General features: G+C 69.0%; 61 protein-coding genes and 3 tRNA genes (1 of these 64 cut by a window edge). 31 read left to right on the top strand and 33 right to left on the bottom strand.

What is annotated here, in order from left to right; translation table 11 throughout:
* From ACFE87_RS10815 to ACFE87_RS10800, 4 genes are all read right to left on the bottom strand, one after another.
* A protein-coding gene (locus ACFE87_RS10815) for a hypothetical protein (RefSeq protein WP_375459635.1) crosses the window boundary here: on the bottom strand, positions 1-20 show its start. Its footprint begins 382 nt before the window's first position; only the first 20 of its 402 coding nucleotides appear in the window; its start codon is at positions 18-20; the stop codon falls past the left edge of the window.
* Positions 21-44: 24 nt separating this feature from the next.
* Positions 45-632 carry a YidB family protein gene (locus ACFE87_RS10810; RefSeq protein WP_375459634.1) on the bottom strand — a complete coding sequence of 196 codons (588 nt, stop codon included), beginning with the start codon at positions 630-632 and terminating at the stop codon, positions 45-47.
* 1 nt (position 633) lies between these two features.
* Positions 634-1077: a YsnF/AvaK domain-containing protein gene (locus ACFE87_RS10805; RefSeq protein ID WP_375459633.1), complete on the bottom strand. Its 444-nt coding sequence runs from the start codon at positions 1075-1077 to the stop codon at positions 634-636.
* 144 nt (positions 1078-1221) lie between these two features.
* The gene (locus ACFE87_RS10800; protein ID WP_375459632.1) at positions 1222-2679 is read right to left on the bottom strand and encodes a helix-turn-helix transcriptional regulator; all 1458 of its coding nucleotides are present in this window, start codon (positions 2677-2679) and stop codon (positions 1222-1224) included.
* Between the two features lie 208 nt (positions 2680-2887).
* Here ACFE87_RS10800 and ACFE87_RS10795 point away from each other — a divergent pair, with 208 nt between their 5' ends.
* Both ACFE87_RS10795 and ACFE87_RS10790 read left to right on the top strand, forming a co-directional pair.
* Complete coding sequence (locus ACFE87_RS10795) at positions 2888-3322, top strand: hypothetical protein (protein WP_375459631.1); 435 nt, start codon at positions 2888-2890, stop codon at positions 3320-3322.
* Positions 3323-3348: 26 nt separating this feature from the next.
* Positions 3349-3561 carry a hypothetical protein gene (locus tag ACFE87_RS10790; protein ID WP_375459630.1) on the top strand — a complete coding sequence of 71 codons (213 nt, stop codon included), beginning with the start codon at positions 3349-3351 and terminating at the stop codon, positions 3559-3561.
* Between the two features lie 43 nt (positions 3562-3604).
* On the opposite strand, the gene ACFE87_RS10785 is transcribed toward ACFE87_RS10790, so the two are convergent.
* Positions 3605-3910, bottom strand: coding sequence for a hypothetical protein (locus ACFE87_RS10785; protein ID WP_375459629.1), 306 nt, complete (start codon positions 3908-3910; stop codon positions 3605-3607).
* A 326-nt stretch (positions 3911-4236) separates the two neighbouring features.
* Between ACFE87_RS10785 and ACFE87_RS10780 the strand changes: the two genes are divergently transcribed.
* Positions 4237-4710 (top strand): hypothetical protein, encoded by a 474-nt coding sequence (locus ACFE87_RS10780; RefSeq protein ID WP_375459628.1) that lies wholly within the window; start codon positions 4237-4239, stop codon positions 4708-4710.
* A gap of 156 nt (positions 4711-4866) precedes the next feature.
* On the opposite strand, the gene ACFE87_RS10775 is transcribed toward ACFE87_RS10780, so the two are convergent.
* Positions 4867-5379, bottom strand: coding sequence for a TylF/MycF/NovP-related O-methyltransferase (locus ACFE87_RS10775; protein ID WP_375459627.1), 513 nt, complete (start codon positions 5377-5379; stop codon positions 4867-4869).
* Positions 5380-5534: 155 nt separating this feature from the next.
* On the opposite strand from ACFE87_RS10775, the gene ACFE87_RS10770 reads away from it, so the two are divergent.
* Entirely contained in the window at positions 5535-5867 is a 333-nt protein-coding gene (locus ACFE87_RS10770; protein WP_375459626.1) for a hypothetical protein, read from the top strand.
* A gap of 114 nt (positions 5868-5981) precedes the next feature.
* Here the strand turns inward: ACFE87_RS10770 and ACFE87_RS10765 are convergent.
* Positions 5982-6056, bottom strand: a tRNA-Thr gene (locus ACFE87_RS10765).
* A gap of 414 nt (positions 6057-6470) precedes the next feature.
* On the opposite strand from ACFE87_RS10765, the gene murA reads away from it, so the two are divergent.
* On the top strand, positions 6471-7763 hold the full coding sequence (murA, locus tag ACFE87_RS10760) for a UDP-N-acetylglucosamine 1-carboxyvinyltransferase (protein WP_375459625.1): 1293 nt from the start codon (positions 6471-6473) through the stop codon (positions 7761-7763).
* A 39-nt stretch (positions 7764-7802) separates the two neighbouring features.
* Here the strand turns inward: murA and ACFE87_RS10755 are convergent, their stop codons facing one another.
* Positions 7803-8156, bottom strand: a complete 354-nt coding sequence (locus ACFE87_RS10755; RefSeq protein WP_375459624.1) for a hypothetical protein — start codon at positions 8154-8156, stop codon at positions 7803-7805.
* A 165-nt stretch (positions 8157-8321) separates the two neighbouring features.
* Here ACFE87_RS10755 and ACFE87_RS10750 point away from each other — a divergent pair, with 165 nt between their 5' ends.
* The 4 genes from ACFE87_RS10750 to ACFE87_RS10735 are packed head-to-tail and all read left to right on the top strand — an operon-like array spanning position 8322 to position 11011.
* Positions 8322-8774, top strand: coding sequence for a DUF2948 family protein (locus ACFE87_RS10750; protein ID WP_375459623.1), 453 nt, complete (start codon positions 8322-8324; stop codon positions 8772-8774).
* Complete coding sequence (gene hisD / locus ACFE87_RS10745; protein ID WP_375459622.1) at positions 8774-10066, top strand: histidinol dehydrogenase; 1293 nt, start codon at positions 8774-8776, stop codon at positions 10064-10066. Before ACFE87_RS10750 ends, hisD begins: the two co-directional genes overlap by 1 nt.
* Positions 10063-10554, top strand: a complete 492-nt coding sequence (locus ACFE87_RS10740) for a UPF0262 family protein (RefSeq protein ID WP_375459621.1) — start codon at positions 10063-10065, stop codon at positions 10552-10554. Before hisD ends, ACFE87_RS10740 begins: the two co-directional genes overlap by 4 nt.
* 4 nt (positions 10555-10558) lie before the next feature.
* Complete coding sequence (locus ACFE87_RS10735; RefSeq protein WP_375459620.1) at positions 10559-11011, top strand: low molecular weight phosphatase family protein; 453 nt, start codon at positions 10559-10561, stop codon at positions 11009-11011.
* Here ACFE87_RS10735 and ACFE87_RS10730 read toward each other — a convergent pair.
* From ACFE87_RS10730 to ACFE87_RS10695, 8 genes are all read right to left on the bottom strand, one after another.
* Positions 11006-11332 carry an AzlD family protein gene (locus ACFE87_RS10730; RefSeq protein ID WP_375459619.1) on the bottom strand — a complete coding sequence of 109 codons (327 nt, stop codon included), beginning with the start codon at positions 11330-11332 and terminating at the stop codon, positions 11006-11008. The two genes, ACFE87_RS10735 and ACFE87_RS10730, sit on opposite strands and share 6 nt — an antisense overlap.
* On the bottom strand, positions 11319-12038 hold the full coding sequence (locus ACFE87_RS10725) for an AzlC family ABC transporter permease (protein ID WP_375459618.1): 720 nt from the start codon (positions 12036-12038) through the stop codon (positions 11319-11321). The genes ACFE87_RS10730 and ACFE87_RS10725 overlap by 14 nt, the downstream gene beginning before the upstream one ends.
* 95 nt (positions 12039-12133) lie before the next feature.
* Positions 12134-12499 carry a hypothetical protein gene (locus ACFE87_RS10720; protein WP_375459617.1) on the bottom strand — a complete coding sequence of 122 codons (366 nt, stop codon included), beginning with the start codon at positions 12497-12499 and terminating at the stop codon, positions 12134-12136.
* 61 nt (positions 12500-12560) lie between these two features.
* Complete coding sequence (locus ACFE87_RS10715; protein WP_375459616.1) at positions 12561-13442, bottom strand: alpha/beta fold hydrolase; 882 nt, start codon at positions 13440-13442, stop codon at positions 12561-12563.
* A 77-nt stretch (positions 13443-13519) separates the two neighbouring features.
* Entirely contained in the window at positions 13520-13969 is a 450-nt protein-coding gene (locus ACFE87_RS10710; protein WP_375459615.1) for a HEPN domain-containing protein, read from the bottom strand.
* The gene (locus ACFE87_RS10705; RefSeq protein WP_375459614.1) at positions 13959-14303 is read right to left on the bottom strand and encodes a nucleotidyltransferase domain-containing protein; all 345 of its coding nucleotides are present in this window, start codon (positions 14301-14303) and stop codon (positions 13959-13961) included. The genes ACFE87_RS10710 and ACFE87_RS10705 overlap by 11 nt, the downstream gene beginning before the upstream one ends.
* 38 nt (positions 14304-14341) lie before the next feature.
* The gene (locus tag ACFE87_RS10700; RefSeq protein WP_375459667.1) at positions 14342-15559 is read right to left on the bottom strand and encodes an LL-diaminopimelate aminotransferase; all 1218 of its coding nucleotides are present in this window, start codon (positions 15557-15559) and stop codon (positions 14342-14344) included.
* 99 nt (positions 15560-15658) lie between these two features.
* Positions 15659-15979, bottom strand: a complete 321-nt coding sequence (locus tag ACFE87_RS10695) for a hypothetical protein (RefSeq protein WP_375459613.1) — start codon at positions 15977-15979, stop codon at positions 15659-15661.
* Positions 15980-16103: 124 nt separating this feature from the next.
* Between ACFE87_RS10695 and ACFE87_RS10690 the strand changes: the two genes are divergently transcribed.
* Positions 16104-17912 (top strand): PHA/PHB synthase family protein, encoded by a 1809-nt coding sequence (locus ACFE87_RS10690; protein WP_375459612.1) that lies wholly within the window; start codon positions 16104-16106, stop codon positions 17910-17912.
* Between the two features lie 15 nt (positions 17913-17927).
* Here the strand turns inward: ACFE87_RS10690 and ACFE87_RS10685 are convergent, their stop codons facing one another.
* Positions 17928-19235 (bottom strand): OmpP1/FadL family transporter, encoded by a 1308-nt coding sequence (locus ACFE87_RS10685; protein WP_375459611.1) that lies wholly within the window; start codon positions 19233-19235, stop codon positions 17928-17930.
* Positions 19236-19473: 238 nt separating this feature from the next.
* On the opposite strand from ACFE87_RS10685, the gene ACFE87_RS10680 reads away from it, so the two are divergent.
* The 3 genes from ACFE87_RS10680 (at position 19474) to sseA (ending at position 21963) form a co-directional block, all read left to right on the top strand.
* Positions 19474-20319, top strand: coding sequence for a fumarylacetoacetate hydrolase family protein (locus ACFE87_RS10680; protein ID WP_375459610.1), 846 nt, complete (start codon positions 19474-19476; stop codon positions 20317-20319).
* 4 nt (positions 20320-20323) lie between these two features.
* Positions 20324-21037: an alanyl-tRNA editing protein gene (locus ACFE87_RS10675; RefSeq protein WP_375459609.1), complete on the top strand. Its 714-nt coding sequence runs from the start codon at positions 20324-20326 to the stop codon at positions 21035-21037.
* A gap of 80 nt (positions 21038-21117) precedes the next feature.
* Positions 21118-21963, top strand: coding sequence for a 3-mercaptopyruvate sulfurtransferase (gene sseA, locus ACFE87_RS10670; protein ID WP_375459608.1), 846 nt, complete (start codon positions 21118-21120; stop codon positions 21961-21963).
* A gap of 107 nt (positions 21964-22070) precedes the next feature.
* Here sseA and ACFE87_RS10665 read toward each other — a convergent pair whose 3' ends face one another.
* The 4 genes from ACFE87_RS10665 to ACFE87_RS10650 form a co-directional block, all read right to left on the bottom strand.
* The gene (locus ACFE87_RS10665; RefSeq protein ID WP_375459666.1) at positions 22071-22796 is read right to left on the bottom strand and encodes an amino acid ABC transporter ATP-binding protein; all 726 of its coding nucleotides are present in this window, start codon (positions 22794-22796) and stop codon (positions 22071-22073) included.
* Between the two features lie 68 nt (positions 22797-22864).
* The gene (locus tag ACFE87_RS10660) at positions 22865-24010 is read right to left on the bottom strand and encodes an amino acid ABC transporter permease (protein ID WP_375459607.1); all 1146 of its coding nucleotides are present in this window, start codon (positions 24008-24010) and stop codon (positions 22865-22867) included.
* Between the two features lie 6 nt (positions 24011-24016).
* The gene (locus ACFE87_RS10655) at positions 24017-25219 is read right to left on the bottom strand and encodes an amino acid ABC transporter permease (protein WP_375459606.1); all 1203 of its coding nucleotides are present in this window, start codon (positions 25217-25219) and stop codon (positions 24017-24019) included.
* Between the two features lie 115 nt (positions 25220-25334).
* Positions 25335-26369 (bottom strand): amino acid ABC transporter substrate-binding protein, encoded by a 1035-nt coding sequence (locus tag ACFE87_RS10650; RefSeq protein ID WP_375459605.1) that lies wholly within the window; start codon positions 26367-26369, stop codon positions 25335-25337.
* Between the two features lie 222 nt (positions 26370-26591).
* Here ACFE87_RS10650 and metC point away from each other — a divergent pair, with 222 nt between their 5' ends.
* Entirely contained in the window at positions 26592-27779 is a 1188-nt protein-coding gene (gene metC / locus ACFE87_RS10645; protein ID WP_375459604.1) for a cystathionine beta-lyase, read from the top strand.
* A 126-nt stretch (positions 27780-27905) separates the two neighbouring features.
* Complete coding sequence (locus tag ACFE87_RS10640; RefSeq protein WP_375459603.1) at positions 27906-28112, top strand: hypothetical protein; 207 nt, start codon at positions 27906-27908, stop codon at positions 28110-28112.
* A 556-nt stretch (positions 28113-28668) separates the two neighbouring features.
* On the opposite strand, the gene ACFE87_RS10635 is transcribed toward ACFE87_RS10640, so the two are convergent.
* Genes ACFE87_RS10635 through ACFE87_RS10625 form a run of 3 tightly spaced genes read right to left on the bottom strand, consistent with a single transcriptional unit; the run spans position 28669 to position 31459 of the window.
* Entirely contained in the window at positions 28669-28998 is a 330-nt protein-coding gene (locus ACFE87_RS10635) for a lipid-A-disaccharide synthase N-terminal domain-containing protein (protein ID WP_375459602.1), read from the bottom strand.
* Positions 28995-29741 (bottom strand): glycosyltransferase family 2 protein, encoded by a 747-nt coding sequence (locus tag ACFE87_RS10630; protein ID WP_375459601.1) that lies wholly within the window; start codon positions 29739-29741, stop codon positions 28995-28997. Before ACFE87_RS10630 ends, ACFE87_RS10635 begins: the two co-directional genes overlap by 4 nt.
* Positions 29738-31459, bottom strand: a complete 1722-nt coding sequence (locus ACFE87_RS10625) for an ArnT family glycosyltransferase (protein WP_375459600.1) — start codon at positions 31457-31459, stop codon at positions 29738-29740. Before ACFE87_RS10625 ends, ACFE87_RS10630 begins: the two co-directional genes overlap by 4 nt.
* 152 nt (positions 31460-31611) lie before the next feature.
* On the opposite strand from ACFE87_RS10625, the gene ACFE87_RS10620 reads away from it, so the two are divergent.
* Both ACFE87_RS10620 and ACFE87_RS10615 read left to right on the top strand, forming a co-directional pair.
* Positions 31612-32556 (top strand): acetamidase/formamidase family protein, encoded by a 945-nt coding sequence (locus ACFE87_RS10620; RefSeq protein ID WP_375459599.1) that lies wholly within the window; start codon positions 31612-31614, stop codon positions 32554-32556.
* Positions 32557-32677: 121 nt separating this feature from the next.
* Entirely contained in the window at positions 32678-33343 is a 666-nt protein-coding gene (locus ACFE87_RS10615; protein ID WP_375459598.1) for a hypothetical protein, read from the top strand.
* Between the two features lie 11 nt (positions 33344-33354).
* Here the strand turns inward: ACFE87_RS10615 and ACFE87_RS10610 are convergent, their stop codons facing one another.
* Positions 33355-34218, bottom strand: a complete 864-nt coding sequence (locus ACFE87_RS10610; RefSeq protein WP_375459597.1) for an EcsC family protein — start codon at positions 34216-34218, stop codon at positions 33355-33357.
* A gap of 135 nt (positions 34219-34353) precedes the next feature.
* Between ACFE87_RS10610 and ACFE87_RS10605 the strand changes: the two genes are divergently transcribed.
* Positions 34354-36558 (top strand): adenylate/guanylate cyclase domain-containing protein, encoded by a 2205-nt coding sequence (locus ACFE87_RS10605; protein ID WP_375459596.1) that lies wholly within the window; start codon positions 34354-34356, stop codon positions 36556-36558.
* A 28-nt stretch (positions 36559-36586) separates the two neighbouring features.
* Here ACFE87_RS10605 and ACFE87_RS10600 read toward each other — a convergent pair whose 3' ends face one another.
* Complete coding sequence (locus tag ACFE87_RS10600) at positions 36587-36973, bottom strand: response regulator (protein ID WP_375459595.1); 387 nt, start codon at positions 36971-36973, stop codon at positions 36587-36589.
* Between the two features lie 184 nt (positions 36974-37157).
* Here ACFE87_RS10600 and ACFE87_RS10595 point away from each other — a divergent pair, with 184 nt between their 5' ends.
* From ACFE87_RS10595 to ACFE87_RS10565, 7 genes are all read left to right on the top strand, one after another.
* On the top strand, positions 37158-37634 hold the full coding sequence (locus ACFE87_RS10595) for a TerB family tellurite resistance protein (RefSeq protein ID WP_375459594.1): 477 nt from the start codon (positions 37158-37160) through the stop codon (positions 37632-37634).
* Positions 37635-37638: 4 nt separating this feature from the next.
* On the top strand, positions 37639-38406 hold the full coding sequence (locus ACFE87_RS10590) for a glutamine amidotransferase (protein WP_375459593.1): 768 nt from the start codon (positions 37639-37641) through the stop codon (positions 38404-38406).
* Between the two features lie 44 nt (positions 38407-38450).
* Complete coding sequence (locus tag ACFE87_RS10585) at positions 38451-39365, top strand: FecR domain-containing protein (RefSeq protein ID WP_375459592.1); 915 nt, start codon at positions 38451-38453, stop codon at positions 39363-39365.
* A 19-nt stretch (positions 39366-39384) separates the two neighbouring features.
* Positions 39385-41001 (top strand): acyl-CoA synthetase, encoded by a 1617-nt coding sequence (locus tag ACFE87_RS10580; protein WP_375459591.1) that lies wholly within the window; start codon positions 39385-39387, stop codon positions 40999-41001.
* Positions 41002-41103: 102 nt separating this feature from the next.
* Positions 41104-42267, top strand: a complete 1164-nt coding sequence (locus tag ACFE87_RS10575) for an ABC transporter substrate-binding protein (protein ID WP_375459590.1) — start codon at positions 41104-41106, stop codon at positions 42265-42267.
* A gap of 161 nt (positions 42268-42428) precedes the next feature.
* Complete coding sequence (gene msrA, locus ACFE87_RS10570) at positions 42429-43079, top strand: peptide-methionine (S)-S-oxide reductase MsrA (RefSeq protein WP_375459589.1); 651 nt, start codon at positions 42429-42431, stop codon at positions 43077-43079.
* A gap of 83 nt (positions 43080-43162) precedes the next feature.
* On the top strand, positions 43163-43690 hold the full coding sequence (locus ACFE87_RS10565) for a TIGR00645 family protein (protein ID WP_375459665.1): 528 nt from the start codon (positions 43163-43165) through the stop codon (positions 43688-43690).
* A gap of 43 nt (positions 43691-43733) precedes the next feature.
* On the opposite strand, the gene ACFE87_RS10560 is transcribed toward ACFE87_RS10565, so the two are convergent.
* From ACFE87_RS10560 to ACFE87_RS10545, 4 genes are all read right to left on the bottom strand, one after another.
* Positions 43734-43916, bottom strand: coding sequence for a hypothetical protein (locus ACFE87_RS10560; protein WP_375459588.1), 183 nt, complete (start codon positions 43914-43916; stop codon positions 43734-43736).
* A 65-nt stretch (positions 43917-43981) separates the two neighbouring features.
* The gene (locus ACFE87_RS10555) at positions 43982-44569 is read right to left on the bottom strand and encodes a hypothetical protein (protein WP_375459587.1); all 588 of its coding nucleotides are present in this window, start codon (positions 44567-44569) and stop codon (positions 43982-43984) included.
* 106 nt (positions 44570-44675) lie between these two features.
* Positions 44676-45701, bottom strand: coding sequence for a Bug family tripartite tricarboxylate transporter substrate binding protein (locus tag ACFE87_RS10550; RefSeq protein WP_375459586.1), 1026 nt, complete (start codon positions 45699-45701; stop codon positions 44676-44678).
* 13 nt (positions 45702-45714) lie between these two features.
* A tRNA-His gene (locus tag ACFE87_RS10545) sits at positions 45715-45791 on the bottom strand.
* A gap of 101 nt (positions 45792-45892) precedes the next feature.
* Between ACFE87_RS10545 and ACFE87_RS10540 the strand changes: the two genes are divergently transcribed.
* From ACFE87_RS10540 to ACFE87_RS10530, 3 genes are all read left to right on the top strand, one after another.
* Positions 45893-46381 (top strand): NUDIX domain-containing protein, encoded by a 489-nt coding sequence (locus ACFE87_RS10540; RefSeq protein ID WP_375459585.1) that lies wholly within the window; start codon positions 45893-45895, stop codon positions 46379-46381.
* 95 nt (positions 46382-46476) lie between these two features.
* A tRNA-Arg gene (locus ACFE87_RS10535) sits at positions 46477-46553 on the top strand.
* Between the two features lie 177 nt (positions 46554-46730).
* Entirely contained in the window at positions 46731-47042 is a 312-nt protein-coding gene (locus tag ACFE87_RS10530; RefSeq protein WP_375459584.1) for a DUF1330 domain-containing protein, read from the top strand.
* 21 nt (positions 47043-47063) lie between these two features.
* Here the strand turns inward: ACFE87_RS10530 and ACFE87_RS10525 are convergent, their stop codons facing one another.
* Both ACFE87_RS10525 and ACFE87_RS10520 read right to left on the bottom strand, forming a co-directional pair.
* Positions 47064-47396: an antibiotic biosynthesis monooxygenase family protein gene (locus tag ACFE87_RS10525; RefSeq protein WP_375459583.1), complete on the bottom strand. Its 333-nt coding sequence runs from the start codon at positions 47394-47396 to the stop codon at positions 47064-47066.
* 80 nt (positions 47397-47476) lie between these two features.
* Entirely contained in the window at positions 47477-48928 is a 1452-nt protein-coding gene (locus tag ACFE87_RS10520) for a cobyric acid synthase (RefSeq protein WP_375459664.1), read from the bottom strand.
* 117 nt (positions 48929-49045) lie between these two features.
* Between ACFE87_RS10520 and paaZ the strand changes: the two genes are divergently transcribed.
* On the top strand, positions 49046-51082 hold the full coding sequence (paaZ, locus tag ACFE87_RS10515) for a phenylacetic acid degradation bifunctional protein PaaZ (protein WP_375459582.1): 2037 nt from the start codon (positions 49046-49048) through the stop codon (positions 51080-51082).
* Between the two features lie 13 nt (positions 51083-51095).
* Here paaZ and ACFE87_RS10510 read toward each other — a convergent pair whose 3' ends face one another.
* The gene (locus ACFE87_RS10510) at positions 51096-51692 is read right to left on the bottom strand and encodes a TetR/AcrR family transcriptional regulator (protein ID WP_375459581.1); all 597 of its coding nucleotides are present in this window, start codon (positions 51690-51692) and stop codon (positions 51096-51098) included.
* Between the two features lie 102 nt (positions 51693-51794).
* Between ACFE87_RS10510 and ACFE87_RS10505 the strand changes: the two genes are divergently transcribed.
* Positions 51795-53036, top strand: a complete 1242-nt coding sequence (locus ACFE87_RS10505; protein ID WP_375459580.1) for an efflux RND transporter periplasmic adaptor subunit — start codon at positions 51795-51797, stop codon at positions 53034-53036.
* A 40-nt stretch (positions 53037-53076) separates the two neighbouring features.
* The coding region (locus tag ACFE87_RS10500; protein WP_375459579.1) for an efflux RND transporter permease subunit at positions 53077-53437 on the top strand (361 nt) is incomplete at its 3' end.

Genomic DNA, 53437 nt, shown 5'->3' with positions numbered 1-53437 from the left:
CTTAAAATAGTCTTTCTCATCTCACGTCTCCTTTGGGGTCAGGTTCAGATCCATTGCGAATGTTCGGCCTCGGTCGGCAGGCGGCCTTGCGGCGTCAGCGTGTCGACGACCTCCGGCAGCACGCCAGAGAGCTGCGACAGGAGATCGTTGCGGCCGAGCCCGGTCTGGCGCGTCAGCTCGTCGACCTCGCCCGGCTCGAAGAGGAGGTAGAGCTGGTCGGGAGAGACGGGCGTGTTCGGGCCATGTCCGACCCAGGATTGGGCCACCTTGCCGTGGCCGTTCCGGGTGAAGCGGTTCAGAAGCTCGCCGAGCCCGCCGGCCAGCGCCGCGCCGGTGAGGCCACGGCCCAGGATGCCGCCGAGACCGTCGCGGCTCGAGGAGAAAGCACCGGAGATGCCGTCGCTGCGGCCGCCCGAGAAGACCTCCTGCAGGACGCTGCCATGGCCTCCGGCGCGGCCCTTCAGCCGTTTCGAGGCGAGAAGCGCAAGGAGCGCCATCGCGACCTGACCGCGGTTGCCAGAGGGGAGACCGCCAGGGCCGTCGCCCGGCGCTCCTCCAGTCTGGACCTCGCCCGCCCGGGAGGCCGCGCCGCCGCCGAGAACCTGGCCGAAGACCTGATGGAGGAGGCCCATCTCACGCTCCTTCGCTGCCCTGGACGGGAAGGCCGTCGCCAGCCGTCCGGTCGACCACGGCGCGCTGCTTGCGGAGCGTGACCGGCACCTCGACGGTCTCGGTTGTCGTGTCCCGCAGGATGTGCAGCTCCTCGCGCAGAAGGAGCCGCTTCTCGACGACCGCGATCTCTTCCAGCACCGGAACGATCGTGACGTTGCCCTCGGTGCGGATCGTCGGGGCCGCCTCGCCGGGTTCGAGCGTCCGGTTGACCGGCACCCGCATCACCTCGACCTCGTCCGTTCGAAGCGTCTCGCGAAGGTGCTCCTCCACGAGGTCGGTATGGGTGCTGACGCGGACGCGGTCGCTCTCGACCTGCCGCTTTTCGATGTGGGCCTCTTCCTCCACGATCGGCACGGTGGTCTGGCCGGCCCGCAGGGCGAGATCATCGTCGAGGGTTTGGCGCATAGCGCTGCGAGCTCCGCGCAAATCCTGGCTGCGGTTGTGCCGGGACTGAATTGCGGGCTGACAATGCGGGCTTGCGCCGGCGGTTCAGAGCCGGCCCGGACTATGATGGACTAGCCGGATTAGTGCATTTGCACTTGGGCAGACTTACTCATGGAGTCCCCGTTCGCGCGCCCAATTCACGGCGGACACACGACGGTTCACGCCGATCTTCTTGTAGAGGGCGGCCACATGATTGCGGACGGTGTTCGGTGCGAGGCCGAGATCCGAGCCGATCTGCTTGTCGGTCTCGCCGCGGCAGAGCCTGACGAGCACGTCCCGCTCGCGGCTCGTGAGCTGGTCAGCACCGGCGCTCCGCCGGCCCGACCTGGGCGGGTTCCGGAGGGCGGCGAGCTTCTCGATCACGCCGCGACTGAACCAGGACGTGTCCTGCATCACGGACTCGATCGCCGAGACGAGTTCGGTCTCCGAGCGCTTGCGCTCGGAGACGTCCTGCACGGCCCAAAGACAGCATCGCGCTCCGTCCATGGTCACCGTCTCGGCGGAGATCAGGCAGTCGAGCTCGGTTCCGTCGCTGGTTCGGAGCCGGCCCTCGAAATTGCGCACGCAGCCGAAACGCTCGAGCTCCTCCTCGAAACTCGCCCTGACGGCCGGGTCGACCCAAAGGTTCAGCGAGGTGGGATTGCGGCCGAGCACCTCCTCGGCCGTGTACCGGAAGGTCCGGGCGAAGGCGTCGTTGATGCGCAGGAACAGGAAGGCGTCGAGCCGGGCGAGCGCGGTCGGGACCGGGACGAGCTGGAAGGATTTGGCCAGCCATTCCTGGCTCTGTTGGAAGGCCTGCTCGGCCTTCCGCCGGTCTTCGAGGTCGGCGAAGGTGAACAGCATGGAGGGCTTGTCGCCCGGCAGGCTGATCGGCTGGCCCGCGACCATGACCCACTTCTCCGCGTCGGACGGAACGCGGAGGCAGGCCTCCATCCGGGGGATCGCACGGCCGGCGGAGAGCCGCGAGATGGCGAGATCGCGGCGCTCGGCCTCACGCAAGACGTCGATCTCGTAGATCGAGCGTCCCAGAACCTGGTCCCGCTCGTAGCCGGACAGGTGGAGGAAGCCCTCGTTCACCTTGACGATCTTGAAGTCCGACAGGCGGCAGACGAGCGCGGGTGCGGGATTGGCCCCGAAGGCGCGTTCGAACCGCTCCTCGGCGTCGTAGCGGTCCGTGGCGTCGTGGATCACGAGGGCCAGGCAATCCTGTCCGCCGTCCCGGTTGCGGATGACGAGGCTCCTGACCCGATGCACCCATTCCTGCTTCGGATTCGTCACCCGGACGACCGACACCGTGAGATCGTGGAAGGCTTCCCCCGCGATGACCCGGTCGAGGATGTCCTCCTCGAGATCCACGGCCCGGTGGTTGCGGTAGCGCAGGAGGTAGTTCTGTCGGAACCGCTCGATATCGGGGCCGAGTTCGCCGAGGCTACCGACGCCGTGCATCGCGAGGGCGGCCGGGTTCGCGTAGCTGATCGTCTGGTCGGGCTCGACCAGGATGATGCCTTCGCTAAGCCCGTCGATGATCTGGCGGAGATGCAGCCGGTTTGCCGCTTCGGTCATGGACGCTCTCGGACACATGCGCGGCCGAGCGACCGCTGTGAGGGCCAACGTCCGAGACGGCGGCCCGTTCGCGCAGTCCGACCCTGGCCGGGATGCTTCCGCAAGAGATTCGGGCCGCTGACCGAATGTTAAGGATGACGGTTCATGCTCTCAATCCAGCGCGGCCGCTTTCCCCCTGCTGCACCCGCGCCGACCGCTGAGGCTTCCGATGTTTGATCTACCCTTCGATGCCAGGCGAGTGGTCCAGGTCGGCGCCGGCCTGGCGCTCACGGCCCTCATCGGCTGGGGCAGCTTCGCGTATGTCGCGCTCTCCTCCAGCCAGCGCCTCAGCGCAGCACGGGCGGAGCGGGATGCGGTGGTTGCCGAGATGCAGCAGCTGCAACAGAAGGCGGGCCAGCTCGCCGACATGGACGCGAAACTCGCCTCCGCCCGCATCGACTATACCCGGGCCAATCAAGGCCTGTCTGACGTCCGGACCAGGATCACGGCCGCACAGCAGGAGCTTGCGGCCCTGAACAGCAAGAGGGCGGAGCGGAGCGCGGGCGAGAAGGTCTCCCAGACCGGCAGCATCCAGAAGCCCTCAGAACCCCCGAAACGCCCGACCACCCCTGCCGAGCCGCGCGCCCAAAAGCCCGAGCGGTAGTCGACATGCCGGGTGGGACGTCTGACATGCCCGACGACGATGTCCTGCCCGAGGACGGTTTAGGCGAGCAGCCCCATTCCGAGCCGCACCTTCCGGACCGGCGTGCGGTGGCCCGCCGCAGGCTGTCGATCGACATTTCGCCCGACCTGCATCGCCGCATCGTGACCATCTGCGCGACGCGGCGCGTGCCCGTGAACCAGGCCGTTCGCGAAGTCCTGGAACGCGCCTTTCCGGCCTGAATTCAGGCCGATGGCGCTCCGCCGGTGCGGAGCGCCCCTTCGGTCAGAAGCGGTCGTAGCGGCGGCCGCCGCCATAGCCGTAGCCCCGTCCGGAACCGCCCCGGTAATAGCCGCGATCCCGGCGGCGCGGCCCGACGCCTAGAAGATCGCGCACGATCCGGCCCGGACGGACACCCTCCCGGCGGCGCTCATAGCGGCGCTCGCGGTAGCCGTAGCCATATTGGGCGTTCTCGACCAAGGCCGACGCGGCCGGGAGATTGGCGCTGACGGGAGCGGCGGAGGCCGGTGCGGACGAGAGGGCGAGCCCCCCGACCAGCAGGCTGGCCGCGAAAGTGATAGTCTTGAACACGAGCGTTCTCCCGATGATCCAAATGGTTTTGGACGGACGACACTCAACACCGGATCCGTGATTCAGTTCAGGCTGGATATTTGGTAACCTGAATCTCTAGCTGTGACCGTCCTTCGTCTGGGCTGCAGCGCGCCCCGAACGACTTGCGATGCTTCGCCGATGTGAGTGGGGAGCGGCCTCGTTCGCGGCGGCTCGGCGCATCCCGGATGCCCGCGCGAGCAGGACGGCAGAGAACCGGACCTCGCCGTTCTCAGGACGACGGCGGCCGGCCGAGAATCCCGGGCTGGTCACATGGAACCGTTTCGCCCCTCGAGCGTCGAGTCGGCATGAAAAACTGGCTCGCAGCCGGCCTGACGGCCTTCCTCTCCACCGCGGCAACGGCCCAGCCTTGGACCGAAGCCGAAATGCAATCCCGCACGGCCGAGATCGCGACCCGCTACCTGGCTGTGTGGTCGTCGGATGCCTGGAACTCCGTCGAGGGCGTGCCGTATGTCTACGGCCCGCGCGTGCGCTTCTACGGCCAGGACTTCTCGCAAGCCGACCTCATGGCCGAGAAACGCCGGGCCATCCGGCAATGGCCGTCCCGCCGCTACGTCCACCGGCCGGGCACCCTACGGGTGCAATGCAACATGCCCCGCCAGCGTTGCGTCGCGTCCTCGACGACCGACTATTCTGTCTCGAACCCGGCGCGGGGCACGGCGAAGAGCGGCTCGGCCCTGTTCGATCTCGGCGTCAGCTTCGCGGGCCCGAAGCCCGTGATCCTGTTCGAGGGCGGCAGCATCGGGCGACGGCGGGTGTGAGTGGGGGCGTCACCTACCCGCAGCCCGCCACATCGCCTTCTCCTCACCGGGGCGGACTTGACCTCCCGGTCTTGACTGACCCTCGCGCTTCTGGCCGTCTTAGGGGTCGCGGTGACCGGTTCAGACAGTCGCGCAGCAAGCCGGCTCCGTCCCGTCTTAGAAGCCGGCGTTCCTCAGCAGAAACAGCTGACCGCTTGCCATGTAGATCGATGTGAACTGGCGAGCTATCGGGGTTTGCTGGAAGAGTTCGACGGCCAAGGCCGCGCCGGCCAAGGCTGGCGTGTGCCCCGTATCCTCCACGATGAGGATACCTCCCGGCACGATGAGCGGCGCCAGTCTGACGAGCCCGTGATACACACCTTCCAGGATGTCGACGTCGAGATTGGCTACGGCTATTTTGGTTATTTCCGGCGGCAGATCGTCCGTGATGATGTTGTTCTTCTGAACGATCACGGGTCGGCCGAGTCCAGGAAGATCGAACGACTGCAATCTCTCCGCAACGACGCTTTGACCATGCGTCACGTGCGATCCGAACCACAGCGCATCACTGCTCGATTTTGCTTCCTCGTAGTTGAATCCATCGAAGACGTCGAAGAAGTAGCTCGGACGGTAGATGCCGAGTTCCTGCATGTACCGCAAGGCGACACACCCGCTGCTTCCCTGAAACAACCGACCTCCACAAACGCACCTGGCAAATACCGCGTAATGCGAAGCGCCTGACAGATGTTCTCGAAATCACCGTATCCGAAATCGAATTTGGCGAAACCTGCTTCTGTCTGCCGAAGATACTCGCCGTCGATCACGCGCCGTGTCGCAATGTCCTTGTGTGCGTATCGGGCTGGTCTCAATTCGATGACCGAGATGAATTTGATACCTCGTTCGACCAGCGCCCGCACGAATGGCAGTCCCAGATCGTCCTGGTCGACCGCGTAGATGACGTAGTATCCAGCAAGATCGGCATTGAGGCCCTGCGCGAATCTCACATCGATGATGCTGGTATCGCCGGCTTCTGGAATATCGAGATCGGTGATGACCGCGATCTTCGATTGCCCACTTGCGCGCTGCGCATCTATCGTTTGGAGGACAAGGTCAACGCTGATTCGATGTTCGACGAGCATTTCGAAGCCTGCAACCAAGTAGGATGGCACGCCGGTTAGCACGGCTGCCCTCGGTACAACAAACCCGGTCGGTTCGATGCCAGCGGCTCTGGCCCAATGCGGCTCGGGGCGCGGTCAAGGGGACGTCCGGGGCGGCCGTGCGGCCGGGAAAGCTGGTGCTGCCACAGAGGATTGAACTCTGGACCTCTCCCTTACCAAGGGAGTGCTCTACCACTGAGCTACGGCAGCAAGGCCCGGCCGGGCAGACGGCTGAATAGAGGAAGGGTCGGGGCTTCGCAACCTCGTCGGCCGGCGCTTGCAGTCTCCGCCTCTCTGTTGCGCGGTTGCGCTAGTCCGGCTCCGACGCGGCCGCTATATTGCCTGATTCGCCGGGACCTCGACGGTCCGGGGTTGGATTGGGGCGATGACGGCCGCGGATGACCAACGCCGGGCGCGGTTGAAGGCTGCCCTGCGGGAAAATTTGAAACGGCGCAGGAGCCAGGCCGCGGCTTTGCGCCAGGGGCCCGGCCCGGCAGCTCCGGCTGACGAGCGAGAGGCGGAACCCGGCGAAGGCCGGCCCGAGACCCCTCCGGACGGGACCTAGCGCCAGGTATTCCCGTCGTCGGAGGCTCCCCGACAGACCACATCAAGGATCGAGGACAGATGGACAGGATCAGGATCACGGGAGGGGCTCCGCTCCAGGGCACGATCCCGATCTCGGGTGCCAAGAACGCGGCGCTTCCCTTGATGATCGCCACGATGCTGACCGGCGACACGGTCGAACTCCGCAGCGTGCCCCGGCTTGCCGATGTCGGCCTTCTCCTGCGGATCCTCGGCAATCACGGCGTCGACCATACCGTGACCGGCAAGCGTCCGGGCCAGACCTCGGAGACCGGCCAGACGATCCGGCTCGATGCCTCCTCCATCATCGACACCAGCGCTCCCTACGAGCTCGTCTCGCGGATGCGGGCGAGCTTCTGGGTCATCGCGCCCCTGATCGCCCGGTTCGGCGAGGCCTGCGTCTCGATGCCGGGCGGCTGCGCGATCGGTACCCGGCCGGTCGACCTCCTGCTGATGGCGCTGGAACGCCTCGGCGTCACCATCGGGATCGACGGCGGCAACGTCCTGGCCAAGGCCCCGAAGGGGCTCCGCGGCGCCGACATCGAATTCCCGAAGGTGACGGTCAGCGGCACCCATGTCGCGCTGATGGCCGCGACCTTGGCCGACGGCCGCACCACGATCGAGAACGCGGCCCGCGAACCCGAGGTGGTCGACCTCGCCGATTGCCTGAACAAGATGGGCGCCCGGGTCTCCGGCGCCGGCACGTCGCGGATCACGATCGACGGCGTCTCGCGGCTGCACGGCACCACCCACACGGTGATGCCGGACCGGATCGAGACCGGCACCTATGCCATGGCGGTCGCGATGACCGGCGGCGACGTGATGCTGGAGGGCGCCCGGCCGGAATATCTGCAGAGCGCGATCGACATCATGCAGCAGGCCGGCGTCGACATCGCGGCCACGAACGAGGGCATCCGGGTGCGCCGGAACGGCGGCAAGCTGCGGGCGGTCGACGTCACCACGAACCCGTTCCCGGGTTTCCCGACCGATCTCCAGGCCCAGTTCATGGCACTGATGACGCGTGCCGACGGCACCTCGCGCATCCGCGAGACGATCTTTGAGAACCGCTTCATGCACGTCCAGGAACTGGCCCGGTTCGGCGCCCAGATACGGCTCGACGGCGATGCCGCGATGGTGGACGGCGTCGACGACCTAAAGGGCGCACCCGTGATGGCGACGGACCTGCGCGCCTCCGTCTCCCTCGTCATCGCCGGCCTTGCGGCAGCCGGCGAGACCGAGATCCACCGCGTCTACCATCTCGACCGCGGCTTCGAGGCGCTCGAGGCCAAGCTCGCGCGTTGCGGCGCCTCGATCGAACGGCTCCGGGCCGCCTGAGCGATCCGCCCTGCCCGCGCGGGCAGGGCTTCGCCGCGTTCAGGCCGCGTTGCCGCGCTTGAGGCCGAAGCCCGGGATGTCGCAACGGCAGGGCGTCATCCGGGGAACCACGCCGCCGATCGGGCAAGAGCCCCGCCCGGTCACGCAGACCGAACTGCCCCGGCGGGCGCCGCGGCGGCCGTCATAGGCGTCATCCCGACCGCGGTCGTAGCCACGGCGGGGTCCGTCGTAATCGCCGCGGCCGCCCCGGGGCCCGTCATAGCCTCTGCCGCCGACCCGCGGCCCGTCGTAGGTCGGTCCGTAATAGACACCTGGCGGTCCCTGGTACTGCGCGACGGCGGAGCCGGAGAGGCCGGTGGCCACCAGCAAGGCTGCAAGAGCAAGCTTCTTCACGTCGTTTCTCCTGTGGGTGCCGGAACCTACAAAGTCGAACCTGAATACCGACCGACTGGCCCCAGGCCGACGGCGTTCGGACCGGCCAGTCCCGCTGCCGGTTGCGGCACCGGCGAGCCGTCGCTATCTGCCGGACATAACTCACGCGTTCGCCGGTACCGCTACATGGCCGCCACCTCTCGCGACGTCGAGCATCTCAAACTCGTCGCCCTCGATCCGGACGATCTCGCCATCCTGTCGGCGCATCTGCAGGACGCGATCGTGCGGCCCCGCGACCTCGCCTATCTGCCGAGTTCCTTCCGCTTCGCGATGGTGGCGCGCCGCTTCGATTGGGCTTGCGCCGAGGGCGAGCCGCGGCGCCAGCTGACGGGCCTCCATTTCGAGCGCGTGACCCGCTGCCGGACGCGCGGCATCGATCGCGGCCGCCCGGACACGCCGCTCGCGCTTCTCGCCGTGACCTTCGAGACCCGTGACGCACCCTCGGGCATCGCGACGCTCTGTTTCGCCGGCGGCGCCTCGATCGAGCTCGAACTCGAATGCATCGAGGCGCAGCTGAAGGATCTCGGGCCGGTCTGGTCCGCCGCCTCCCGTCCCGCCCATCAGGTGGAGAGCGCCTGATGGCGCGCTGGCTCGATGCCGGCGAGGGTGGCTTCGAACAGGACTTTCGGGAGCTCCTCGCCGCCAAGCGGGAGATTTCGGTCGATGTCGACCGTGCGGTCGGCGAGATTGTGGACGACGTCCGCAAGCGAGGCGATGCCGCGCTGATTGCCTGCACGGCGCGGTTCGACGGCCACGAACCGACGCCCGCGACGCTCGCGATCGGCGAGGCTGAGATCGACGCCGCGGTCGGTGGCCTGCACGGTCCCGCCCTCGACGCCCTCCGCTTCGCCCATGCCCGGATCGAGGCCCATCACCGGGCCCAGATCCCGGCCGATCACGACGCGACCGACGCCGAGGGCGTCAGGCTCGGCTGGCGCTGGAACGCGATCGAGGCGGTCGGGCTCTACGTGCCGGGCGGCACGGCCTCTTATCCGTCCTCCGTCCTGATGAATGCGGTGCCGGCCAAGGTCGCCGGCGTCGACCGCATCGTCATGGTGGTGCCGACCCCGGGCGGGGCGCTGAACCCGCTCGTGCTGGCCGCCGCGCGCCTTGCCGGCGTGGACGAGATCTACCGCGTCGGCGGCGCCCAGGCTGTCGCCGCCCTCGCCTACGGCACCGAGACGATCCGGTCGGTCGCGAAGATCGTCGGCCCGGGCAACGCCTATGTGGCGGCCGCGAAGCGGCGCGTCTTCGGCCAGGTCGGGATCGACATGATCGCGGGCCCCTCCGAGGTGCTGATCATGGCCGACGGGAGCGCCAATCCCGATTGGGTGGCGGCCGACCTGCTGGCCCAGGCCGAGCACGACACCGCCGCGCAGGCGATCCTGGTCACCTCGTCGCGCGCGTTCGGGCGCGCGGTCGAGGCCGCCCTCGAGCGGCAGCTCGCGACGCTGCCCCGGCGCGACATCGCGGCCGCCAGCTGGCGCGACCACGGCGCCATCCTCCTCGTCCCCGACCTCGGCTCCGCCATTCCGCTGGTGGACCGGGTCGCGCCGGAACATCTCGAGATCGAGGCCGAAGATGCCGACGCTTTGGCTGGCCGGATCCGTAATGCGGGCGCGATCTTCCTCGGCTCGCACACGCCGGAGGCCGTGGGCGACTACGTGGCCGGCTCGAACCACGTCCTGCCGACGGCGCGCTCGGCCCGGTTCTCGTCGGGTCTCGGCGTCCTCGATTTCATGAAGCGCACCGCGATCCTGCGCTGCGACCCGGCCGCGCTCGCCGCGATCGGCCCGGCCGCGATCGCGCTCGGCCGCGCGGAAGGTCTCGAGGGACATGCCCGGTCGGTCGCGATGAGACTGGGGCTGTGACAGCCGAATCGGCCGGGAGCGAAGGGCGGCGGCTCGTCGCCGTGACGCTCGACGATGCCTCGATCGGGCGCGGCAATCCCGACCAGGAGCATGAGCGCGCGATCGCGATCTACGACATCGTCGAGGCGAATTCCTTCCGCGTGCCCGAACACCCCGTGGGGCCGTACGCGCTGCATCTCGCGATCGTCGAGAACCGGCTCTGTTTCGAGATCCGCGCGGCCGAGGGCGAGGGCGCGATCACGCATCACCTCTCGCTCACGCCCTTCCGGAAGGTGATGCGCGACTACCAGATGATCTGCGAGAGCTATTACAGCGCGATCCGGACGGCCTCGCCGGCCCAGATCGAGGCGATCGACATGGGCCGGCGCGGCCTCCACAACGAGGCGTCCGAACTCCTGATCCGGCGGCTCGAGGGCAAGGTCGAGATCGATTTCGACACGGCCCGGCGCCTCTTCACCCTCATCTACGCCCTGCACTGGAAAGGCTGACGGCTTGGCCGACGGCACGGACCGGAAACGCGTGCAGTCGGTCCTGTTCGTGTGCGCCATGAACGCGATCCGCTCGCCGATGGCGGAGGCGCTGGCCCGGCATTACTACGGCAAGTCGGTCTACGTGCAGTCGGCCGGCGTGCGGCAGGGCGAGCGCGACCCCTTCGTCACCGCGGCGCTCGACGAACTCGGCATCGACGGGTCGAAGCACAAGCCCCGCACCCTCGTCGATCTTGAGGAATGGGAGGGGCTGAATTTCGACCTCATCGTCTCGCTCTCGCCCGAGGCCCATCACGCCGCGCTCGAACTCACCCGCACGGTCGCGGCCGATGTGGAATACTGGCCGACCGCCGACCCGACCCTCGTCCAGGGCACGCGCGAGCAGATGCTCGACGCCTATCGGGACGTCCGCGACGGGCTGAACTACCGGATCAGGCTGCGGCTGAAGGGGTCATAGCCCGAGCGCCCGGGCTCCGGCCGCGACCACGAGGCTCAAGACCAGCGCTGCGAGTTCGCTCCGGGTCAGCCGGGCCGTGACGATGGCCGTCACGACGCCGAGGATCGCGGCGGGACCGGCCTTGATCGCGATCGGCACCACGGTCGCGGCCACGATGGAGCCGGGCAGGGCGTCCAGCGCGCGCTCCACCGCCGGCGTGATGCGGATACGGCTCATGATCAGCCCCCCGCCGATGCGCAGGAGATAGGTCGCGAAGGCCATCCCGAGGATCGCGAGCCACGGGCCGGCCGGACCGGCGATAAGCCCGTCAACGGCGGCCATGCGACAGAGCTCCGGTGAGGGCGCCGGCGAGCGAACCCGTGATGATGAAGAGATAGCCCGGGACCAGCGCCTCGGTGATGAGCCCGACCCCGGCCGCGACGGCCCAGGGCAGGCCGGAGCGCCCGAGACCTCGCCAGAGCGGCACCGCGAGCGCCGCGAAGAAAAATGGCATGACGAGGTCGAGCGCCAAGCGCTTCGGGTCGGTGACGAGCGTGCCGGCGAGGTAGCCCGGGATCGTCGCGAGCCACCAAACCGACCAGGACAGGAGACCCGCGCCAAGGAAGACGCCGAAATCCTGTCCGCCCTCGGCCCGGTGTTTTTCGGCGGCGAGCCAGCTCGCCTCGAAGAGAAAAAAGAGCGAGAGCGCCTGGAACGGGATCGGCGCCCGCCCGAGCCAGGGTTGCAACGAGGCACCCATCAGGAGGAAGCGGGCATTCACGGTGGCGGTTACGGCCGCGATGGTGAGGAGGCCGCCGAGGGTCCAGGTGTCCCGCCACAGCTCGAGCGAGAGCATCTGCGAAGCCCCGGCCGTGAGGATGAGGCTCATCACGACGCTTTCCCAGAGCGTCAGCCCCTTCTGGACCGAGGCCGCCCCGAAGGCGACCGCGAAGGCGACCACGCCGAGCGTAGACGGCGCCGCGATCCGGGCGCCCAGAAGGGCGCCCTGAAGGGTGATGACGGGCCGAGGCGGCGGAGGGTCGGACAAGGACGGGCCGGAGCGAAAATCCGGCTTTGCCGTCCTGGAGCCGCCCCGTCAACGCAGCGCCGGTGCATGGCCGGCCTGCCCGTCGGGTCGTCCGCTCAGGCTCGCAGGTGCATGTCTGCCGGATGGGTCCTCGTCAGGAACGAGGCCACGACCGCAAACAGGCCGAAGGCGACGAAGGTCGCGCCGGCGCTTCGGTCAAGGGTGAAGACCACCGGCTGGAGAGCCAGGACGAGGCCCGCGACTGCGTCAAGGCCGAGATGGACCGGCATGGGGATCACGGGCAGGAGGCCGAGCTCATAGGCGGTGAGAAGGCTGTAGAGGATCGCTCCGGCCCCGAAGGCGAGCGCGATCCAGCCCGCGGCCCCGCCGGACGGGAGGCCGAGCAGGAACGGCATCGCCAGAAGCGCCACGCCCCAGAGATAATCGATGATCCCGTGAATGCGGGTCGGCAGAAAACGCATGGCCCGTCAAAGGCGCGGGCTCCGTAAGGTTCCCGCGCTGTCCTGGAGACTTGGTGGCCCGTCAGAAGAAGCTGTCGAAGGCCGAGAGGACCGCTGCCGGAGCCTCCTCGGCCAGGTAATGGCCCGAGGGGACCGGGCCGCCCGACACGTCGGCCCAAGCATATTCCCGCCAGATCACGAGTGGATCGTACCAGCCGCCGATCCGGCCCTTCTCGCCCCAGAGAACCAGGAGGGGGCAGCGAATCCGGGTCCCCTCCGCCCGGCTCGTCCGGTCGTGGACGAGGTCGATCGTGGCCGCGGCCCGGTAATCCTCGCACATGCCCCGGATCGCGGCGGGATCGCGCGCGGCCGCGAGATAATCCGCGAGCGCGTCCGGGACGAAGAAGCCGGGCGGCTTCGGTTCGCGGGAGGTGTGGGCGTGCCACCAGATCTCCGGCGCCGCGTCGATCAAGTTTTCCGGGAAGGGATGCGGCTGCGCGAACCAGAACCAGTGATAATAGCCCATCGCGAACGACATGTCGGTGCGCTCGAAATGTTCGAGCGTCGGCACGATGTCGAGCACCGCCAGCCGCTCGACCCGATCCGGATGATCGAGCGCCAGCCGATGCGCCACCCGGGCGCCGCGATCGTGGCTGCCGACGCGAAAGCGCTCGTGGCCGAGCCGCGTCATCAATTCCGCGAGGTCCGCCGCCATCGCGCGCTTGGCATAGGCCGCATGGTCCGGCGTCGCGGGCGGCTTGTGCGAGCCGCCATAGCCGCGCAGGTCCGGGCAGATCACGGTGAAGCGGCGGGCAAGGGCAGGGGCTACGGCGTGCCACATCGCATGGGTCTGTGGATTGCCGTGCAGCAGCAGCAAAGGCGGCCCCGAGCCGCCGCGGCGCAGCCGGACCGGTCCGGCGGAGAGGTCGAGGGTCTCGAGGGTGAAGCCGGGGAAGAAGCTCATCCATCCTCCCGCGTCGCTGCCATCGCTGATCGTCCCCGGAATATCGCCTGACGCACCAGAGCGTAAGACATCTTGGCCTACGCGCGCCTGGGCGCATCTTTCCGCGACGCGGCCGTGGTCGCACTCGGGGAAAGGTCGACGCCGAAATAGACGCGTAGCTCATCCAAGAGGTCGCGCGTGATCGCTACCGCTTTGCCGAGCTTCTTTGGATCCGGGGCTTCCGGCAATCGACCCGAAGGGCGCGGATATCGATAGGTCGTCGCGAATGCCTGCAGCCAGGTCAGCTGGATGAGGGTCTGTCGCGCAGAGTTTTCTTCTGGCAAATGGCGAACGATCCAGTCGAGCTGATGATGCTGCGACCGTGGGACATGGATTCCCTCGGCCAACACCAACGCGAGAACCAACTGCTCCACTGCCTGCTGAGCGAGATAGGCTGCAAAGTGATTGTCCGGACGCATGTTCGTCGCACCGTCCAGCGCTTCGGATGCAAGGCGAAGATGCGATGCGATCGAAAGCTCAGCCGACACGCAACCTGAGTCCTTCCCGAGCGAGGTCGTAACCGAGGGTATTTGGCAGGCCCCAGACTGATTCCAGTTCGCTCCGGCTCGTGGATAGGAGGGTGATCGGTCCGGGATGGTCGCGGGTGATGTTCCACGCCGCGAGGGGGCTCATCAGTTCGGCGGGCGAATCGTCCGGCAGCACTGCGAGCAGGTCCCAGTCGCTGTCCTCCCGGTGGTCGCCGCGCGCCCTGCTCCCGAAAAGCCAAATCTCCTCGGCGTTCAGCGTGTCCCTGACCCGCCGAACGAGCGCGCCGATCTCGTCTGGCGTCGAAACGATCGGGCGCGTCGCCTGCTTCAGCATGATGTAATCCTAGCACGATGTCGTGCCGCCCCCACCGCTCACCCCGCCTTGGCCAGCGTCACCACGTTGTGCAGCGTACGGTCGGCGTTATCGAAGAAGCGCCGGATGCCGCGCGCCGCCTGGCGGATGCGCTGCTCGTTCTCGACCAGCGCGATCCGAACATACTCGTCGCCATGCTCGCCGAAGCCGATGCCGGGCGCGACCGCGACGTCGGCCTTCTCGATCAGGAGCTTCGAGAATTCCAGGCTGCCGAGCGACCGGAACTTCTCCGGGATCGGCACCCAGGCAAACATCGAAGCCGACGGCGACGGGATGGTCCACCCTGCCTTGCCGAAGCTTTCGACCAGGACGTCCCGGCGCCGGCGATAGGTCGCCCGCATCTCGTCGATGCAATCCTGCGGGCCGTTCAGCGCCGCAGTCGCGGCGACCTGGACAGGTGTGAAGGCGCCGTAATCGAGATAGGACTTCACCCGGGCGAGCGCCGCGAGGAGCCGGTCGTTGCCGACCGCGAAGCCCATCCGCCAGCCCGCCATGGAAAAGGTCTTCGACATCGACGTGAACTCGACCGTGACGTCGATCGCGCCCGGCACCTGCAGCACGGAGGGCGGCGCCTCGCCGTCGAAATAGACCTCGGAATAGGCGAGGTCGGAGAGCACGATCAGCTCGTGCCGTTTCGCGAAGGCGACGAGGTCGCGGTAGAAGTCGAGCGAAGCCACGAAGGCGGTCGGGTTTGCCGGATAACAGACCACGACGGCGAGCGGTTTCGGGATCGAATGCAGGACGGCCCGTTCCAGGGCCGGGAAGAAGGCCGGGCTCGGCTCGGCCGGGACCGAACGGATCACGCCGCCGGCCATCAGGAAGCCGAAGGCGTGGATCGGGTAGGACGGGTTCGGCACAAGCACGACGTCGCCCGGCGCCGTGATCGCCTGCGCCATGTTGGCGAAGCCCTCCTTCGAGCCGAGCGTCGCGACGACCTGGGTGTCCGGGTTCAGCTTCACGCCGAAGCGACGGCCGTAATAGGCGGCCTGCGCCCGCCGCAGCCCGCCGATCCCCTTCGACGCGGAATAGCGGTCGGTGCGGGGCCGGCCGGCCGTCTCGCAGAGCTTCGCGACCACATGTGGCGGGGCGGCGAGGTCCGGATTGCCCATGCCGAGATCGACGATGTCGGCGCCCCCGGCGCGGGAGGCGGCCTTGGCGCGGTTCACCTCCTCGAAGACATAGGGGGGAAGCCGCTTGATGCGATGGAATTCGTGCATCGGAAATGGCTCCTTGCGGGCTGGACCCTGTCCGAACCCGCCGCCGCGGAGGATCGCTTCGTCCTCTATCATCCTGCGGGCCTTCTGGGCAGTCGGTTGCTACTCGGCGGGCTTGCGGCGGGCGCCGGAGCCGCGGGCCTCGTTGCGGGCGCGCAGGCCGTCGAGTTCGGCTTCGGCCTCGCTGATCTCGGTCTTGCTCTTCGGCCGGTAGCTCCGCTTCGGCGCGGAGGTGCCGACCGGGACATAGTCGATCCCTTCCTGCCTCGTCCGGGTGACGAAATCGGGTGCCGGCTTCGGCTCGTGGCCGGTGACGCCGCTCGCGACCGCGAGGTCGCGGACGGGGTTTCCGCCGGAGCAGCCCGCCAGGCCCGGCGCGCTGGCAAGAAGGACGAGAGCGGCTGTAAGCTTCGTGAGGGTCATGCGCGTTTCCGAACGGGCGGATCGGGAAGGGGCCGAGCCGCGTTGTCGTCGGTCAGGACTGTGGCTGCGACAAGGTCAACGAAGCGGAAACGCGGCCCGCGATGACGGCGAGGCGGGAGACATCATGAGCGAGCCGAGACCGGACGCGACCCCGGACATGCCCGTGCCGGATTTCAACGCGCTGTCGCGCAACATGGCGCTCTTCGTCGAGGGCGCCGGCAAGGCGACAGCCGCGTATCTGAAGCCGGCGGCCGACGGCAACAAGACGCCGGGCCTCGCCGACGAGGTGGCCGAGATGGTGAAGACGCTGGGCGTCGTCGCCGAAAGGTGGCTGATCGACCCCAAAAAGGCCGTCGAGGCGCAGACGCGGCTCGGCTCGCAATTCATGGAGCTGTGGGCCTCGACGCTGCGGCGGATGCAGGGCGAGGAGGCCGAGCCGGTGGCGCAGCCGACGGCGCAGGACAAGCGCTTCGCCGACCCGGACTGGTCGAATAACGCCGCTTTCGACTTCGTGAAACAGGCCTATCTCGTGACCACGCGCTGGGCCGAGGCGATGGTGCAGGAGGCCGACGGACTGGACGAGCATACGAGGGCCAAGGCCCAGTTCTACGTCCGGCAGGTCTCTTCGGCGCTCTCTCCGTCGAATTTCGTCGCCACCAATCCCGAGCTGCTTCGGGAGACGGTGCGCGAGAGCGGCGCGAATCTCGTGCGCGGCGTCGCCATGCTGGCCGAGGATATCGAGGCCGGTCGGGGAGAGCTGAAGCTTCGGCAATCTGATTCGAGCCGGTTCAAGGTCGGCGAGAACCTTGCCGTCACGCCCGGCAAGGTCGTGTTCCGGAACGACCTGATCGAGCTGATCCAATATGCGCCCGCGACCGAGACGGTGCTGAGGCGGCCGCTCCTGATCGTACCGCCCTGGATCAACAAATACTACATCCTGGACCTGAACCCGGAGAAGAGCTTCATCCGCTGGGCCGTCGGGCAGGGCCTGACCGTGTTCTGCATGTCCTGGATCAACCCGGACGAGCGCCAGGCTGCGAAGGGTTTCGACGATTACATGAAGGAAGGCGTCCTCGCCGCGTTGGGCGCGATCGAAGCCGCCACGGGCGAGCGCAAGGCGACGACGATCGGCTATTGCGTCGGCGGCACGCTGCTCGCCGTGACGCTCGCCTATATGGCGGCCAGGGGCGACGACCGGATCGAGAGCGCGACCTTCTTCACGACCCAGGTCGACTTCACCCATGCCGGCGACCTGAAGGTGTTCGTCGACGAGGCGCAGGTGCAGGCCGTCGAGGCCATCATGAAGACCCGCGGCTATCTCGAAGGGTCGCGCATGGCGAATGCCTTCAACATGCTGCGCCCGAACGACCTGATCTGGCCGTATGTCGTGAATGTCTACCTGAAGGGAAAGGCGCCGTTTCCCTTCGACCTCCTCTACTGGAATTCCGACGCGACCCGCATGCCGGCCGCGAACCATTCCTTCTACCTGCGCAGCTGCTACCTCGAGAACAGGCTGTCGCAAGGCGAGATGGTCATCGACAATGTTCGGCTCGACCTCGGCCAGGTGACGATCCCGGTCTTCAATCTCGCGACCCGCGAAGACCATATCGCGCCCGCGAAGTCGGTCCATCTCGGATCGCGTTCGTTCGGCGGCCCGGTCGAATTCGTGGTCGCCGGATCCGGCCATATCGCGGGCGTCGTGAACCCGCCGACGAAGCCGAAATACGGCTTCTGGACGGGCGAGGTCGGGGACGAGAGCTCGCTCGAGGATTGGCTCGGCCGGGCGAGCGAGCACAAGGGTTCCTGGTGGCCCTATTGGTTCGAGTGGGTCGAGCGCCAGGACCCCGAGCGGGCCGCGCCGCGGGAACCCGGTGACGGCAAGCTGCCCGCTCTCTGCGACGCGCCCGGCACCTATGTCAGAATGCAGGCCTGAGGGCCTGCCGCCAGGTCAGTATTTCGTCACGATCGGCGCGGCGGACGCGACCTTCGGGTCGTCCCACTTGTAGCGCAGCGAGGCCGAGAACACCTCCACCGATGCGTCGGTGTCGGCGAAGAAGGGGACGCCGAGATATTGCGGGTTGCCCGGCGTGATCCGGATCGCGTGGTCGCCGACCCGGAAATAGTGGTTGTAGGAAGCGCTGATCCGGATCTTTTCATTCCAGTCGTAGCTCGCCCCGACCGCTACGAAGATGCGGTCGACGTCGGGGAGCCTGGTCGAGCGGTTCCGGTCGCTGATCGGCGACTGCTCGTAGCCGGTGCCGAAGCGGATCGCGAGATCTCGAGTCAGCTGGTATTCGGCGCCGATCGAGTAGAGGTAGCCGTCCTTGTAGTTCAGCGGAAAGTTCTGGATTGGCCGGTCGGAGACCATGGACTGGATCGCCTGGGTGCCGAGTCGGCTCCAGTTCATCCATTCGAACCCGGCGCTGACCTTGAGGTCGGGCGTGACCTGCTGGGTGATGCCGACAGTCACCTGTTCGGGCAGGTTGAGGGCGACCTTGATCGGCGTGACAACGCCGCCTGCTGCTCCGACCGGGACCCGGAGCGTGCCGCCGAGTTCGTGCCGGATGGAGGAGCGGTAACCCACGCCGATGGTCGTGCCTTCGAAGGGAGTCACGGTCACGCCGGCCGCGACCCCCGCGCTCCAATCGTCGCCCTCGAGGGTGACGTTCCGGCTCGTGGGAGCGAGGCCGGAGGCCGAGTTGAGCCGCACCTTGAAATACTGCGCCGTCGGCCCGATGCCGAAGGAGACGACATCGTTCAGCTTGATGCCGATCAGGGGCGTGAAACTGAGCGACGTCACCCGCGACGAGCGCGAATAGACCTGGCCGGCCCAATTGTCGTTCGGCTTCGTGATGCTTCCGAAGAGCGAACCGTTGGCGAGTCCGACCCAGACCGTGTCGTTGACCTGGTAGGCCGTGTAGCTCGCCGGCACCGCGGCATCCTGGCCGATATTGCCGGAGGGCCCGAGGCCGAGGGCGACGCCCGGCGTCGGCGCTATGGGGGTCACGTGCACGTCGGGCGACACGTAGCTGATATTGTATTCGCTCGTGTAGCCCGGGTTCATGGTGACCGTGGCCGGGTTCCAGAACATCGACGAGATGCCTGGCGCGCCCGACGCGTTGCCGGCCCAGGCCATGCCGATCGCGTTCGTGCTTTGGGTCCGGAGCCCGAAGGCGCCTGCCTGCGCGGCCGAGCTGGCCATGGCAAGCGCGGCCATCGATGCCGCCGCAAGCAGCGCGGTCCGATTCAGCCTCATGTAATTCCCCGCCCGACTCGCATTTCTTCGTCGCTGCACGAGGGATGCACAGGGTTCGGGCTGCCGCAATCACGCCGCAAACACGATGGCGCGAAATCCGGCTGTTCGCCGCTCGGCGCGGCGGTTCTGCCGCTTTCGTGGCAGGCATGTGACACCCGGGGGGCGGTCGTATGCGACCAGGGGGTTGCGGCGGCGGCCTCGATCGGGGAACAAGGTCCCGAAAACGGGAGGATCAGACATGAAGCTCGTGCGGTACGGCCAGCCCGGCGACGAGAAGCCGGGCCTCGTGGATTCGAGCGGCACGATCCGCGACCTGTCCGGGACCCTGACCGATATCGACGGAGCTACCCTCGCGACCGGACTCGAGCAGCTCCGGTCCCTCGACATCGAGCGCCTGCCCGCGGTGCCGGCCGGCACGCGGCTCGGGCCGCCGCTGGCGCGGGTCGGAAACTTCATCGCCGTCGGCCTGAATTTCGCGGATCATGCGGCCGAGACCGGGGCCGCGATCCCGTCCGAACCGATCCTGTTCAACAAAGCCCCGTCCTGCATCGTCGGGCCGAATGACGATGTCACCATCCCGCGGGGTTCGAAGAAGACCGACTGGGAGGTCGAGCTCGCCATCGTGATCGGCCGCCGGGCCTCCTACGTCCATGCGAACGAGGCGCTCGACTACGTCGCCGGCTATTGCATCTGCAACGACGTCTCCGAGCGCGAATATCAGATCGAGCGCGGCGGTCAGTGGATGAAGGGCAAGGGCTGCCCGACCTTCGGGCCGCTCGGCCCCTGGCTCGTCACGTCGGACGAGATCGCGGACGTCCAGAACCTCGCGATGTGGCTCGACGTGAATGGCGAGCCCATGCAGCGCGGCTCGACCAAGACCATGATCTTCGACTGCGCCAAGATCGTCTCCTACACCTCGCATTTCATGACGCTGGAGCCGGGCGACGTGATCACGACCGGCACGCCCCCCGGGGTTGGCCTTGGCAAGAAGCCGCCGCGCTTCCTCAATCCAGGCGACGTCGTCACGCTCGGCATCGAGGGGCTCGGCGAACAGCGCCAGGTGTTCGTCCCCTACGCGGCCTGAGCCCGTGACGACCGAGCCGCTGTACCGGGAGGATGCCTATCTCCGGGAGAGCCCGGCGACCGTGACAGGGATCACGCCCGAGGGCGGCATCGTGCTCGACCGCACGGTGCTCTACGCCCGCGGCGGCGGGCAGCCGGGCGATCTCGGGTCGATCTCCTGGCCGGGGGCTGCGGAACTCGCGGTCACGGACACGATCTACGGACCGGACCGCGCCTCGATCGTGCATGTCCCGGCGCCCGGCTCCGCCCTGCCCGAACCGGGCCAGGCGGTCACGGTGCGGCTCGACTGGGCGCGCCGCCTGCCCCGGATGAAGATCCACACGGCGCTCCACCTCCTCAGCGTCGTCCTGACCTATCCGGTAACCGGAGGGTCGATCGGCGAGGGCGAGGGCCGGCTTGATTTCGACATCCCCGAGGGCGGTCTCGACAAGGCCGAGATCGAGGGGCGGCTGAACGACCTCGTCGGGCGCGACGCGGCCGTCTCGACGCGCTGGATCACGGATGCCGAACTCGATGAAAATCCCGGCCTCGTGAAGACGATGTCGGTGCAGCCGCCACGCGGCTCGGGCCGCATTCGCCTGGTCGAGATCGAAGGTATCGACCTCCAGCCCTGCGGCGGCACGCATGTGCGGCGCACCGGCGAGATCGGTCGCGTGCTGGTCACCGACATCGAGAAGAAGGGCAAGCAGAACCGGCGGGTGCGGATCCGGCTGGGGTAGCGCTGCGTCCCATCCCACCAGGAAGTGGGTGGATCCGTGAGCCGACCGACCTCGGCGAGCACTCAACACAGGGACGTATCATGCCCGCGATCGAACTCGTCACGACCGAATGGCTGGCCGCGCATCTGGCCGATCCCGACCTCGTCGTGCTGGACGGGTCCTACTATCTGCCGACCGCCGGGCGTGATGCCGAGGCCGAGTACCGGGCAGCGCATATTCCGGGCGCGATCCGGTTCGACATCGATGCCGTGAAGGACAAGGCGTCGCCGCTTCCCCACATGCTGCCCGACCCGGAGAGTTTTGGCGAGGCGGTCGCCCGGATGGGCATCGGGGACGGGACGAGGGTCGTCGCCTATGACGGCGCCGGATTGTTCTCGGCGCCCCGCGTTGCCTGGACCTTTCGGACCTTCGGAGCGCAGCGGGTTGCGGTGCTGGACGGCGGCCTTCCGGCCTGGCTCGCGGAGGGCCGGCCCACCGAGAGCGACGAACCACCGGCTCGAGCGGCCCGAACCTTCACGCCCCGCTTCGACCGGAACGCGGTGGCTGGGATCGAGGACGTGCGGCGCGCGCTCGAGGCCGGGTCCGCGCAGGTGCTGGATGCCCGCTCGCGCTCCCGCTTCACCGGCGAGGAGCTCGAACCCCGCGCCGGCATGCGGTCGGGCCACATGCCGGGCGCGATCAACCTGCATTACGGGTCGCTGCTTCGCGACGGGCGGCTCGCCGATCCGGCCGCGATCGAGGACGTTCTACGCCGCGCCGGCGCCACCCGGGACAGGCCGGTCGTCACGAGTTGCGGCTCGGGCGTCACGGCCGCGATCCTGCTCCTCGCGCTGGAACGCGCCGGCTGGCCGACGCCTCGCCTCTATGACGGGTCCTGGGCGGAATGGGGTTCGCGGGCGGATACGGCGGTCACGACCGGACCCTGACGGAGGGTCCGCTCATCCCGGCGGAATCCGGGATCCAGTCGACAGACGGTCCTGGGTGCCGGCTTTCGCCGGCATGAACGGATGGCGGGCGGCGAGGCGCCGCCCGCTCAGTGCAGGATTTGGCTGAGGAACAGCTTGGTGCGCTCGTGGCGCGGGTTCTTGAAGAACTCGTTCGGCTCGTTCATCTCGACGATCTGCCCGGCATCCATGAAGATGACGCGGTCGGCGACCTGGCGGGCGAAGCCCATCTCGTGGGTGACGCAGAGCATGGTCATGCCCTCGTCGGCGAGGCCGACCATGGTGTCCAGCACCTCCTTCACCATCTCGGGATCGAGGGCGGAGGTCGGCTCGTCGAACAGCATGATCTTCGGTGACATGCAGAGCGAGCGAGCGATGGCGACGCGCTGCTGCTGGCCGCCGGAGAGCTGGCCCGGATATTTCAGCGCCTGTTCCGGGATCTTGACCCGGCGCAGGTATTTCATCGCGACCTCCTCGGCCTCCTTCTTCGGCATCTTCCGCACCCAGATCGGGGCGAGGGTGCAGTTCTCCAGGATGGTGAGATGCGGGAAGAGGTTGAAATGCTGGAACACCATGCCGACGTCGCGCCGGATCTCGTCGATCTTCTTCAGGTCGTTCGTGAGTTCGGTGCCCTCGACGACGATGCGGCCCTTCTGGTGTTCCTCGAGCCGGTTGATGCAGCGAATCATCGTCGACTTGCCGGAGCCGGACGGCCCGCAGATGACGATGCGCTCGCCGCGCCCGACCGTGAGGTTGATGTCGCGCAGGACGTGGAAGTCGCCGTACCACTTGTTCACGCCGAGGAGTTCCACCATCGGCACGTTCGCGGCGGGCGCCGGGGCGGGCGTCCGGGGGGTGGTCTGGGTCGCAGTCGCCATGGCGCTCACCGTCGTTGTCCGGCCGCAAGCCTGCGCTCGACCATGAGCGAGTACCGCGACATCCCGTAGCAAAACACGAAGTAGAACAAGCCCGCGAAGGCGTAGCCGGTCATCGACACCGTCGGCGCGGCCCAGAGGGGGTCGACCCGCGACGCCTCGATCGTGCGGACGAGGTCGAGCAGGCCCACGATCGAGACGAGCGTCGTGTCCTTGAACAGGCCGATGAAGGTGTTGACGATGCCCGGGATGACGATCCGGAGCGCCTGCGGCAGCACGATGAAGAACATCATCCGCCAATAGCCGAGGCCGAGCGACATCGCGCCCTCGTATTGGCCCTTCGGCACCGCCTGGAGCCCGCCGCGCACGACCTCCGCCATATAGGCCGAAGCGAAGAGCGAGACGCCGATCAGGGGCCGCAGCAGCCGGTCGACGCTCATGCCGGTCGGCAGGAATAGCGGCAGCATGGTGTTGGCCATGATCAGGACGGTGATGAGCGGCACGCCGCGCACCACTTCGATGAAGGTCACGCAGGCGAAGCGGACGAAGGGCAGTTTCGAGCGTCGCCCGAGCGCCAGCACGATGCCGAAGGGGAGCGACAGCACGATGCCCACGACCGAGACCAGGATCGTCACCAAGATGCCGCCCCAGAAGGCGGTCGGAACGGCCGGGAGGCCGATCCCTTCCCATCCGGTCAGGAGGATGAAAGACAGGACCGGGAAGACGACGAAGAAATATACCGCGCCGATGTCGCGCCGCGGCGCCTTGAGCCACAGCATCCAGGCCGCCCCGAAGGCGAGGAGCGCGAAGAAGGCGTCGACGCGCCACCGCTCCGACGGCGGATAGGAGCCGTAGATGAAGTAGCTGAGCCGGTCCCACACGAAGGCCCAGCAGGCCCCGACCGGGCGGCCGATCACGTCCTCGCGGCAGGAATTCCGGTCCGCGCCGGTCCAGACCGCGTCGATGATCATGAAGCGCAGGAAGGGCGGCAGGGCGACGTAGAGGAGGAGGAGGACGATCGCGGTCAGCGCGATGTTGAGCGGGCTCGAGAACAGGTTGTGCCGCGCCCAGCCGACCGCGCCGCGCGCCGTGCTCGGCGGCGGCTCGGCCTCGAGCGGCGCCGACCGGATGAAGGAGAGGCTCTGTGCGGCCATGGGGCGCTACCGTTCGACCAGCGCCTTGCGGCGGTTATAGGCATTCATCGCGGCCGAGGTCAGGAGGCTGATGACGAGATAGACCGCCATGGTGATGGCGACGCATTCGATCGCCTGGCCTGTCTGGTTCAGCACCGTACCCATGAAGACCTGGACGAGATCCGGATAGCCGATCGCGACCGCGAGCGAGGAGTTCTTGGTCAGGTTGAGATATTGGCTGGTGAGCGGCGGGATGATCACCCGCAGCGCCTGCGGGATGACGACGAGGTTGAGGGTCGGGCCGGCCCGGAGACCGAGAGCGTGCGCCGCTTCGGTCTGTCCGCGCGAGACCGCGAGGATCCCGGCCCGCACGACCTCGGCGATGAAGGCGGAGGTGTAGACGACGAGGCCGACGGTCAACGCCACGAATTCCGGAATGACCTGCAGGCCGCCCCGCAGGTTGAACCGCTGCTGCTCCGGCATCTCGAAGGAGATCGGGTTGCCGAGCGTGAAGCCCAGCACCAGCCAGACGAGGAGCGGCAGGCCGAGGACGAGGCCGAGGCTTGCCAGCACGACCGGATATTGCCGGCCCGTCTTCTCCTGCTCGCGCCGGGCGAAGATCGCGAAGGCGATCGCGCCGAGAATGCCGGTCGCGAAGGCGGTCCAGACGAGCCAGGAGTCGCTGGCGAAGAGGGGCCGCGGCACAAAAAGGCCGCGATTGTTCAGGAAAAAGCCGCCGCCCATGTTCAGCGAGGTGCGGGCATCCGGCAGCGGCCGCAGCACGGCGATATACCAGAACAAGAGCTGCAGCAGCAGCGGCAGGTTTCGGATCACCTCGACATAGACCATGGACACCTTGGCCACGATCCAATTCGTCGAGAGCCGGGCGACACCGACGGCGAAGCCGAGGAATGTCGCGAGCACGCAGCCGATGGCGGCGACGAGCAGGGTGTTGAGGAGCCCGACCCAGAAGGCCTGCCCGTAGGTCGACGTCGCGTTGTAGGGGACGAGGGTCTGGTTGACGTCGAAGCCCGATGTCGACTGCAGGAAGCCGAAGCCGGACGCGATGTTGGCGGCCCGGAGATTTTCGACCGCGTTCGTCCCCGCGAGATAGAACAGGATGACGATGCCGGCGACGAGCACGGCCTGGTAGACGATGCCCCGGATCTTCGGGTCGTAGAGAAGCGAGGCCTTGGACGGGGGCGGCGCTGCGCTGGCGATGGTGGACACCGGTCGTCTCCCGAACAAGGCGGCTTCAGGCGCGAGAATGATCTACCGCGCCGCCGACATGCCGGCGGCGGGAGCGGGAGCGCCGGTCACGTCGGACCGGCGCTCCCCTCGAGCCTCAGCGGATCGGGATGCCGTATTGCAGGCCGCCCTGGGTCCAGAGCGCATTCACGCCACGCTTGATCTTGAGCGGGGAGCCTTCCCCGACATTCTTCTCGAAGGTCTCGCCGTAATTCCCGACATGCTTGATGATCCGGAAGGCCCAATCCTTGGTCAGGCCGATCGTCTCGCCGAAGCTGCCCTCGACGCCGAGGAGCCGCTTGATCTCCGGGTTCGGCGATTTCAGCATCTCGTCCACGTTGGCCTTGGTGACCTTGTATTCTTCGGCGTTCAGCATCGCCATGTGGACCCAGCGGGTGAGGTCGCCCCATTGGCTGTCGCCCTGCCGGACGGAGGGTCCGAGCGGCTCCTTCGAGATGACCTCGGGCAGGACGATGTGATCGTCCGGCGTCGCCGAGACGAGGCGCTGGGCGTAGAGGCCCGAGGCGTCGGTCGTGAAGGCGTCGCAGCGGCCCGTATCGTAGGCCTTGAAGGTCTCGTCGGCGGTCGCGAAGGCGACGACCTCGTATTTCAGGTTGTTGCCGCGGAAGAAGTCGGCGAGGTTGAGCTCGGTCGTGGTGCCCTGCTGTGTGCAGATGGAGGCTCCGCTGAGCTCCTTGGCGGAGGCGACGCCGAGCTTCTTGCGGACCATGAAGCCCTGGCCGTCATAGTAATTGACCGCCGGAAAATCGAGGCCGAGCTGCGTGTCCCGCGACATGGTCACGGTCGAGTTGCGGACGAGCACGTCCACCTCGCCCGATTGGAGCGCGGTGAAGCGGTCTTTCGCCGAAAGCGGGATGAAGCGGACCTTGGTCGGGTCGTTGAAGATCGCGGCCGCCATGGCGCGGCAGTAATCGACGTCGAGGCCCGACCACACGCCTTGCGCGTTCGGGACGCCGAAGCCGGCGAGGCCCGGATTCGAGCCGCATTGCAGGAAGCCTTTCTGCTTCACGTTGGCGAGCGTCGCCTGGGCCGAGGCCGAGGTCGCGGCAAGCGCTGTCCCGAGGAGACCGGCCCCGAGCCCGAACGCGATCGTCTTGAACGTCTTTTTCATGGTTCCCTCATGTCTGCCGGAGCGTGTTCGCCCCCCGCCCGGCCGGCATGGAATGCCGCCAGGGAAAGATGCTCGTTGGATAAGCATCATTGATGCCATCGAAATCCGCAAACCGGGGCGCGGTCAAGCGGATGGCCGTTCGACCTTCGCGGCAGACGTGGCCGGATGCTTGACCGGTCGCGGCACTGCGGCGCAAACGACCCGGCCCGGAGCCCTCACCTCATGTCACAGACGCCCTCTACCTCGAAGGACCGCTTCGGAGAGCGCACGCGCCTCGTCCATGCGGGGCGCGACCCCTTCGAGCAGCACGGATTCGTGAACACGCCGATCTATCGCGGCTCGACCGTCCTCTACCAGAACACGGATGATTTCCTGCACCGGCGGGCGCGCTACACCTATGGCACGCGCGGCACGCCGACGATCTCCTCGCTAGAGCGCGCCTGGAGCGATCTCGCCGGGGCGGCCGGGACGGTGCTCACTCCGTCCGGCCTCGCCGCCGTGACGGTCGCGCTGATGACCTGCCTCAAGGCGGGAGACCACCTTCTCGTGCCGGATTCCGTCTATCGCCCGACACGCCATTTCTGCGACGGCGTGATGCGCCGGTTCGGGGTCGAGACGACCTATTACGATCCGCTCGTCGGGGCCGGCATCGCCGACCTAATGCGGCCGAACACGACGGCGGTCTTCACCGAGGCGCCGGGATCGCAGACCTTCGAGATGCAGGACATCCCTGCGATCGCCGAGGCGGCCCATGCGGCCGGCGCCTGCGTCCTGATGGACAATACCTGGGCGACGCCGCTCTTCTTCCCGCCGCACGCGCGCGGCGTCGACATCTGCATCGAGGCTGGCACCAAATACCTGTCGGGCGGCTCGGACCTTCTGCTCGGCCTGACCTCGGCGAACGAAACCTGGTGGAAGCGGCTTCGCGACACCTTCGACAGCTTCGCCATGTGCGCAGGTCCCGAGGACGTCTTCCTCGGCCTTCGCGGGCTCCGCACGATGGCTTTGCGGCTGCGGGAGCACGAGCGGCAGGCGCTCGACATGGCGAGGTGGTTCAAGGCCCGGCCGGAGGTCCACGCCGTGCTCCACCCGGCGCTGCCGGACGATCCGGGCCACGCGATCTGGCGCCGGGATTTCAGCGGCTCCTCCGGCCTCTTCGCGGTGACGCTGAAGCCCGCGAGCCACGCCGCGGTCGCCGCGATGGTGGACGGGCTCGAACTCTTCGGCATCGGCGCATCCTGGGGCGGTTTCGAGAGCCTCGTCCTTCCCTTCGATGCCACCACCTACCGGACCGCGACGCGCTACGAACCCGGCGGGCCGGCGCTGCGCTTCCACATCGGGCTCGAGGACCTGGACGACCTCAAGGTCGACCTCGATGCCGGATTCTTGCGTCTGAGCGCCACCGCGTAGCCGGTGGAGTTCGTCGGTGGACCTTGCGTCCGCCGCCCTGCGGCATCGAACATTCCTTTCGGAGGGAACACCGCACCCCGGGCCGTTGCCGACCGCGGGACACTGCCGTCTCGACGAGGCCGTCAAATGCTGCCGACCATTTCCCAACGCGATGTCGGTACGCCCACGGAGCCCGGCGAGTATCTGTTCGGCGCCGCCAAGGTGCAGGTCGAAAGCCGGCATATCGAGATCTGGAACACCGCTCCCGAGGCCCGGTTCAACGCGATCCTGTGCACCCGGGTCGGCGACAGCGACCGCCGCTACGCGCTCGGCCAACCGATCCTCGACGCGTAGCTCTCGGCGGCAGGGCGCGGCAGGACGCCTGCCTTGCTGGCCTACTCGCAGGCCAGCCGGCCATTGCTGTTGCCAATCCCCCGGCGGCAGGTCCGCACATCGATGCTCGACCGGATCTCACGTCCTCCACGGCCCCGGCAGGTCGCCTCCAAGAACGAGCCGTTCTGGCGAATATTGACGCAGCTCTGCGTAAAACCTCCGCGGACCGGCGGTCCGTCATCGCCGCGAGACGGCCTGTCGTCCCGCCGCCGCCGGTCGTAGTCCCGGTCGCGGCCCTCATCCCGATCGTATCGGTCACGCGAGGGGGGCGGGCGATCATAGCCGCCGCCGAACTGTGCCCAAGCCGGAGCGCTCGCGCATGCGGCTCCGAGGACGGTCATGGCCGAGACGCTGATCGCGAGTCGCCGGAACGATGTCATCCGTAAATCCCTACACCCCTGATCGGGGCGATCTCGAAGCAGTAGGACGCCGGACCTGAACCGCTTCCAAACGGAGCGCAACCCGAAATTCCATCGTGAGGCACACTCGGGACGTGGGCACCGCGGGCGGTCGGCGGTCAGCGGCCGGTGCGTCCGCGGCGCTCGCGGAAGACCAGCATCAGGTTGCGGGCGTAGATGAACAGCGACAGCGCCTGGCCCAGGATGATGACGGGCTCGCGCCGGACGAGGCCGTAGACGAGCGTCATCACGCCGCCCCCGATCGAGAAGAACCAGAAGGCGACCGGCATCACGCTGCGGCCGGCCCGCTCGCTCGCGATCCACTGCACGATGAACCGCATCGCGAACAGGATCTGTGCGCCGAGGCCGAAGAGCAGCCAGAGGTCGAACCGCGTGACGAAGACGTCGTAGAGATACGCGCCGAGGTCGCGCGAGAGCTGCACGATCATCGGGCATCCTCCACGATCCGGGCCACGCGCCGGCGGTGGCGGAGCAGCCACCAGACCCCGAACAGGTCGAGGATGCCGCTCCAGAGCCGGTCGAAGAAGCCGTAATGCGAGGTGCCGGCGGTGCGGGGCCGGTCGACCACGTCGACATGGACGACGCCAAATCCTTCGCGCTTCACGAGCGCGGGCAGGAAGCGGTGCAGGGCGTCGAAGAACGGAAGGGCGAGAAACACGTCGCGGCGGATCACCTTGTGTCCGCAGGCCGTGTCGCGGGTGGAATCCTGCAGGATCGCCTGCCGCACCCGGTTGGCGATCCGGGACTGGACCTTCTTGAAGCGCCCGTCGCCCCGCCGGAGCCGCTGTCCCACTGCCAGCCCGACGCCGGGACCGCCGGCCTCGAGCGCCTCGACGAGCGGGATGACGTAGGCCGGGTCGTTCTGCCCGTCGCCGTCGAGGGTGGACACGATATTTGCCCGGGCTGCCCGGATGCCGGTCAACAGCGCCGCGCTCTTGCCGCAGCTCTCGGCATGCCGGATCACCCGGAGCCACGGCCTCGCCGCCCGCTGGAGCGCGGACAAGGTGTCGTCGGTCGAACCGTCGACCACGTAGACGACCTCGAAGGGTGCGAGCGGGGCCAAGACGCGCTCGAGCTCCGCCATCTGCGCTTCGAGCGATCCGGCCTCGTTCTTGGCCGGGATCACGACCGACAGGCGAAGCGCGCTCGCGAGGGGATCGGCGCCGTTCAAGGCCGCCCGACCCCGTAGACGCCGATCTCGACCCGGCGCCCGCCATTGATGTTGAACCCGGCCACCCGCCCGAGCGTCTCGACGGCGCCGCCGCCGAGCGCGGCCCGGAAAGCGGGCTCGAAACGGCTGTCGACAAGGGCGACCCGGCAGGCCGGACCCGCAGGCGCGGTCAGGAAGGCGGCGGCCTCGCCCGGGGTCTCGACCATGTCGAGCGACGTGCCGACGAGAAGCACGAGGCTCGGCTCGCGGTAGCCCAAGGTCGCAACCGCCGGAGCGGGGCAGGGCGCCGCCCGGATCAGCGCGGCGAGGCGCGGCGACAGCTTGATCGATTGCAGCACCGGCTGGGCGAGGCCGAACACCCCGATCCCGAGGAGCATTGCCGAACCGATCCCCGCCATGGCCGCGCGCGTGACCTCGCCACGGTTGAAGCTGATCCAGGCCATGATCGCGACGCCGCAGGAGGCGAGCATGACGGGCAGGGCCGCGACCGGAATCCGGCCGTCGAGCGTCCAGGCCGCGAAGGCGAGGCCGGCCGTGATCCCGATCGGGATCAGCGCCATGGCGCCGAAGCCGAGGCGCGCGCCGGGCCGGTCGGGTCCGACATAGCCGCGCGCGACCGCTAGGACTGCCAGGATCGCGAGGGCCGGATAGAGCGGCATGACGTAATGCGGCAGCTTCGTCGGCACCGCCTCGAAGATGATCCAGGCCGGCACCACCCAGGCGGCCAGGAACGCGATCGCGTCGTCGCGGCGCCGCCCCCAGCCGAACGGGATTGCGGCCGAGACCAGGATCGCGCCCGGCCAGAAGGTCGCGAAGAAGGCGACGAGATAGAAACCGGGTGGCGCGAAGTGGTTCTGCTGTCCCGTCGCCACCTTGCCCAGCATGTCGTCGCCGACCGCGAGCCGGTAGAACTCGCCGCCGCTCTTCCAGGCGATGGCCGCGAACCAGGGCGTCACGGCGACGAGGACGAACAGGAGCCCGAGCCAGGGACGGAGCCCCTTCAGCCAGCGCAGCGACCCTTCCCGGATCGACAGCATGGCGGCCGCGAGGCCCGTGAACATCACGACCATGGGGCCCTTGATCAGGATGCCGAGCGCGACGGCGAGCCAGAAGATCACGACCGTCGAGCCGGGCTGCCGCGGAAGGGCGCGGGCGAGCCAGACCCGCGCCATCGCGCCCATCGCGGCGACCGAGCAGGCGAACAGCATGGCGTCGGTCTTGGCGAGCCGGGCCTCGACCATCAGGATCAACGAGGCCGCCATGAAGGCGGCGGCCAGGAAGGCCTCGCGGCGGCCCGCAAAGGCGAGCGCGGCCCAATAGGTCAGGAGCACGCCCGCGATGGCGCCGAGGAGCGAGGGGATGCGGTACACCGCAATGGTGGTCCGGGCTTCCGGCAGACCCAGGGCCTCCGCCGCCTTCACGGAGGCGACCTGCATCCAGTGGATGCCGATCGGCTTCTTGTAGCGGGCCTCGTCCTGGAACCGGATGTCGACGAAATCGCCGGTCTCGATCATCTGTTTCGAGGCCTGCGAGAAGCGCGGCTCGTCCCGGTCCATGGGGTGAAGCGAGCTGAAACCCGGCAGGAAGCAGAGGAGCGACAGGGCGACCAGCATGGCTGCGGCGCGCGCATGGCTCGCCTCGGCATGGGCGAAGAGCCGCTCCGACCAGGATGTCGGCAGGCCGAATGAAGGGGAACGGGTCGCGGCGATGCCGGGCATCGAGACAAAAACCTCGCGGTCGCGAGCCGCGGCCTGTCGGGCAAAGAGGGGGCGAAGTCAAACCGGGGCCGCATCTGCGAGCCCGGAGCCGCCGTCCGACTGGCGAAGCGCCGCCGGGACTGACAAGCTGCACCGGATAGCAGGGACGCAGCATGACTCATCATCGGATCGAGGCCGGGCGCGACACCGTCCATTGGGGCTTTTTCGACGCCGCCCTGCCTCCTGTGCTCACCGTCGAGAGCGGCGACACGGTGACGATCTCGACCGTTTCGGGCCCGGCGGACGCGATGCCGCCGCCACCCCTCGTCGTGCCCGAGTCGCTCCGCGAGGTGCAGCGTCACGTGCCGAACCGTCTCCCCGGCCACATGTGCACCGGGCCGGTCGCGGTCAGGGGCGCGCGGCCGGGCCAGGTGCTCGAAGTCCGGATCGACGCGGTCGAGCTACATTACGATTGGGGCTACACCTTCGCGGCGCCGCTGAAGGGCGCGCTGCCCTACGAGGTGAGCGAGCGCCACCTCATCCATATCCCGCTCGACCGCGAGCGCATGACGGGACGGCTTCCCTGGGGGCTGGAGCTGCCGCTGCGGCCATTCTTCGGCGTCATGGCGGTCGCGCCGCCGCCCGGCTGGGGCATGATCTCGACCCTGCCGCCGCGCGCCAATGGCGGCAATCTCGACAACAAGGAGCTGGTCCCGGGGACCGTGCTGTACCTGCCGATCCATGTGGAGGGCGCGAATTTCTCGGTCGGCGACGGACACGGCGTGCAGGGCGACGGCGAGGTCTGCGTCACCGCGATCGAGACCGGGCTCGTCGGCACGTTCGGGCTCACGATCCGGGACGACATGCAGCTCAGCTGGCCGATGGCCGAGACGCCGGCCCACGTCATGACGATGGCCTTCGATCCCGACCTCGACGATTGCTGCCGGATCGCGCTCTCGTCGATGATCGACCTCGTCGTTGCCCGCACGGGGCTGGCCCGGGCGGAGGCCTACATGCTGTGCAGCCTCGCGGCCGACCTGCGGGTCACGCAGATCGTCAACGGCAATAACGGCATCCATTGCATGCTGCCGAAGAGCTGCCTCGTCGGGCGGTCCTGATTCGGGCATTCGGCGGCCGATCGCGCTTTCGGGACATCGGTCATCAGAGGGCCGGCAAGCCCGGCCACAGAGCCGCCGCAAAGCTCCGGCCAAGCTACGACGTTCTTTCTTCGAGGCCTGCATGCCTGCTCCGCGCGTCCGCTCTCTCCGGTTCTTCACGGTCGCTGCGCTCGGGACCGCACTGGCTTCGGGGCTCGGATGGCTGGCGCTGCCGGATTCGGCCCCACGCGGAGCACCGGCGCAGCTCGCCGCCGGCAAGCTCTCGGACCGACTGAGCTTCGCCGAGGAGGACGTGCCCGTCCGGCAGACGCGGATCTACGACACGCTGGCCATGTTCGGCATGAACACGCCCGAGGGCCAGCCCTGGAGCGAGCGCCGCGCCCCCACGCTCGCCGTGCTCGATCCGGACCCGATACCCGCCAGGGCGAAGGTGCCGACGATGCCCCGCATGGTGGCCGCCGAGCGCGCTCCGGTTCGTCAACCGAACCTGCCGCCGATCCGGCCCGTCGCCCTTGCGAGCGCGGCGACGATGCCGATGCCTCAGGTCGCCGCGGCGGAAGCCGTCGAGCCATCCCGCGAGCCGATCCGCCTGCTCGGCTGGGACGTTCCGGGAAGCCGGCATCTGCCGACCCGCAAGGACGCCGCGAGGACGGCCGAGCTGATCGGCGACAAGGCCGCGAAGGTCGGAACCGGCACGGCGTCCCTCGTCACCGGCGCCGCCTCGGCCGTCGGCGACACGGTCTCGTCGATCGGCAGCACCGTCGCCGAGACCGTCGGCTGGCGCTGAACCCGACCTGGTCAGGCCGCCATGGCGGTCCTGATTGCCTCGTAAGCCTGCCGCACCGCCGGCGCGCCGTAGCTGCGCTCCAGGCGCCGGACGGTGAAATGGGCCCGGGCCACGGTCCGGAAATGCTCCATGAAGGCCGCATTCACGGCCGCGCCGCCGATGGCGCCGACCACCGGCACGGCTCCGGCCGCCACCTTCTGCGACACGACGATGCCGAATCTCGATGCGATCTGGGCCATGAATCGGACGAGGGCCGGAGCGCCCCGATCCGTGAAACCCCGTCCGGCCGCGACCCGCGCGGCTTCGGTGATCGACTTCGCGAGCGCGCCCCGGACGGCGAAATATCCGCTGGATGCGAGGTCGTCCGCCTCCGTCCGGGAGCCGAGCGCGAAGACCTGCAGGCAGGCGAGCGCGGCTTCCGGATCGGCCAGGTCCTCGCCCTCGCTGCGGGCGATGTCGGCGATCGCCCGCAGGATGAGCGTCGTCGAGACCGGCAGTTCGACGGGCAGCGTCATGAGGCCGAGCGCGCCGCCGATCGCCCCGGAGGCGGCCGCGAGCGCCGTGTGCATCCGGCCGCCGCCCGGCCGGGACGAGGCCGCCTTGGGCAGGGTCGTCAGCGCCACCTTCAGGGCCGTCCGGAGCGCGCGGGAAACGGCCGCGGTCACGATGTCCCGTGCGGCTGCGGGCAGGGCGTGGCCGATCATCTCGAGCGGCTTCCCGACCATGCCGCTGAGACGGCCGGCGAGCGTCGAGCGCTCCAGCGCCGCGACGGCGATCCGGAGGGCGGCCAGATCGGTCTCGCTCAGCGTCGCCGTCCCGGCCGGCGCCAGGTCGTGCGTCTCCGGCGGCGCGTTGAGCGAAAGCTCGGTCGTCATCGGTGCTGATCCTCGGGCCCGTTCCGCAAGTCGGCGATCGTGGGCGGGACCGCAAGGCGCGGTTTACGACCCAGGGCGCAGATTTCCTGCGCTTTGCCTTCATCTCGCCGCGCCGCAATGAGCAAGACGGACACCATGAGTCCCACCTCAGCGGCCGCGGCCGGCCGGGCCCATGCGGCCCCGCTCAAACGCAAGATCGCCGCGATCCTTGCGGCGGACGTCGCCGGCTATTCGCGCCTCGTCGCCGAGGACGAGGAACGCACGCTGCGCGACCTCGCCGGGGCGCGCGAGATATTCGACGCGCTGGTCGTGAGGGGCGGGGGCCGCATCTTCAACACCGCCGGCGATTCGGTGATGTGCGAGTTCGATTCGGCCGTCGAGGCGGTCCGGGTCGCGATCGACATCCAGGAGAGCCTGCGGGCGCATCATCTCGGCCAAGATCCGCGGCGCCGGCTCGAATTCCGGATGGGCCTCACCATCGGCGACGTGGTGGAGCGGGACGGCGACCTCCTCGGCGACGGCGTCAACATCGCGGCCCGGCTCGAGGCTTTGGCGCCGCCGGGCGGCATCTGCGTCTCCCGCTCCGTCCACGAGGCGGTGGCGAACAAGCTGTCGGTCGGCTTCACCGAGCTCGGGGCCCGGCAGGTCAAGAATATCCCGCAGCCGATCCACGCCTACCTGATCGCGCCGCCTGCGGCAGCGCTCCAGGCGGCGGAGCCGCTCACCGCCCATGGACGATCCCGGCCCGCCTCCAACCCGTCCCGGCGCGGACGCGGCGGCTATGTCGGGGCGGCGGTGGCGGCCGTGCTTCTCTGCGTCGGGCTGCTCGTCGGTCTCCTCGCGGGGCCGCCGCTCTACGAGACGATCCGGTCCAAGGGGCTCGCGCTCGGCGGGTCCGAGCCGCGCGTCGCGACCGGGCCCGCGACCCCTCCGTTGAACGAGGAGCGCCAGCCCGCGACCGGACAGGCCGCCGACACACCGTCCGCCCCGCGCCCGGCCAGGGCCGCCCCGCCCGCGGACAAGCCGCCCCGGCAGGCGCAGCGCGACGTGCCGAAAGTCGAGCCGCCGAAGCCGCCGACGACCAAGCCCGAGCCGGCCAAGCCGGAGCCGGCCCGGCCCGAGGCCGTCAAGCCAGAGGCGGCGAAGCCCGCCCGTGCCCTGCCGGCGGATCCGGCCGCCGCCTATGCGGCGCTCGCCTCCGACGGCGTGCTGCCCGACGCCCGGACCCTGCCGGAATTGTATCACAACGCCCGGGCGCACGAGGCGAAGGGCGAGCGCGCGGCGGCGCTCACGGCCTATGCCGCGCTCGCGCCGCTCGCGGGCGAGTATCTAGACCCGCATCTTCGCCATGCCTCTCTCCTGCGGGCCGTGAAGGGCCCGAACGCGGCCCGGCAGACCTACGCTTCGCTCGCCCGCACCAACCCGTCCCGCGCGACCGCGATCGTGTCGGCGCTCTCGACCGAGAACGATGATCGCACCGCGAAGCTCGAAGCCTTCGCGGCAGCCAACCCCGGCGCGGCCGGGGCCGCGGATTACCTGATGGCCGAGGCGCTGATGGAACGCCGCGACGGCGGCCCCACGCTGACCGAGCGACGCCTCGCCTTCGACGCGCTCGACCGCTTCCTGGAAGCCGCGAGCGCGGGCGAACTTGCCGGCCAGTTCATCGACCGCGCCGTCCTCGATGGATGGTTGGACGGGGCTCGGAAGCGCCGGAGCGAGATCGAGGCCTCCTTCACGAGCGCTGCGACCCGCCCTACCGCCGCCTTCAGCCGGACGGCTACCGGATGGCTCGCCCGCTTCACCCTGCCCGAGCCCGCGACCACGGCCTCGGTCCGGGTCGGCGAGCGCGGCGAGTTCGAGCCCCTCGGCGCGTCGCGCCAGGCGGAGGCCCGGCCCGGCAAGTCGCCGAGCCTTGAGAAGGAACTGCCGGCAAGTTCGGGACGCACGACCCTCTACGTCGCCTATCGCGACCGCGCCGGGCGCGAGGCCGGGCCCTTCCCGCTCACCTTCGATCCGCCGGCGGCCGAGGCCGATGCCGGCAGGGCGACGCTGGAACGCTTTCCGGACAGCTGGGTCGCCTTCCGGCCGGACATCCCCGATCTCCTGTCCTTCGCGGGCCTCGTCAGCAACCGCTGCGCCATCGCCCGGGCGACGATCGGCTTCGGAGACGCCCCGCCGCGCGAAAAACTGCCGATCCCGCCCTGCGACACGACCGGTCCGGCCGCGATGCCGTCGGGCGCCTCGCTCCTCACGCTGCCGGACGGGACCGACACGGTGCAAATCCAGCTCACCTATGCGGACGGCACGGAGAGCCAGGTCCGGTCCTTCCACCGGCCCTGAAGCCCGGCCAGCGCGAGCGAAGCTCGGGTCAGGCCAAAGCGGCCGTCAACGCCCTCTCGAGCTCGGCCTGGCTGAACGGCTTCTGCAGGACGGGGCGGTCCTTCCAGGCGCCGTCGATCCCGGCCGCGCCATAGCCTGTCGAGAACAGGAAGCGGATGCCGCGCCGGGCAATCACGTCCACGACCGGATAGATCGGCTCGCCCGCCAGATTCACGTCGAGGATGGCGAGGTCGAAGCTCGCGCTCTCGGCCAGCTGGACCGCCTGGGCGAGGCGGCCGGCCGGTCCCACGACCTCGGAACCGAAATCGAGCAGCATGTCCTCGAGCAGCATCGAGATGGCGACCTCATCCTCGACGACGAGGATCTTCAGACCGGAGAGGCCGGCGGGCATGCGCGTGTCGGTATCGGCCATCATATCGTTCCAGTCTCTATGGTGCCGATTGCGCCGCGTCGGTCAAATCGCGTCAGCGTGACTCGGGCGCCTCCGCGCGTGGAACACCCGCCCAGAGCTGACCCGCCCCGCGCTGTGTGGCGTTGCGAAACGCGTTCGCATACGCAAAATTAACCCTCCTGACGGGATGCTTGCAGCCGCCATTCAGATGTCCTTCGTCACACATTTGGTCGCTCTCCTCTCCGGACAGAGCGGGATCCACGAGCGCCTGTTGGCTGGTGAGGCCGAGATGCCGCGGGATCGTCTCGCTGCAGCCGCGATCCTCGTCCATGTGGCGCGTGTCGACGGTCGCCTGGACGGACCGGAGCGGGTGGCACTGGTTGTGCTGCTGGCGGAACGGTTCGGCCTCCGCGACGACGTGGCGACGGCCCTGGTGGCGCGTGGCGACGGATTGGATCGCGAGGTCGACGATGTCGCGGCGCTGATCGAGATGTTGGGGCACGAGACGGATGCAGGTGACAGGAAACGGCTTCTCGCGATGGCCTATGGCGTCGCCGCAGCCGACGGGGTGGTTCAGGAATTCGAAGACGACCTCATCTGGCGGATGGGCCACCTCCTCGGCTTCGACGACGGCACGATCGACGCCGTCCGGGCCGAGGCCCTCGGCGACGCCTCTCGCGCCTGAATCGATGCGCGGCGGTGGCGAAGCCAAGCTGCCGGTGCTGATCGTGCTCCACCAGGAGCAATCCACGCCGGGCCGGGTCGGACGCCTCCTGGTCGAGCGCGGACACTCCCTCGATGTTCGGCGGCCCCGCTACGGCGACCCGCTGCCCAACACGCTGGCGCATCACGCCGGCGCCGTCATCTTCGGCGGCCCGATGAGCGCCAACGACGACGACGAGTTCGTGCATCGCGAAATCGACTGGATCGGCGTCGCCCTGAAGGAGGAGAAGCCGCTCCTCGGTCTCTGCCTCGGCGCCCAGATGATGGCCCGCCACCTCGGTGCCCGGGTCTATATCCACGAGGGCGGCCGGGCCGAGATCGGCTATTACCCGCTCCTTCCGACCGAGCACGGGCTCGCCCTCTCGGCCGAGATCGGCGCGTCCTGGCCGGGCCATGTCTATCACTGGCACCGCGAGGGCTTCGATTGCCCGCCCTGCTCGCGGACGCTCGCGACCGGGGACGACTTTCCGACCCAGGCCATGAAGGTCGGTCGCGCCGCCTACGGGCTGCAATTCCACCCCGAGGTCACCCACGCCATGATGTGCCGCTGGACGGTCCGCGGCCATGCCCGGCTCGGGATGCCGGGCGCCCAGGACCGCTCGCGTCAGATCGAGGGACGCTTCATGCACGATCCCGCCGTGCGGCGCTGGCTCGACGCCTTCCTGGACCATTGGCTCTCGGGCGGCGATCCGGCCCGCGCCGTGCCATGCGCGAGCGCGCAGGCGGCGGGCTGACATCCATCCGGGATGGTCTATCCTGGGGCCGGAAGGATCGCCCCATGCGCCACCCCCGTTCACCCGGACGAGCCCTCGCCGGCATCCTGCTCATGCTGGCGGCAGAGCCGGCGCTGGCGCAGCGGGTCGGCATCGCCGCGGCCGTGAATCCGGCCTCGACCGGAACCCCGCCCGGACGGGGCGCCCGCACCCTGACGATCGGCGAGGGCGTCCTGTTCCGAGAGCGGATCACGACGTCGTCGGCCGGGTCGATGCAGGTGCTGTTCATCGACAAGAGCACGCTGAATATCGGCCCCGGCGCGACCGTCGTCGTGGACGAATTCGTCTACGACCCGAATGCCGGCATCGGCCGGACCACCCTGTCGGTCGGGCGCGGCATCCTGCGCTATGTCGGGGGCGAGGTGAGCCACGCCGGCGGCACCAGCATCCGGACGCCCGAAGCTGTGCTCGGCGTGCGGGGCGGCACCGTGACGGTCGAGCGTCGGGGCAATCAGACCCGGGTCGTCGGCGGCTACGGCGCGATCACGGTCCAGCCGACCGCCGGCGGCGAGCCGGTGCTGCTGCGTCCGGGCTATGCCGTGACCGTCGGGCCGGCCGGGATCGTGGAAGGTTTCGGGCGGGTCCGTCCCGGCGAGGTTTCGCGCCAGATCGCGTCGACCACGAGCCGCGCGGGCCAACGCGGCGGCGCCCGTCGCATCCCGACCGATGCCATGGCGGCCGGCTACGGTGTCGGAGACCGGGCCGTTCCCAACCCCGCCTGCCTCGAAGGCTCGCCCACCTTCCCGGGCGCCCGATCGTCGCGCTGCTACGGGCAGCCGCTCGACCTCGAGCGAGGCGCCGACGAGATCACGCGCGGCGGGCGGAGCGGTGTGATCGGGACTCCTCTCAGGCCGGTGACGGCCATCCCGCCGGTGACGGCCGGCCCGCCGCTGACGACAGGCCCCCTCGTTCGGCCCTGAGGTCGGACCGAGCCGCCCCATGCTGCCTGCTGGCCGAAGCTACGCGGAGGTGGAGGCCGCCTTCCGATGGCAGGTACCCGAATACTACAATATCGGCGTTGACGCCTGCGACCGCTGGGCGAAGCGGGAGCCGGACCGCGTCGCGCTGGTTCATGTCGGGGCCGGCGGCGAAGTCCGCGAGGTCACCTACGGCGAGCTGAAACGGCTCTCGAACCGCTTCAGTCATCTCCTCCTCGCGAACGGATTGCAGCGAGGCGACCGGGTCGGCATCCTCCTGCCCCAGGCGGTCGAGACAGCCGTCGCGCATCTCGGGATCTACAAGGCGGGCCTGATCGCGATCCCGCTCTTCGGCCTGTTCGGACCGGAGGCGCTCAGCTTCCGGCTCTCCGATTCCGGCGCCCGGGCCGTCGTCACCGATGCGGGCGGGGCCGCGAAGCTCGCTGGGATCCGGGCCGGGCTGCCCGACCTCTCCCTCGTGCTGTCCGTCGACGGCGCGGGCGAGGGCGTGGCCGACCTCGCCTCCGGCATGGCGGCCCAGCCGGACGCCTTCGAGCCCGTTCGGACCAGGGCGGACGATCCGGCCCTCATCATCTACACCTCCGGCACGACCGGGCAGCCCAAGGGGGCCCTGCACGCGCATCGCGTGCTCCTCGGCCACCTTCCGGGCGTGGAGATGAGCCACGACCTCCTGCCGCAGCCTGGCGACCGGATCTGGACGCCGGCGGATTGGGCCTGGATCGGCGGGCTCCTCGACGTGCTGCTGCCCGCGCTTCATCACGGCGTGTCGGTCGTGGTGCGGCGCTTCGAGAAATTCTCGGCCGAGGCCGCCTTCGACCTGATGCGCGACCACGGCGTACGCAACGCCTTTTTGCCGCCGACGGCCCTGAAGTTGATGCGGGCGGTGCCGGACGCGGAAAGCCGCTGGCAGCTCCGCCTGCGGACCGTCGCGTCCGGCGGGGAGACGCTCGGGGCGGAGCTCCTCGACTGGGGTCGGCGCGTCTTCGGCGTGACCATCAACGAATTCTACGGCCAGACCGAATGCAACATGGTCGTGTCCTCGGCCGCGACGCTGATGCCGGCCCGGCCCGGGATCATGGGTCGGGCCGCGCCGGGCCACGTGGTCGATGTCGTCGACCAGGACGGCCGCGTGCTTCCTCCAGGGGAACTCGGCGCCTTCGCCGTCAGGGCGCCCGATCCCGTGATGTTCCTCGGCTATTGGAACGACCCGGAGGCGACCCGGGCCAAGTTCCGGGGCCGGTGGCTCGTCACCGGCGATCTCGGCACGAAAGACGAAGAGGGCTGGCTCCGCTTCGTCGGCCGCGACGACGACGTCATCACCTCCTCCGGCTACCGCATCGGGCCGGGCGAGATCGAGGATTGCCTGATCCGCCATCCCGCCGTTCGCATGGCAGGCGTGGTCGGAAAACCGGATCCGGGCCGGACCGAGATCGTGAAGGCCTTCATCGTGCTGAACGACGGACACCCGCCGGATCCGGGCCTCGCCCGCGAGCTCCAGGACCATGTCCGGCATTTCCTCGCCGCCCATGAATATCCGCGCGAGATCGCCTTCGTGGCCGAGCTGCCGATGACGACCACGGGCAAGGTCATCCGCCGCGAGCTGCGCGCGCTCGCCTAAAGGCCCGGCCGGCGCTTCGCCGAAGGGACGAGCCGGCGAGCCTCGACAAGCGGGCCTCACCCGCTACAACGCCCCGAGACAAGAAGATCGGGAGGTTTCGCGATGAGGATGTTGCTCACGGCCTGTGCGTTCAGTGCCCTCGCCCTTGCCACGGGGGCCATGGCCCAGACCGTGAAGATCGGCGTCACGGTCTCGACCACCGGGCCCGCCGCCTCGCTCGGCATCCCGGAGGCGAATACCGCGAAGCTCTTCGGCAAGGAACTCGGCGGCATGCCGGTCGAGATCGTGGTCCTGGACGACGGCTCCGACTCGACGCGCGGCGTCGCCAATACCCGCAAGCTCCTGACGGACGAGAAGGCGGACGTGATCGTCGGCTCCTCGACGACCCCGGTCTCGCTCGCGATGATCGAGGTGGCGAGCGAGACGAAGACCGCGATGATTTCGCTCGCGGCCTCCGCCGCCATCGTATCGCCGATGGACGAGAAGCGCCGCTGGGTCTTCAAGACGCCGCAGAACGACCGGCTGATGGCGGACGCCATCGCCGACCACATGGCGGCCACGAAGGTGAAGTCGGTCGGCTTCGTGGGCTTCAACGACGCCTATGGCGACGGCTGGCTGAACGTGATCACGCCGGCCCTCAAGAGCCGCAACATCGAGCTCGTCGCCTCCGAGCGCTATTCCCGCACCGATACGAGCGTCACCGGACCGGTCCTGAAGCTGATGGCCGCGAAGCCCGACGTGGTCCTCGTCGCGGGATCCGGGACCCCGGCGGCGCTGCCGCAGAAGACGCTCCGGGAGCGCGGCTATGCCGGCAAGGTCTACCAGACCCACGGCGCCGCGAATGGCGACTTCCTCCGCGTCGGCGGCAAGGATGTCGAGGGCACCATCCTGCCGGCCGGACCGGTCCTGGTGGCCTCGCAGCTGCCGGATTCGAGCCCGCTCAAGAAGGTTGGAATGGAATACGTGGCCAAATACGAGGCCCAATACGGGCCCGGCTCGTCCTCCACCTTCGGCGCTCACGGCAACGACGCCTTCGCGCTTCTCGCCGCCGCCCTGCCGGTCGCCGCGAAATCCGCCAAGCCCGGCACGGCCGAATTCCGGGCGGCGCTCCGCGACGCCCTCGAGGGCCTGAAGGACGTGGTCTACAGCCAGGGCATCGTCACGATGACCAAGGACGACCATGTCGGCCAGGACAAGCGCGCCCGCGTGATGGTCACGATCGAGAACGGCGCCTGGAAGCTCCTGCCCGACACCGCGACGCAGTAACTCCCCGTCATTCCGGGGCCGCGAAACGGAACCCGCCACGGAAGCGAGCCGAGCGGGAAGCGGTCCATACCGCGCGCGGTGGACGCACGATGCGCCCCGCGCAGCACGTCGACACCCCGCCGCCCTGACCCCATATTAGGCCTCACATATCGGAGGCGCCCATGTTCTCTCTTTTCCGCAAGAAATCCGAGCTGCCGAGCGCGGCCGACGCGCTGCCCGGCCGTCCGAACCCGATCCCCACGGCCGACAAGCATCATGTCAGCGGCCAGCAGCTGAAGGGCCCCTATCCCGAAGGCATGGAACAGGCCGTCTTCGGCATGGGCTGCTTCTGGGGCGTCGAGCGTATCTTCTGGAAGATACCGGGCGTTCATGTGACCGCGGTCGGCTATGCCGGCGGCACGACGCCGAACCCGACCTATGAGGAGGTCTGCTCCGGCATGACCGGCCAGAACGAGGTCGTGCTGGTCGTGTTCGACCCGAAGGTCGTGTCCTACGAGAGGCTCCTGAAGGCCTTCTGGGAGGGGCATGACCCGACCCAGGGCATGCGCCAGGGCAACGATGCCGGCACCCAGTATCGCTCCGGCATCTACGTGGCGAACGAGGCCCAGCGCCGGGCGGCGGAGGCCTCGCGGGGGGCCTTCGGGCGCGAGCTGACGAAGGGCGGCTACGGGCCGATCACGACCGAGATCGTCCAGACGGGGCCCTTCTACTTCGCCGAAGATTACCACCAGCAATACCTGGCCAAGAATCCGGGTGGCTATTGCGGGCTCGGCGGGACGGGCGTGTCCTGCCCGGTCGGCCTCGCCGCCTGATGTCCGAGGCGGAAGCGAAGCCGGCGGCTACCGCCGGGTTGGCACAGGTGGCCCGAACGGGGAGGCCGCTCCGCCGCGTGATGCTGGCCGAGAGATGGACCGAGAGGATCATCTTCTCGAGCCGGTGGCTGCTCGCGCCCTTCTATGTCGGCCTCGTCGCCGCGCTGTTGGTGCTCCTCCTGAAATTCGCCCAGGAGCTGTTCCACTTCGTCTCCCACCCGTTCCGGGGCACCGAGGCGGACACGATCCTCGGCGTGCTCACGCTGATCGACCTCACCTTCACGGGGTCGCTGATCGTGATCGTGATCTATTCGGGCTACGAGAATTTCGTCTCGAAGATCGACGTCGAAGCGACCGAGGACTGGCCGGAATGGATGTCGAAGATCGACTTCACGGGCCTCAAGCTGAAGCTGATGTCCTCGATCGTGGCGATCTCGGCGATCCAGCTGCTCAAGATCTTCATGAACCTGAAGAACACGTCGGACCGCGAGATTGCCTGGTATGTCGGGCTGCACGTCGTCTTCGTGGTGTCGGGCCTCGTCTTCGCCCTCACGGACCGGATCGGGGGGGAGACCGCCCAAGGAAAGGCGGCCGCGAAGCCGCACTTGTAGGCCGCGGCGCCTTGCTCTGCGCGGGAGGAAGGGCCTCTGTCGCTCAGGTCGTCCTGCCTTCCGCCGCGCGCCGGATCGGGGCGCAGATGTCGGTGCTGAGCTTGTCGAGTTGCGGGCAGGCGTTGACGAGATACCAGTCGCGCAGGGTCGGCTGCGACGGCGCGACCAGCATCGCCACGAGCACGAATCCGCCGACCAGCGCGACGAGGATGATGAGAAAGCGCATGCGGTGATCCTAAAGGGGGTGCGACAGCTCAAATCGATCCGGGCCTGCCCGTTCCCGGATGTCGCTTAGTTCGTGCCGCGTCCCGGAAGAGACAACCCATCCATCGCGCCCTGCGGCAGGCCGGGTTGTGGTTTCGACCGCTCCTCGGCCGCCTTGCGGTCCGGCCTGTCCGGGTCGGCGCGCCGGGGCGCGGGGGCCGCGACCCGCGATTTCGGCGGCTCGACGCATTCGGCGAACCGCATCCCGGCGAACAGGACGGCGCCGTCTTGTGCCACGACTCGGAAGGTCGGTGGGAGACCGTCGGCCCCGGGTTGCCAGCGGATGGGATCGGCGGCGTCCCGTTCGAGGTCGCGCGGCGCTCCCCCCTGCTGCAGGTTGTCGTAATCCGGCCCGTAGGCCGTTGCGAGCCGGCCGTTCACGACCACCTGGAGGACGACGAGCCGCTCCGGCGTCAGGGGCCGAAGCGGGTTTTCGCGGGCCATCTCGCCCCTGCGCACGACCCAAACCTTCGGTCCTTTTCCGGGTGGGGCGTAGAGCGCGGCCTTCGCCCCGCAATCCACTGCGGGCGGGACGGCTTGCGCAATGGCGGTTCCCCCGTACAGCAACGTTGCGGCCGCCGCGCCGAATCCTCTCGGCAGGATGGTGTGGATCATGGCCCGATGGACCGGGAAAGCGTGGCCGTTCTGGGGCCGGGCATCACGTTCCTGGCCGGCTTCTCGCCGGCGCGCTCGTCCGTGAGAGGCTCGACAGCGAGGCGAGCTACTTCTCCGGGCGGGCGCCGGTGGCGGCCACGATCCGGCCCCAGCGCTCGACGTCGCCCTTGAGCATCGTCCGGAAAGCCTCCGGCGAGGTCGGGTAGGGCTCGGCGCCGATCTTTGCCATGAAGTCCCGCATGTCGGGCTCGCCCAGGATCTCGCCGACATCGCGGTTGATCTTGGCGACAAGGGCCGAGTCGAGCCCCGCCGGACCCAGGATCCCCCACCAGGGATTGACGTCGAAACCCGGCAGGCCCGATTCCGCCACCGTCGGCACGTCCGGCGTGACCGACGTTCGCACGGCGCTCGTCACCGCGATGGCCCTTACCACCCCGTCCTGGACCTGGCCGATCACCGACGGGACCGCCGCGATCCCGGCCTCGACATGGCCGCCCGAGATGTTGGTGATGGCCTGGGCGATGCCGCGATGGGCGACATGCACCATGTTGATCTGAGCCTCGCTCTTCAGCATCTCGCCGATGATGTGGTTCACGGAGCCGACGCCGGAGGTCGCGTAGTTCAGCGGGTCCTTGCGGGTCCGGGCGAGAACGATCAAGGCGCGAAGGTCTCGCGCGGGCAGCTGCGGGCTCGCGATGACGTAGAACCCGGCCCGGGCGAGCGTCGCCACGGGCTGGAAGTCGCGCACGGAATCGAAGGGCTGGTTCGGGTAGAGATGGGGATTGATCGCCTGCGATCCCTCGTAGGTAACCAGCAGCGTGTGGCCGTCCGGCGCCGCTTTCGCGACCGAAGCCGTGCCGATATTGCCGGCTGCCCCGACCACGTTCTCGACGATCACGGGCTGGTTCCAACGCCGGCTCAGCCGGTCACCGATCGCCCGCGCGAGCACGTCCGTGGTGCCACCCGCGGCCTGGGGCACCACGAGGCGCACGAGGCGCGTGGGGAAGGGCTGAGACTGCGCGAAAACCTGGGCCGGCAGGAGCAGGCCCAGCATGACGGCCAGGAGAGCGGCGACCCGGCGCTCGAGCGTGACGACCGTCCCTCCCTGGTGCCGGTCGTGCCTTGTGGTCACGCTCTCGACGAGATGGTACCGCCACCCCGGCTTGAACGGGGGACCTCTAGATCCACAATCTAGCGCTCTAACCAACTGAGCTATGGCGGCCCGAAGGCGCGCTGTAGCGCTCCGATAGGTCGAAAACAAGGCCGGCATTCCGTCCCGGGCCGCCGCGGGCTATCACCGATGCCGGCTTCGCGGCGGGGATCATGTCGGATTTCGCAAAATCCTATCTCGGCCGTCTCCGCGGGACAGTCGGCTCGCGCCTGCTCCTCGTGCCCGGCATGAGGGTCGTGGTCGAGGATGGGGCCGGCGCGATCCTGCTGCAGCTTCGCTCCGATTACGGCGTCTGGGGCCTGCCCGGCGGCGTGCCGGACGAGGGCGAGGGCGCCGAGGCGGTCGCGATCCGCGAGACCGAGGAGGAGACCGGCATCCGGATCGCCGACCCGCTGCCCTTCGGTTTCGCCTCCGACCCCGCCCACGAGGTCTGGACCTACCCGAACGGCGACCGCTGCCATTATTTCACACTGCTCTACGCGGCCCGGACCTTCTCGGGCGAGTTGATCGCCTCGAACGACGAGAGCCTCCGGGTCGGCTGGTTCCGGCCCGACGCCCTGCCCGACCTGATGCCGGTGATGCAGCGCACCCTGGACGCCTATGGCCGTTTCCGCGCGACCGGCCTGTTCCAGTCGATCTGAGGAGCGGGCTTCGCCCGACGCGTCCGGGCTGCCCGCCTGGTGCCCGTGCGGTTCGCGTTGACCATCGGCCGGGAGACGGGCTAGATCAGCGCGTTGCACCCGTAGCTCAGCTGGATAGAGCGTTGCCCTCCGAAGGCAAAGGTCACACGTTCGAATCGTGTCGGGTGCGCCACCCTCGCCAAGTCTGTCTAAACTGCCGGCGGACCTCGTCGTCTCGGACGCTCTAGGGTTAAGCGTCTTCCTCTCGCCTCAGCAGCTCGGTCTCCGAGAATAGCGGCCCCACGGCCCGCAACCGGCCTCGTGGGGCTCGCGCCGGGGACGTGAACAAGGTCTCGTGGAGGAGGGTAGGATGGCCAAGGGCTATTGGATCGTGCGCGTCGACATCGCCGATCTCGAGCGCTACGGCGCCTATGTCGCGGCCAACGGCGCCGTCTTCGCAGCCCACAATGCCCGCTTCCTGGCTCGGGCCGGCCGTTCCGAGACGCTCGAGGGATCGAGCCGGAGCCGGAACGTCGTGCTGGAATTCCCGACCTACGAGGCCGCGCTCGCCTGCTGGCATTCGGCCGAATACCAGGAGGTGCTGGCGCTCAGGACACCTGTCTCGACGGCCGACCTCCTGGTCATCGAGGGCTACGAGGGTCCGCAGCCGGGAGATTCGTAACGCCGACGGGCCGCTGCGCGATCAGGGGTCCGGCCGGACATCCTCGTCGGAGATCACCACCTCGTGGTGGGCGCAACGCGGCTCGAAACGGGCGAGGAGTTCGCGCGCCCGGGGCGCGACATTCGCCCTTTCGTAATCCTCGCCCGCGAACAGCTTCACGGCATCGATCGACTCGAAGCGGGTGACCGTCGTGAACTCGATCTCGCCGCCGGTGGTCGCCCGCCGGAGCACATGGCCTCCGCGGAAGCCGGCGAGCCGTGCGGCCGCCGGCAGGAAGGTGGCCCGCAGGAAGGCCGCGTAGAGTTCGGCATCCGCCTCGCTCCTGGCCCAGCCTCGCCAGATTCGCGCGATCATCACCATTTCCCACGTTGCGGGCGGAACTCTGGAAGGGTGCGGCGGGCCTGTCTTGGTCGATCTTGCGAGGGAGGGTCGCCTCACCGCCCGCGCGCGATCGCCAGCATGGCCTCCGTATCCAGATGGGCCTCGACATGGTCCGCGAGGGCGTCGAGCGCGCGCTCGATCCCGTCGTCATAGCGGAGCGTCGAAGCGGCACCGAACTCGGCCAGATAGGCCGACCGGAAAGCGTCGGACGTGAAGAGGCCGTGGACGTAGCTGCCCTGCACTCGCCCGTCCGGGCTCGAGGCCCCATCCGGGCGGTCGCCCGCGAGGCTCAGGATGGGGCGGTCGCAATCAGGTCCTTCGGTGCGGCCGAGATGGATCTCGTAGCCGGCGAAAGCTGCGCCGCTCGCGAGATGACGGCCGGAGGCCGGTTCGGTCACCTTCTCCCCGGTCAGCACTGTCTCGACATCGAGGAGGCTCAGGCCCGGCGCCTCGCCGGCGGGACCCTCGACGCCGTCGGGATCGGCGATGCGCCGCCCGAGCATCTGGTAGCCGCCGCAGAGGCCGAGCACGCGCCCGCCGCGGCGGTGATGGGCGAGGAGGTCGATGTCCCAGCCCTGGCCGCGCAGGAAGGCGAGATCGCCCAGCGTCGATTTGGAGCCCGGCAGGATGACGAGGTCCAGATCGCCGGGCAGCGCCTGGCCCGGACGGATGAAACGGAGGTCCACCCCGGGCTCCTGGCCGAGCGGATCGAGATCGTCGAAATTCGCGATCCGGGCGATCACCGGCACGCCGATCCGAAACCGGCGGCCGCCATGCCCGGCCGCGGGAGCGCGCGCGAGGTCGAGCACGTCCTCGGCCGGAAGGTCGGCGGCGACGGGCAGCCAGGGCACCACGCCGAGCGAAGGCCAGCCGGTCCGCCCGGTGATGGCCGCGAGCCCGGAATCGAAGAGGCGCGGTTCGCCCCGGAAACGGTTGATCACGAAGGCCCGGATCCGGGCCCGCTCCGCCGGCTCGAGCACCGCATGCGTGCCGACGAGACTCGCGATGACGCCGCCCCGGTCGATGTCGCCGACGAGCATCACGGGCAGGTCGGCCGCCTCCGCGAAACCCATATTGGCGATGTCGCCGGCCCGCAGGTTGATCTCGGCCGGGCTGCCGGCTCCCTCGACCAGGACGAGGTCGGCGCCTTCGGAGACGATCCCAAAACTGTCCAGCACGGCCGGCAGGAGTTCGGCCTTTCGGGAGCCGTAGTCGCGCGCCCGCATCTGGCCCCAGCGGCGGCCCTGGACGATCACCTGCGCGCCGGTATCGGTCTCGGGCTTGAGCAGGATCGGGTTCATGTGGACGCTTGCCGGCAGGTGGGCCGCGCGGGCCTGTACGGCCTGGGCGCGGCCGATCTCGCCGCCATCGGCCGTCACGGCCGCGTTGTTCGACATGTTCTGCGGCTTGAAGGGCACGACCATCAAGCCCCGCCGGGCGAAGAGGCGGCAGAGGCCGGCGACGAGCGTCGACTTGCCGACATTCGAGCCGGTGCCCTGGATCATGAGGGCGGGGGTGAGGCGGCCGGGATGTCGCGTCGTCACCGCCCCTTGTGCGACCCGGAGCCGGGAGGCGACAAGCCCCCGGGCAGCGCCCCGACGTAAGATGGCGAGGGAGGCATCATGGCGACGACACTCGAAAGCTTCGCGCAGGATCGCTGGGTCCGGCCCTCCTCCGGCCTCGCCGACATCCCGAGCGCGATCGACGGCCGCGTCGTCGCGCGCGCCTCCTCGTCCGGCCTGGACTTCGCCGCAATGGCCCGCCACGCCCGCAACGTGGGCGGGCCGGCGCTCAGGTCGCTGACCTTCCACGAACGGGCCGACATCCTGCGCGGGGTCGCGGCGGCGCTGAATGCCTGCAAGGAAGAGTTCTACGAGCTCGCCGCCGAGACCGGCGCGACCCGAAGCGACAACCTCGTCGATATCGACGGCGGCATCGGCACCCTCTTCGCCTACGCCTCGCGCGGCCGGCGCGAGCTGCCCTCCGAACGCTTCGTGGTCGAGGGCGAGGTCGAGCCGCTGTCGCGCGCCGGCGGTTTCGTCGGGCTGCATGTCCTGACGCCGCGCCACGGCGTCGCCCTGCATATCAACGCCTACAACTTCCCCTGCTGGGGCATGCTGGAGAAGCTCGGCCCCGCGATCCTGGCCGGCATGCCGGTGATCACGAAGCCGGCCACCGCGACCGCGTATGTGGCGGAAGCCGTGATACGGGCGATCGTCGCGACGGGCCTCCTCCCCGAGGGCGCCCTGCAGCTGATCGTGGGCTCGACCGGCGACCTCCTCGACCACCTCACAGGGCAGGACGTCGTCTCCTTCACGGGCTCGGCCGAGACCTCGGAGCGGCTGCAGAACCATCCGGCGATCGGCCGCAACGCCGTCCGGTTCATCGCCGAGCGCGATTCGCTGAGCGCCGCCATCCTGGCGCCCGATGCCGGGCCGGGCACGCCGGAATTCGACCTCTTCGTCACGGAGGTCGTGCGCGAGATGACCGTGAAGGCCGGGCAGAAATGCACCGCCATCCGGCGCGCCCTCGTGCCGCGCGAGCACGAGGTGGCGGCGATCCAGGCACTGCGGACGGCCCTCGGCCTTGTGACGATCGGCGACCCGCGCCTGCCCGACACCCGGATGGGCGCGCTCGTCAGCCGGTCCCAGCGCGAGGCCGTGCGGGCGCAGGTGGCAAAACTCGCGACCGAGGCCGAGATCGTGTTCGGCGATCCCTTCCGGGTCGAGGCCGACGGAATTGACCCGGAGGCTGGCGCCTTCATGGCGCCCGTCCTCCTCCGCTGCGACCGGCCGGCCGAGGCGAGCCTCGTCCACACGGTCGAGGCCTTCGGTCCGGTCGCGACCGTGATGCCCTATGACGGTTTGGACGAGGCCGTGGCGCTCGTCGCCCGCGGCGAGGGGAGCCTCGTCGCCTCGATCTTCACCTACGATCCGGAGGCGGCCGCCGCCCTCGCCTTCGGCATCGCGCCCTATCACGGCCGCCTCCTCGTCCTCGACCGGGACAGCGCGCCGGAATCGACGGGGCATGGCTCGCCCCTGCCCGGCCTCCTGCATGGCGGGCCGGGACGGGCCGGCGGCGGCGAGGAGTTGGGCGGGCTCCGGGGCGTGTTCCACTACCTGCAGCGGACCGCGATCCAGGGCTCGCCCGCGCGCCTCGCCTCACTGACCCGGTCCTGGATCCGGGGGGCGCCCGCGCCGGCGACGCCGCGACACCCGTTCCGGCTCGGCTATGACGAACTCCGGATCGGCGACACGATCGAGACCGCGAGCCGCGCGATCACGCTGGACGACATCGAGCATTTCGCCCGCTTCACCGGCGACACCTTCTACGCCCACATGGACGAGGAGGCGGCGGCCGCGAACCCGTTCTTTCCGGGCCGGGTCGCGCATGGCTATCTCATCCTGTCCTTCGCGGCCGGGCTGTTCGTCGATCCTGCCCCCGGACCGGTGCTGGCGAATTACGGGCTCGATTCGCTGCGCTTCCTGAAGCCGGTCTCGCCCGGCGACACGATCCGGGTGCGGCTCACGGTGAAGCGCAAGACCGAGTCCCGGAAGCCCGAATATGGCGAGGTGCGCTGGGACGCCGAGGTCTTCAACCAGCACGGCGACACGGTCGCCCGCTACGACCTCCTGACCATGAACGCCCGGGCGGGGTGAGGAGAAAACCGCGTCAACTCACCGGAACGGGAAAGGCCGCCAGCGAGAGTTCCGCGATCCCGGTCAGGTCGGCTCGGGTCGCGCCGGCTGCGGCCTGGACGCCCATGCCCTGCACGACCGCGAAGACGTAGCGTGCGAGGGCGGCGGGATCGGCCGATTCCGGCAGGTCGCCCTCATCCTGGGCGCGCGCGAACCGCTCCCGAAAGCGCTCCTCGCCGGCCGCTCGCCGGCAGGCGAGTTCGTTCGGGATGGTCTCGGCACCAGCGCCGCAGGCGAGGCCTCCTTGCAGGAGAAGACAGCCGGGCGGGTTGCCCGGGGCGGTCAGGAGATCGGCCGTGCCCCGCAGCATCCGGTCCGCCGCTTCGCGCGCCGTCGGGGCGGCCAGGACGCAATCCAGGAAGGCGGCACGCTGTTCGAGATAGCGGTCGAGGGCCGCCTTCAGCAGCCCCTCCTTGTTGCCGAAGGCGGCATAGAGGCTCGGCGGGTTGATCCCCATCGCCTTCGTCAGGTCGGCCAGCGACGCCCCCTCGTAGCCCTTGCGCCAGAACAGCTCCATGGCGCGGTCGAGGGCCTCGTCCTTGTCGAAGGCGCGGGGCCGTCCCATCGCCATTGCGTGTCTCCCGAAGATTTCTTATCATCCGCTACATAAGAACCTTGACGCCGGCCGTCCACTCCCACATTTGTAGCATCTGTTACAAATCTGGAACGAGCCATGGACCCGTCGACGGTCACGTCATCCCCCTCCCGTTTGCGACGTTCCCTGATCGGCGTCGGCCTCGTCGCCCTCGCCGGCTTCGGCGTGCCGTTCTACCTGCGGGCGCCCGGTCCTGCTGCCGAAGCCAGCACGGGGGCGGCCGCCCCGCCGGCAGCCGTCCCGGTCTCCGTCGCTTCGGTCGAGCCGCGCCAGGCCCAGATCTGGGACGATTTCTCCGGACGGCTCGAAGCCGTGGAACGGGTCGAGATCCGCTCTCGCGTGGCCGGGGCCGTGCAGGCCCTGCACTTCTCCGAAGGCGAGCTCGTGCGGGCTGGGGACCTTCTCGTGACGATCGATCCGGCCCCGTTCGTGGCCGAGGTGCAGCGGGCCGAGGCGCAGGTCGCGGCGGCGCAGGCCAGGGTCGCACTCGCCGCGGCCGATTACGAGCGCGGCCAGCGGCTGTTCGATTCGCGAACCGTCTCCCTCCGCGACCTCGACACACGCCTCAACGCCCACCGCGAGGCGCAGGCGAACCAGAAGGCGGCCGAAGCCGCCTTGCAATCGGCCCGGCTCAATCTCGGCTATACCGAAGTCCGCGCCCCTGTCTCGGGCCGCGTCGGCCGCCGTGAGATCACGGTCGGCAATCTGGTCGCCGCCGGCCCCGGCGCCGCGATCCTGACCAACCTCGTCTCGGTCAGCCCGATCTATGCGAGCTTCAACGCGGACGAGAACGCCGTGCTGCGCGCGCTCCAGGGCGTACAGGAGGGGTCCGGCGGTCGCGGAAAACTGGATCGCATTCCTGTCCAGATGACCTCGCTCGCCTCGGGTGCGGCCACCTTCGCGGGCCGTCTCCAGCTGATCGACAACCAGGTCGACCCCCAGAGCGGCACGGTCCGGGTCCGGGCCGTGTTCGAAAACCAGGACGGCTCCCTGATGCCGGGGCAGTTCGCCCGCCTCCGCATGGGCCAGGCGAAGACCGAGACGCTCCTCATGGTCGACGAGCGGGCCATCGGCACGGACCAGGACAAGAAGTTCGTTCTGGTGGTCGGCGCCGACAACAAGGCCCTCTACCGGGCCGTGACGCTCGGGCCATCGGTGGACGGGCTCCGCATCGTGACCGAAGGCCTGCAGCCCGGCGAGCGCATCGTCGTCAACGGGCTGCAGCGCGTCCGGCCCGGCGCTCTCGTTCAGCCGCAGGTCGTCGCGATGGGCGCGCGCCCCGGCCCGGCCGCCACGCCCGCACGCCTCGCCCAGCGCTGACCCGGCCGCGCGCCCGAAGAGCTTCGCCCGGGAGGGCGCCATGAACCTGTCCAAATTCTTCATCGACCGGCCGATCTTCGCCGGCGTGCTGTCGGTCCTGATCTTCGTGGCGGGGCTGCTCGCGCTGATCTCGATGCCGATCTCCGAATATCCGGAGGTCGTGCCGCCCTCGGTCGTGGTCCGGGCACAGTATCCGGGCGCGAACCCGAAGGTGATCGCCGAGACGGTTGCGACTCCGATCGAGGAGCAGATCAACGGCGTCGAGGGCATGCTCTACATGTCGAGCCAGGCCACGACCGACGGCCTGATGACGCTGACGGTCACGTTCCGCCTCGGCACCGATCCGGACAAGGCCCAGCAGCTCGTCCAGAACCGCGTGTCGCAGGCCGAGCCGCGCCTGC

It is taken from the genome of uncultured Enterovirga sp. (assembly GCF_964242715.1).
In the GTDB taxonomy this organism is placed as follows: Bacteria; Pseudomonadota; Alphaproteobacteria; order Rhizobiales; family Beijerinckiaceae; genus Enterovirga.
The sequence above is the reverse complement of the archived record's forward strand: the minus strand, read 5'-3'. Positions and strand labels throughout refer to the sequence as shown.

Excerpts from the sequence above, each read along its gene's own strand:
- ACFE87_RS10810 (WP_375459634.1), bottom strand. The coding sequence starts at position 632 with ATGGGCCTCCTCCATCAGGTCTTCGGCCAGGTTCTCGGCGGCGGCGCG.
- ACFE87_RS10805 (WP_375459633.1), bottom strand. The coding sequence starts at position 1,077 with ATGCGCCAAACCCTCGACGATGATCTCGCCCTGCGGGCCGGCCAGACC.
- ACFE87_RS10800 (WP_375459632.1), bottom strand. The coding sequence starts at position 2,679 with ATGACCGAAGCGGCAAACCGGCTGCATCTCCGCCAGATCATCGACGGG.
- ACFE87_RS10795 (WP_375459631.1), top strand. The coding sequence starts at position 2,888 with ATGTTTGATCTACCCTTCGATGCCAGGCGAGTGGTCCAGGTCGGCGCC.
- ACFE87_RS10790 (WP_375459630.1), top strand. The coding sequence starts at position 3,349 with ATGCCCGACGACGATGTCCTGCCCGAGGACGGTTTAGGCGAGCAGCCC.
- ACFE87_RS10780 (WP_375459628.1), top strand. The coding sequence starts at position 4,237 with ATGAAAAACTGGCTCGCAGCCGGCCTGACGGCCTTCCTCTCCACCGCG.
- murA (WP_375459625.1), top strand. The coding sequence starts at position 6,471 with ATGGACAGGATCAGGATCACGGGAGGGGCTCCGCTCCAGGGCACGATC.
- ACFE87_RS10750 (WP_375459623.1), top strand. The coding sequence starts at position 8,322 with ATGGCCGCCACCTCTCGCGACGTCGAGCATCTCAAACTCGTCGCCCTC.
- hisD (WP_375459622.1), top strand. The coding sequence starts at position 8,774 with ATGGCGCGCTGGCTCGATGCCGGCGAGGGTGGCTTCGAACAGGACTTT.
- ACFE87_RS10730 (WP_375459619.1), bottom strand. The coding sequence starts at position 11,332 with ATGGCCGCCGTTGACGGGCTTATCGCCGGTCCGGCCGGCCCGTGGCTC.
- ACFE87_RS10720 (WP_375459617.1), bottom strand. The coding sequence starts at position 12,499 with ATGCGTTTTCTGCCGACCCGCATTCACGGGATCATCGATTATCTCTGG.
- ACFE87_RS10715 (WP_375459616.1), bottom strand. The coding sequence starts at position 13,442 with ATGAGCTTCTTCCCCGGCTTCACCCTCGAGACCCTCGACCTCTCCGCC.
- ACFE87_RS10705 (WP_375459614.1), bottom strand. The coding sequence starts at position 14,303 with ATGCTGAAGCAGGCGACGCGCCCGATCGTTTCGACGCCAGACGAGATC.
- ACFE87_RS10700 (WP_375459667.1), bottom strand. The coding sequence starts at position 15,559 with ATGCACGAATTCCATCGCATCAAGCGGCTTCCCCCCTATGTCTTCGAG.
- ACFE87_RS10695 (WP_375459613.1), bottom strand. The coding sequence starts at position 15,979 with ATGACCCTCACGAAGCTTACAGCCGCTCTCGTCCTTCTTGCCAGCGCG.
- ACFE87_RS10690 (WP_375459612.1), top strand. The coding sequence starts at position 16,104 with ATGAGCGAGCCGAGACCGGACGCGACCCCGGACATGCCCGTGCCGGAT.
- ACFE87_RS10685 (WP_375459611.1), bottom strand. The coding sequence starts at position 19,235 with ATGAGGCTGAATCGGACCGCGCTGCTTGCGGCGGCATCGATGGCCGCG.
- ACFE87_RS10680 (WP_375459610.1), top strand. The coding sequence starts at position 19,474 with ATGAAGCTCGTGCGGTACGGCCAGCCCGGCGACGAGAAGCCGGGCCTC.
- sseA (WP_375459608.1), top strand. The coding sequence starts at position 21,118 with ATGCCCGCGATCGAACTCGTCACGACCGAATGGCTGGCCGCGCATCTG.
- ACFE87_RS10665 (WP_375459666.1), bottom strand. The coding sequence starts at position 22,796 with ATGGTGGAACTCCTCGGCGTGAACAAGTGGTACGGCGACTTCCACGTC.
- ACFE87_RS10660 (WP_375459607.1), bottom strand. The coding sequence starts at position 24,010 with ATGGCCGCACAGAGCCTCTCCTTCATCCGGTCGGCGCCGCTCGAGGCC.
- ACFE87_RS10650 (WP_375459605.1), bottom strand. The coding sequence starts at position 26,369 with ATGAAAAAGACGTTCAAGACGATCGCGTTCGGGCTCGGGGCCGGTCTC.
- metC (WP_375459604.1), top strand. The coding sequence starts at position 26,592 with ATGTCACAGACGCCCTCTACCTCGAAGGACCGCTTCGGAGAGCGCACG.
- ACFE87_RS10640 (WP_375459603.1), top strand. The coding sequence starts at position 27,906 with ATGCTGCCGACCATTTCCCAACGCGATGTCGGTACGCCCACGGAGCCC.
- ACFE87_RS10635 (WP_375459602.1), bottom strand. The coding sequence starts at position 28,998 with ATGATCGTGCAGCTCTCGCGCGACCTCGGCGCGTATCTCTACGACGTC.
- ACFE87_RS10625 (WP_375459600.1), bottom strand. The coding sequence starts at position 31,459 with ATGCCCGGCATCGCCGCGACCCGTTCCCCTTCATTCGGCCTGCCGACA.
- ACFE87_RS10620 (WP_375459599.1), top strand. The coding sequence starts at position 31,612 with ATGACTCATCATCGGATCGAGGCCGGGCGCGACACCGTCCATTGGGGC.
- ACFE87_RS10615 (WP_375459598.1), top strand. The coding sequence starts at position 32,678 with ATGCCTGCTCCGCGCGTCCGCTCTCTCCGGTTCTTCACGGTCGCTGCG.
- ACFE87_RS10610 (WP_375459597.1), bottom strand. The coding sequence starts at position 34,218 with ATGACGACCGAGCTTTCGCTCAACGCGCCGCCGGAGACGCACGACCTG.
- ACFE87_RS10605 (WP_375459596.1), top strand. The coding sequence starts at position 34,354 with ATGAGTCCCACCTCAGCGGCCGCGGCCGGCCGGGCCCATGCGGCCCCG.
- ACFE87_RS10600 (WP_375459595.1), bottom strand. The coding sequence starts at position 36,973 with ATGATGGCCGATACCGACACGCGCATGCCCGCCGGCCTCTCCGGTCTG.
- ACFE87_RS10595 (WP_375459594.1), top strand. The coding sequence starts at position 37,158 with ATGTCCTTCGTCACACATTTGGTCGCTCTCCTCTCCGGACAGAGCGGG.
- ACFE87_RS10590 (WP_375459593.1), top strand. The coding sequence starts at position 37,639 with ATGCGCGGCGGTGGCGAAGCCAAGCTGCCGGTGCTGATCGTGCTCCAC.
- ACFE87_RS10585 (WP_375459592.1), top strand. The coding sequence starts at position 38,451 with ATGCGCCACCCCCGTTCACCCGGACGAGCCCTCGCCGGCATCCTGCTC.
- ACFE87_RS10580 (WP_375459591.1), top strand. The coding sequence starts at position 39,385 with ATGCTGCCTGCTGGCCGAAGCTACGCGGAGGTGGAGGCCGCCTTCCGA.
- ACFE87_RS10575 (WP_375459590.1), top strand. The coding sequence starts at position 41,104 with ATGAGGATGTTGCTCACGGCCTGTGCGTTCAGTGCCCTCGCCCTTGCC.
- msrA (WP_375459589.1), top strand. The coding sequence starts at position 42,429 with ATGTTCTCTCTTTTCCGCAAGAAATCCGAGCTGCCGAGCGCGGCCGAC.
- ACFE87_RS10560 (WP_375459588.1), bottom strand. The coding sequence starts at position 43,916 with ATGCGCTTTCTCATCATCCTCGTCGCGCTGGTCGGCGGATTCGTGCTC.
- ACFE87_RS10555 (WP_375459587.1), bottom strand. The coding sequence starts at position 44,569 with ATGATCCACACCATCCTGCCGAGAGGATTCGGCGCGGCGGCCGCAACG.
- ACFE87_RS10540 (WP_375459585.1), top strand. The coding sequence starts at position 45,893 with ATGTCGGATTTCGCAAAATCCTATCTCGGCCGTCTCCGCGGGACAGTC.
- ACFE87_RS10530 (WP_375459584.1), top strand. The coding sequence starts at position 46,731 with ATGGCCAAGGGCTATTGGATCGTGCGCGTCGACATCGCCGATCTCGAG.
- ACFE87_RS10525 (WP_375459583.1), bottom strand. The coding sequence starts at position 47,396 with ATGATCGCGCGAATCTGGCGAGGCTGGGCCAGGAGCGAGGCGGATGCC.
- ACFE87_RS10520 (WP_375459664.1), bottom strand. The coding sequence starts at position 48,928 with ATGATCCAGGGCACCGGCTCGAATGTCGGCAAGTCGACGCTCGTCGCC.
- paaZ (WP_375459582.1), top strand. The coding sequence starts at position 49,046 with ATGGCGACGACACTCGAAAGCTTCGCGCAGGATCGCTGGGTCCGGCCC.
- ACFE87_RS10510 (WP_375459581.1), bottom strand. The coding sequence starts at position 51,692 with ATGGCGATGGGACGGCCCCGCGCCTTCGACAAGGACGAGGCCCTCGAC.
- ACFE87_RS10505 (WP_375459580.1), top strand. The coding sequence starts at position 51,795 with ATGGACCCGTCGACGGTCACGTCATCCCCCTCCCGTTTGCGACGTTCC.